At 37.5% G+C, this 43,741-nt stretch carries 52 protein-coding genes and 1 riboswitch; of the genes, 47 read left to right on the forward strand and 5 right to left on the reverse strand.

Translation table 11 applies throughout. The annotated features are described in order from the left end of the window. Positions 1-173: 173 nt before the first annotated feature. From FYJ79_RS08705 to FYJ79_RS08735, 7 genes are all read left to right on the forward strand, one after another. A complete protein-coding gene (locus FYJ79_RS08705; RefSeq protein ID WP_154516977.1) occupies positions 174-914 on the forward strand; it encodes a nitroreductase family protein in 741 nt (246 codons plus the stop codon). Next, complete coding sequence (locus tag FYJ79_RS08710) at positions 914-1,663, forward strand: class I SAM-dependent methyltransferase (protein ID WP_154516981.1); 750 nt, start codon at positions 914-916, stop codon at positions 1,661-1,663. The genes FYJ79_RS08705 and FYJ79_RS08710 overlap by 1 nt, the downstream gene beginning before the upstream one ends. Positions 1,664-1,738: 75 nt before the next feature. Next, positions 1,739-3,223 carry a DUF1846 domain-containing protein gene (locus FYJ79_RS08715; RefSeq protein WP_154516984.1) on the forward strand — a complete coding sequence of 495 codons (1,485 nt, stop codon included), beginning with the start codon at positions 1,739-1,741 and terminating at the stop codon, positions 3,221-3,223. Between the two features lie 86 nt (positions 3,224-3,309). Then, complete coding sequence (locus FYJ79_RS08720; RefSeq protein WP_154516987.1) at positions 3,310-3,672, forward strand: DUF488 domain-containing protein; 363 nt, start codon at positions 3,310-3,312, stop codon at positions 3,670-3,672. Further along, the gene (locus tag FYJ79_RS08725) at positions 3,673-4,230 is read left to right on the forward strand and encodes a hemerythrin domain-containing protein (protein ID WP_154516990.1); all 558 of its coding nucleotides are present in this window, start codon (positions 3,673-3,675) and stop codon (positions 4,228-4,230) included. A gap of 63 nt (positions 4,231-4,293) precedes the next feature. Continuing rightward, positions 4,294-4,572 (forward strand): thioredoxin family protein, encoded by a 279-nt coding sequence (locus tag FYJ79_RS08730; RefSeq protein ID WP_033161619.1) that lies wholly within the window; start codon positions 4,294-4,296, stop codon positions 4,570-4,572. 124 nt (positions 4,573-4,696) lie between these two features. Next, a complete protein-coding gene (locus FYJ79_RS08735; RefSeq protein WP_154516993.1) occupies positions 4,697-6,790 on the forward strand; it encodes a sodium-translocating pyrophosphatase in 2,094 nt (697 codons plus the stop codon). 50 nt (positions 6,791-6,840) lie between these two features. Here FYJ79_RS08735 and FYJ79_RS08740 read toward each other — a convergent pair whose 3' ends face one another. Together FYJ79_RS08740 and FYJ79_RS08745 are read right to left on the reverse strand one after the other, a co-directional pair. Next, positions 6,841-7,158 carry a helix-turn-helix domain-containing protein gene (locus tag FYJ79_RS08740; RefSeq protein WP_154516997.1) on the reverse strand — a complete coding sequence of 106 codons (318 nt, stop codon included), beginning with the start codon at positions 7,156-7,158 and terminating at the stop codon, positions 6,841-6,843. 91 nt (positions 7,159-7,249) lie between these two features. Next, positions 7,250-8,137, reverse strand: coding sequence for an HAD-IA family hydrolase (locus tag FYJ79_RS08745; RefSeq protein ID WP_154517001.1), 888 nt, complete (start codon positions 8,135-8,137; stop codon positions 7,250-7,252). Positions 8,138-8,276: 139 nt separating this feature from the next. On the opposite strand from FYJ79_RS08745, the gene FYJ79_RS08750 reads away from it, so the two are divergent. From FYJ79_RS08750 to FYJ79_RS08835, 20 genes are all read left to right on the forward strand, one after another. Further along, positions 8,277-9,338 (forward strand): PTS transporter subunit IIC, encoded by a 1,062-nt coding sequence (locus tag FYJ79_RS08750; protein ID WP_154517004.1) that lies wholly within the window; start codon positions 8,277-8,279, stop codon positions 9,336-9,338. A 114-nt stretch (positions 9,339-9,452) separates the two neighbouring features. Further along, positions 9,453-10,517, forward strand: a complete 1,065-nt coding sequence (locus FYJ79_RS08755; RefSeq protein ID WP_154517007.1) for a GGDEF domain-containing protein — start codon at positions 9,453-9,455, stop codon at positions 10,515-10,517. 86 nt (positions 10,518-10,603) lie between these two features. Continuing rightward, complete coding sequence (locus FYJ79_RS08760; protein WP_195837054.1) at positions 10,604-11,656, forward strand: GGDEF domain-containing protein; 1,053 nt, start codon at positions 10,604-10,606, stop codon at positions 11,654-11,656. Positions 11,657-11,714: 58 nt separating this feature from the next. Further along, positions 11,715-12,428, forward strand: coding sequence for an HAD family hydrolase (locus FYJ79_RS08765; protein ID WP_154517013.1), 714 nt, complete (start codon positions 11,715-11,717; stop codon positions 12,426-12,428). A gap of 84 nt (positions 12,429-12,512) precedes the next feature. Continuing rightward, on the forward strand, positions 12,513-12,851 hold the full coding sequence (locus tag FYJ79_RS08770) for a hypothetical protein (protein WP_154517016.1): 339 nt from the start codon (positions 12,513-12,515) through the stop codon (positions 12,849-12,851). 1 nt (position 12,852) lies between these two features. Further along, positions 12,853-14,184, forward strand: a complete 1,332-nt coding sequence (locus FYJ79_RS08775; RefSeq protein ID WP_229771433.1) for an MATE family efflux transporter — start codon at positions 12,853-12,855, stop codon at positions 14,182-14,184. Between the two features lie 82 nt (positions 14,185-14,266). After that, complete coding sequence (locus FYJ79_RS08780; protein ID WP_154517022.1) at positions 14,267-14,863, forward strand: hypothetical protein; 597 nt, start codon at positions 14,267-14,269, stop codon at positions 14,861-14,863. Between the two features lie 70 nt (positions 14,864-14,933). Further along, positions 14,934-15,659 (forward strand): alpha/beta hydrolase, encoded by a 726-nt coding sequence (locus tag FYJ79_RS08785; protein WP_154517025.1) that lies wholly within the window; start codon positions 14,934-14,936, stop codon positions 15,657-15,659. A gap of 37 nt (positions 15,660-15,696) precedes the next feature. Further along, positions 15,697-16,989: a Y-family DNA polymerase gene (locus FYJ79_RS08790; RefSeq protein WP_154517028.1), complete on the forward strand. Its 1,293-nt coding sequence runs from the start codon at positions 15,697-15,699 to the stop codon at positions 16,987-16,989. Next, positions 16,952-17,299, forward strand: a complete 348-nt coding sequence (locus FYJ79_RS08795; RefSeq protein WP_154517031.1) for a YolD-like family protein — start codon at positions 16,952-16,954, stop codon at positions 17,297-17,299. The genes FYJ79_RS08790 and FYJ79_RS08795 overlap by 38 nt, the downstream gene beginning before the upstream one ends. Continuing rightward, a complete protein-coding gene (locus tag FYJ79_RS08800) occupies positions 17,277-17,885 on the forward strand; it encodes a hypothetical protein (protein WP_154517034.1) in 609 nt (202 codons plus the stop codon). The genes FYJ79_RS08795 and FYJ79_RS08800 overlap by 23 nt, the downstream gene beginning before the upstream one ends. 120 nt (positions 17,886-18,005) lie before the next feature. Further along, positions 18,006-18,185, forward strand: a complete 180-nt coding sequence (locus FYJ79_RS08805; RefSeq protein ID WP_195837055.1) for a hypothetical protein — start codon at positions 18,006-18,008, stop codon at positions 18,183-18,185. After that, positions 18,182-18,475 (forward strand): IS200/IS605 family transposase, encoded by a 294-nt coding sequence (tnpA, locus tag FYJ79_RS08810; RefSeq protein ID WP_268233741.1) that lies wholly within the window; start codon positions 18,182-18,184, stop codon positions 18,473-18,475. The genes FYJ79_RS08805 and tnpA overlap by 4 nt, the downstream gene beginning before the upstream one ends. Further along, positions 18,472-18,594 carry a transposase gene (locus FYJ79_RS12840; RefSeq protein ID WP_407695594.1) on the forward strand — a complete coding sequence of 41 codons (123 nt, stop codon included), beginning with the start codon at positions 18,472-18,474 and terminating at the stop codon, positions 18,592-18,594. The genes tnpA and FYJ79_RS12840 overlap by 4 nt, the downstream gene beginning before the upstream one ends. Further along, complete coding sequence (locus FYJ79_RS08815; protein WP_154517037.1) at positions 18,587-20,197, forward strand: hypothetical protein; 1,611 nt, start codon at positions 18,587-18,589, stop codon at positions 20,195-20,197. Before FYJ79_RS12840 ends, FYJ79_RS08815 begins: the two co-directional genes overlap by 8 nt. Positions 20,198-20,342: 145 nt before the next feature. Then, positions 20,343-20,513, forward strand: coding sequence for an MmcQ/YjbR family DNA-binding protein (locus FYJ79_RS12615; RefSeq protein ID WP_326803669.1), 171 nt, complete (start codon positions 20,343-20,345; stop codon positions 20,511-20,513). A gap of 52 nt (positions 20,514-20,565) precedes the next feature. Continuing rightward, the gene (locus FYJ79_RS08820; RefSeq protein WP_154517040.1) at positions 20,566-21,921 is read left to right on the forward strand and encodes a sodium-dependent transporter; all 1,356 of its coding nucleotides are present in this window, start codon (positions 20,566-20,568) and stop codon (positions 21,919-21,921) included. A gap of 51 nt (positions 21,922-21,972) precedes the next feature. Then, positions 21,973-22,136: riboswitch (Lysine riboswitch) on the forward strand. A gap of 65 nt (positions 22,137-22,201) precedes the next feature. Further along, positions 22,202-23,014, forward strand: a complete 813-nt coding sequence (locus tag FYJ79_RS08825) for a transporter substrate-binding domain-containing protein (protein WP_154517043.1) — start codon at positions 22,202-22,204, stop codon at positions 23,012-23,014. 13 nt (positions 23,015-23,027) lie between these two features. Next, complete coding sequence (locus tag FYJ79_RS08830) at positions 23,028-23,756, forward strand: amino acid ABC transporter permease (protein ID WP_154517046.1); 729 nt, start codon at positions 23,028-23,030, stop codon at positions 23,754-23,756. Positions 23,757-23,767: 11 nt separating this feature from the next. Next, complete coding sequence (locus tag FYJ79_RS08835) at positions 23,768-24,508, forward strand: amino acid ABC transporter ATP-binding protein (protein ID WP_154517049.1); 741 nt, start codon at positions 23,768-23,770, stop codon at positions 24,506-24,508. Positions 24,509-24,538: 30 nt separating this feature from the next. Here the strand turns inward: FYJ79_RS08835 and FYJ79_RS08840 are convergent, their stop codons facing one another. Next, positions 24,539-25,078, reverse strand: a complete 540-nt coding sequence (locus FYJ79_RS08840; RefSeq protein WP_154517052.1) for a DNA-3-methyladenine glycosylase I — start codon at positions 25,076-25,078, stop codon at positions 24,539-24,541. 81 nt (positions 25,079-25,159) lie between these two features. On the opposite strand from FYJ79_RS08840, the gene FYJ79_RS08845 reads away from it, so the two are divergent. Further along, on the forward strand, positions 25,160-25,672 hold the full coding sequence (locus FYJ79_RS08845; RefSeq protein WP_154517055.1) for a ferritin: 513 nt from the start codon (positions 25,160-25,162) through the stop codon (positions 25,670-25,672). 41 nt (positions 25,673-25,713) lie between these two features. Beyond that, positions 25,714-26,250 (forward strand): GDSL-type esterase/lipase family protein, encoded by a 537-nt coding sequence (locus FYJ79_RS08850; protein ID WP_154517058.1) that lies wholly within the window; start codon positions 25,714-25,716, stop codon positions 26,248-26,250. 53 nt (positions 26,251-26,303) lie between these two features. Here the strand turns inward: FYJ79_RS08850 and FYJ79_RS08855 are convergent, their stop codons facing one another. After that, the gene (locus tag FYJ79_RS08855) at positions 26,304-26,495 is read right to left on the reverse strand and encodes a hypothetical protein (protein ID WP_154517061.1); all 192 of its coding nucleotides are present in this window, start codon (positions 26,493-26,495) and stop codon (positions 26,304-26,306) included. 143 nt (positions 26,496-26,638) lie between these two features. Here FYJ79_RS08855 and FYJ79_RS08860 point away from each other — a divergent pair, with 143 nt between their 5' ends. The 11 genes from FYJ79_RS08860 (at position 26,639) to FYJ79_RS08910 (ending at position 37,513) form a co-directional block, all read left to right on the forward strand. Continuing rightward, positions 26,639-27,637, forward strand: coding sequence for an energy-coupling factor ABC transporter permease (locus tag FYJ79_RS08860; RefSeq protein WP_154517064.1), 999 nt, complete (start codon positions 26,639-26,641; stop codon positions 27,635-27,637). Beyond that, positions 27,630-28,400, forward strand: coding sequence for a cobalt ECF transporter T component CbiQ (gene cbiQ / locus FYJ79_RS08865; protein WP_154517067.1), 771 nt, complete (start codon positions 27,630-27,632; stop codon positions 28,398-28,400). The genes FYJ79_RS08860 and cbiQ overlap by 8 nt, the downstream gene beginning before the upstream one ends. After that, the gene (locus FYJ79_RS08870) at positions 28,397-29,104 is read left to right on the forward strand and encodes an energy-coupling factor ABC transporter ATP-binding protein (RefSeq protein ID WP_154517070.1); all 708 of its coding nucleotides are present in this window, start codon (positions 28,397-28,399) and stop codon (positions 29,102-29,104) included. The genes cbiQ and FYJ79_RS08870 overlap by 4 nt, the downstream gene beginning before the upstream one ends. Before the next feature lie 132 nt (positions 29,105-29,236). Further along, positions 29,237-29,764, forward strand: a complete 528-nt coding sequence (locus FYJ79_RS08875; RefSeq protein ID WP_195837056.1) for a hypothetical protein — start codon at positions 29,237-29,239, stop codon at positions 29,762-29,764. Then, positions 29,751-29,945, forward strand: a complete 195-nt coding sequence (locus FYJ79_RS08880) for a helix-turn-helix transcriptional regulator (RefSeq protein WP_154517077.1) — start codon at positions 29,751-29,753, stop codon at positions 29,943-29,945. Before FYJ79_RS08875 ends, FYJ79_RS08880 begins: the two co-directional genes overlap by 14 nt. A gap of 83 nt (positions 29,946-30,028) precedes the next feature. Further along, entirely contained in the window at positions 30,029-31,258 is a 1,230-nt protein-coding gene (locus FYJ79_RS08885) for a PfkB family carbohydrate kinase (RefSeq protein ID WP_195837057.1), read from the forward strand. Then, the gene (locus FYJ79_RS08890) at positions 31,251-31,640 is read left to right on the forward strand and encodes a hypothetical protein (RefSeq protein WP_154517083.1); all 390 of its coding nucleotides are present in this window, start codon (positions 31,251-31,253) and stop codon (positions 31,638-31,640) included. The genes FYJ79_RS08885 and FYJ79_RS08890 overlap by 8 nt, the downstream gene beginning before the upstream one ends. Further along, positions 31,627-32,961 carry an MATE family efflux transporter gene (locus tag FYJ79_RS08895; RefSeq protein WP_229771435.1) on the forward strand — a complete coding sequence of 445 codons (1,335 nt, stop codon included), beginning with the start codon at positions 31,627-31,629 and terminating at the stop codon, positions 32,959-32,961. The genes FYJ79_RS08890 and FYJ79_RS08895 overlap by 14 nt, the downstream gene beginning before the upstream one ends. A 722-nt stretch (positions 32,962-33,683) precedes the next feature. Next, complete coding sequence (locus tag FYJ79_RS08900) at positions 33,684-36,212, forward strand: ribonucleoside-diphosphate reductase subunit alpha (RefSeq protein ID WP_154517086.1); 2,529 nt, start codon at positions 33,684-33,686, stop codon at positions 36,210-36,212. An 18-nt stretch (positions 36,213-36,230) separates the two neighbouring features. Further along, positions 36,231-37,277 carry a ribonucleotide-diphosphate reductase subunit beta gene (locus tag FYJ79_RS08905; RefSeq protein ID WP_154517089.1) on the forward strand — a complete coding sequence of 349 codons (1,047 nt, stop codon included), beginning with the start codon at positions 36,231-36,233 and terminating at the stop codon, positions 37,275-37,277. A gap of 98 nt (positions 37,278-37,375) precedes the next feature. Beyond that, entirely contained in the window at positions 37,376-37,513 is a 138-nt protein-coding gene (locus tag FYJ79_RS08910; RefSeq protein ID WP_154517092.1) for a hypothetical protein, read from the forward strand. A gap of 26 nt (positions 37,514-37,539) precedes the next feature. On the opposite strand, the gene FYJ79_RS08915 is transcribed toward FYJ79_RS08910, so the two are convergent. Further along, complete coding sequence (locus tag FYJ79_RS08915; protein ID WP_154517095.1) at positions 37,540-37,713, reverse strand: hypothetical protein; 174 nt, start codon at positions 37,711-37,713, stop codon at positions 37,540-37,542. A gap of 79 nt (positions 37,714-37,792) precedes the next feature. On the opposite strand from FYJ79_RS08915, the gene FYJ79_RS08920 reads away from it, so the two are divergent. The 7 genes from FYJ79_RS08920 (at position 37,793) to FYJ79_RS08950 (ending at position 43,250) form a co-directional block, all read left to right on the forward strand. After that, positions 37,793-38,014 carry a hypothetical protein gene (locus FYJ79_RS08920; protein ID WP_154517098.1) on the forward strand — a complete coding sequence of 74 codons (222 nt, stop codon included), beginning with the start codon at positions 37,793-37,795 and terminating at the stop codon, positions 38,012-38,014. Between the two features lie 64 nt (positions 38,015-38,078). Then, positions 38,079-38,288 (forward strand): helix-turn-helix transcriptional regulator, encoded by a 210-nt coding sequence (locus FYJ79_RS08925; protein WP_229771436.1) that lies wholly within the window; start codon positions 38,079-38,081, stop codon positions 38,286-38,288. Positions 38,289-38,352: 64 nt separating this feature from the next. Further along, on the forward strand, positions 38,353-39,018 hold the full coding sequence (locus FYJ79_RS08930) for an esterase (protein WP_195837058.1): 666 nt from the start codon (positions 38,353-38,355) through the stop codon (positions 39,016-39,018). Beyond that, positions 39,011-39,520, forward strand: coding sequence for an RNA 2',3'-cyclic phosphodiesterase (thpR, locus tag FYJ79_RS08935; RefSeq protein ID WP_154517107.1), 510 nt, complete (start codon positions 39,011-39,013; stop codon positions 39,518-39,520). The genes FYJ79_RS08930 and thpR overlap by 8 nt, the downstream gene beginning before the upstream one ends. A 214-nt stretch (positions 39,521-39,734) precedes the next feature. Next, complete coding sequence (locus FYJ79_RS08940; RefSeq protein WP_154517110.1) at positions 39,735-42,095, forward strand: response regulator transcription factor; 2,361 nt, start codon at positions 39,735-39,737, stop codon at positions 42,093-42,095. 292 nt (positions 42,096-42,387) lie between these two features. Next, entirely contained in the window at positions 42,388-42,972 is a 585-nt protein-coding gene (locus FYJ79_RS08945; protein ID WP_154517113.1) for a DUF4230 domain-containing protein, read from the forward strand. Between the two features lie 80 nt (positions 42,973-43,052). Beyond that, positions 43,053-43,250: a hypothetical protein gene (locus tag FYJ79_RS08950; RefSeq protein ID WP_154517116.1), complete on the forward strand. Its 198-nt coding sequence runs from the start codon at positions 43,053-43,055 to the stop codon at positions 43,248-43,250. Positions 43,251-43,741 lie beyond the last annotated feature (491 nt).

The raw sequence follows: 43,741 nt of genomic DNA on the forward strand, positions 1-43,741 counted from the left end.
TTTGAGGGATAGCGAGCGTCAAGAGCGGTAGCTTGAACGAAGTGAAAGCAAGCGCCTTTAGACGCGAGCAGGTATTACAGGCTTATAGCCGCAGTTCAAACCACGCCTTTTAGGCGTGGTTTTGATTGTTCAAATATACGTTTTTAATAGAATAGCTTTAGGAGGAGATGAAAATGATTCATAATACAACCATTGACACATTGATGAAAAGAAAGTCAGTGAGAGTCTTTTTAGACCAAGAGATTGAAGAAGAGAAAGTTGAAAGCATTCTACAGGCTTCCATCAATGCCCCAACAGCTGGTAATCAACAGCTCTATACCATCCTCAAGATCACTGATCCAGCGATAAAAGAACAGCTCTCCATACTTTGTGACAATCAGCCTTTTATAGCCTCAGCTAAGCTCATACTTATCTATCTTGCGGATTGTCATAAATGGTATGAAGCCTATAAAGATATTGGACTTAACCCACGTCAACCTGAATTTGGTGATTTCTTGCTTGCTGTTGATGATGCCTTGATTGCCTCAGAGAATGCGGTTATTGCGGCTGAGAGTTTAGGAATAGGATCATGTTATATCGGTGATGTGAAGGAAAATAAGGAAGAAATTTGTAAACTTCTTCGTTTACCTGAGTATGTTTTTCCTGCTAGCTTACTTGTTTTTGGCTATCCGACAAAGCAGCAACAAGAAAGACAAAAACCTCAGCGTGCTAATTTGAAAGATATTGTCTTTGAAAATAGCTATTATGAGATGAATGCTAAAGAGAGAGAAGGGATGCTTAAATATCATTATGGTGATGCAAAATATCATCCATGGCTTGAAGCGTTCTACAAACGTAAATATGATTCATCATTCGCCCATGAGATGAACCGTTCAGTAAAAGCCTACTTAAAAGACTATCAGGAGGAGAAATAATGAACTATCAAGATATCAATAAAGAAACCATCAATAGATGGGCAAACGAAGGATGGCAATGGGCTCAGCCTATTAGCCATGAAGAATATGTAGCAGCTACACAAGGTCATTGGAATATTGTCTTAACCCCATTAAAGAATGTTCCTAAAGAATGGTTTGGTGATTTAAAAGGTAAGAAGGTGCTTGGTCTTGCTTCTGGTGGTGGCCAGCAAATGCCTATTCTCACTGCAGCTGGTGCAGTGTGCACTGTCATGGATTATTCTGACAAGCAGCTTGAAACAGAACGCATGGTCGCAAAGAGGGAAGGCTATGATATTGAAATTATTGAAGCTGATATGACAAAGCGCTTTCCTTTTGAAGATGAAACATTTGATTTGATTGTTCATCCTGTTTCCAATTGTTATATTGAAGATGTTGATCATGTCTTTAAAGAATCCTATCGTGTATTAAACAAGGGTGGGGTCATGCTTTCAGGTTTAGGTAATGAAATCAATTATATTGTTGATAATGATGAACGGGAGATTGTCTGGAAAATGCCTTTCAATCCATTAAAGGATGAGAAAGCGATGGCTTTTATGCAAGAAGAACAATGTGGTGTTCAGTTCTCCCATGATATGAGTGAGCAGATTGGTGGACAGTTAAGAGCGGGCTTTAGACTTGTTGATTTGTATGAAGATACAAATGGTGAAGGCCGCCTGCATGATCTTAATATCAAAACTTATATTGCGACTAAGTCAGTCAAAGAATAAGTATTTTTAAAAAAATGAGAAGTTATTGACCTTCTTGATACTCTTCGATATGATGGCTGTTAGGAGAAATGGAATATGAATAAAATAGGATTTGATAATGAGAAATATCTAAAAATACAATCAAAGCATATTAAGGAACGTATTGAGTCTTTTGGTGGAAAGCTTTATTTGGAATTTGGTGGTAAGTTATTTGATGACTATCATGCATCAAGAGTCTTACCAGGCTTTGCCCCTGATAGTAAGATACGTATGCTTAAGGAATTAAAGGACCAGACAGAAATCGTGATTGCGATTAAGGCTGGTGATATTGAGAAGAATAAGGTGCGTGGGGATTTAGGCATTACATATGATGAAGATGTCTTACGTCTTATTGATGCATTTACATCCAATGGTCTCATGGTTGGATCAGTTGTATTAACACAATTTAAAGATCAGCCTAGTGCCATTGCTTATGAAAAGAAATTGAAATCTCTAGGCTTACAGGTTTATCGTCATTATATGATTCCTGGCTATCCTTCTAATATGCAGCTTATTTTAAGTGATGATGGCTATGGCAAGAATGACTATATTAAGACTACAAGACCATTGGTTGTTGTTACAGCACCAGGTCCTGGTTCAGGCAAGATGGCCACATGTCTCTCTCAGCTCTATCAGGAAGCTAAGCGTGGTGTGAAGGCTGGCTATGCGAAATTTGAGACATTCCCAATCTGGAATATTCCTCTTAATCATTCAGTCAACTTAGCTTATGAAGCAGCTACTGCTGATTTAAATGATGTTAATATGATTGACCCTTATCACTTAGAAGCTTATGGCAAAACAGTAGTCAACTATAATCGAGATGTAGAAATCTTCCCAGTTCTTAAAGCTATGTTTGAAAAGATCAATGGCTCATCACCATACAACTCACCAACGGATATGGGTGTGAATATGGCTGGCTATTGCATCTTTGATGATGAAGCAGTCACTAAGGCAGCTAATCAGGAAATCATTAGACGCTATTATGATGCCCTGGATGAAGAACGCAAGGGCAACGCTTCTCATAAACCTGTTGGCAAGATTGAATTGCTGATGGAAAAAGCCCATACAAGTATTGCTGATCGTCCTGTTGTTGCTGCAGCCAATGTTAAAGAAGAAGAAACAGGTGGACCAGCTGCTGCTATTGAAATGCCTGATGGGACAATTATTACAGGCAAGACATCAGAACTGCTTGGGGCAAGTAGTGCAATGCTGATTGATGCACTCAAATATCTTGCTCATGTGAATGATGATATTAAGCTTATCAGCCCTGATATTATTGAACCTATCCAAAAGCTTAAGGTTGAAACACTACAAAACAAGAATCCTCTTCTTCATATTGATGAAATCCTCATTGCTTTATGCATTGCAGCCACGCATCATGAAGAAGCCAAGAAAGCTTATGGTAAGCTTAAAGAACTGGCTGGCTTACAAATGCATTCAAGTGTTCTATTAGCACAAGAAGATGTCAATGTGCTCAAGAAACTTGGTATTCATCTGACATGTGAACCTAAATATCAGAATAATAAACTCTATCATCATTAATGCCTTTTTCATAAAGGCATTTTTTTGTGGTTTGAACAACATTATTAAAAAGAATCTCTCTCTATAATAAGCACGTGGTGATAGAAATGTATGAATTAAAGATCAAAAGAATTTATGATGAATATGAAGAGAGTGATGGCATGCGTATTCTTGTTGATGGAATCTGGCCAAGGGGCATCAGTAAAGAAAAGGCGCATCTTGATCTCTGGGACAAAGAAATCAGTCCAACAAAAGGCTTAAGAAAAGCCTTCAACCATGAAGTAGATAAATATGAGGACTTTAGAAAACATTATCGTCAGGAACTAGCAGAAAACCCACATACACAGGATTTTCTCAAAATAGTTTTCAATCACCTAGAAGAACAGCCAGTAACACTATTATATGGTGCGAAAGATTGTATGCATAATCAGGCTGTTGTTTTAAAAGAGTATATATTGGAGGAAATGTAGATGTTTATAATTGAAGCAATGATGAATGATCATGAGAATATTAGACGTATGATGAAAGTTATGCGTGCGATTGATAATGATATTAGAAATGGTAATGTGATTGAAACTGAGGATGTTGAACATATTATTGATTTCTTGAGAGTCTATGGTGATGAACATCATCATCATAAGGAAGAAGTGATTCTCTTCCCAGCTATGCTTGAAACAATTCCAATGACAGATGGTATGATCAATGGTGTCATGCTTGTCGAACATGAAGGTGGCAGAGAATATGTCAGTGACTTAGAGAGTGCTCTACTTGATTACAAGAAAGATCCAAGTGATAACAATGCCTCACGTATTTGTTTTGCTTCAGAAGGCTATATTAACTTATTAAGTGATCATACAAGTAAAGAAGATGAGATTCTTTATCAGGTTGCGGAAAACAATTTACCAGCTGCGACAAAGGAAAAAGTGGATGCTTTAGGTCATGAATGGGAAGAAAGAAGCACGGCCAATGGTATTTATGACAAGTATCTAGGCTTACTTGAAGAATTAGAAGCACGTTATCTCTTTTAAAGCATTATAGTTGTCATATTATCTATAAAACAGTATGATAATGATGAAAAGGGGGATGAACCTATGAAGAATATTAAAATGTTTCATTTAAATGATTGTGGCTATTGTGATAAGGCAAGAAAAGCCATGAAAGAATTAAAGCAGGAAGATAAGTATAAGGATGTTGTTGTTGAAACAATTGAAGAAACTGAACATCCTGATATTGCTGATCAGTATGATTATTATGCTACACCTACATATTATGTGGATGAAAAGAAAATCTTTGAAGCCCATATTGGTATGACATATGAACAGATTAAAGCTGAAGTCAAGCATGTCTTTGATCTTGCATTAGAAGACTAGGAACTCGATGAGTTCCTTTTTTTTATTATTTTTTTGTGAGAAATTGACCAATGGTCAGTCAAGAACTACAATAGTATATAGATGATAGGTCGATTCATGATCTTAAAAGAGGGGGGAAATGTTTATGAGTGGACTTACAGCAATTTATTTTACCGGTATTGGATCGTTGATGGCATTGTGCTTTGCAGCCTATAATTTCATCAGGACCAAGAAAGAAGACACAGGTAATGAACGTATGACCAAGATTTCAGGATTGATTGGTCGAGGTGCTAACGCTTATCTGAAAAGACAGTATCGTGGTGTTTCGATGTTCTTTATTGCCTTATTTGTCATTCTTTGTATTATGGCAGCTTGTCATTTACTAAGCTGGTTTACACCATTTGCCTTTATTACAGGTGGCGTGTTCTCAGGCTTATCCGGCTTTATTGGCATGCGTACTGCAACAATGGCGAACTGCCGTACGACAAATGCCGCCAGCAAATCTCTCAATAAGGGCTTACGTGTGGCCTTTTCAGCTGGTAGTGTTATGGGCTTTACGGTTGTTGGGTTAGGGCTTCTTGATTTGACAATCTGGTATTTCATTTTGAATTTTGCCTTTAGAAATCTGGCAATGAATGCACGCTTAGTACAGATTACAAGCAATATGCTGACTTTTGGTATGGGTGCAAGCAGTATGGCGCTCTTTGCCCGTGTTGGTGGTGGTATCTTTACAAAAGCGGCTGATGTTGGTGCAGATCTTGTAGGTAAGGTTGAAGCTGGCATACCAGAAGATGATCCACGTAATCCTGCCGTTATTGCTGATAATGTTGGCGATAATGTTGGTGATGTAGCTGGTATGGGTGCAGACCTATATGAATCCTATGTTGGTTCCATTATTTCTACGGCAGCCTTGGCCGTTGCTGCTGATTATGGCTTGAAGGGTGTTGCTGTACCAATGGTTATAGCTGCTCTAGGTGTTCTTTGTTCAATAATTGGTACTTTCTTAATCAAGACAAAAGAAGGTGCTTCTCAGAAGAACTTATTGAAAGCTTTACGTACAGGTACTTATACAAGTTCAATCCTGATTATCATTGCTTCATTCTTCGCTATTAAATTCCTTTTACCAGATCATATGGGTGTTTATATTGCGATTCTTTCAGGCTTGCTTGCCGGTGTATTAATTGGCGCAAGTACGGAATATTTCACAAGTGATACTTATCAGCCTACAAGAAAGCTTGCTGAAAGTGCTGAAACAGGTGCTGGTACAGTCATCATTAGTGGTCTATCACTTGGCATGATGTCAACAGTTGTTCCTGTTGTTATTGTTGGTATCTCAGTTCTTGTCAGCTACTATGCTTCATCTCATGGCGGTGATTTCGCTCAGGGCTTATATGGTGTTGGTGTTTCCGCTGTTGGTATGCTTTCAACATTAGGCATTACTCTTGCGACAGATGCTTATGGACCAATTGCGGATAATGCTGGTGGTATTGCAGAAATGGCTGGATTGAAGCCAGAAGTCCGTGATCGTACAGATGCGCTTGATTCCTTAGGAAACACAACTGCTGCAACAGGTAAAGGCTTTGCCATTGGCTCAGCTGCCTTAACAGCCCTTGCCTTGATTGTATCCTATATCGATCGTATTCATTCCTTGGACAAGAGCTTTACATTCAATCTCGCAGTTAATAATCCAATCGTTCTTGTTGGTTTATTTGTTGGTGGTATGCTGCCATTCCTTTTTGCGGCACTCACAATGTCAGCTGTTGGCAAAGCAGCCGAAGCCATCGTTATTGAAGTACGTCGTCAGTTTAAGGAAATCAAAGGCTTGCTTTTAGGTAAGGCTGAACCTGATTATGAACGTTGTGTAGATATGTGTACACGTAGTGCTCAGAAACTTATGATTGCACCTGCCTTAATTGCCGTCATCATTCCAGTTGTCTTCGGCATGATTACAGGACCTGATGGTGTTGTAGCGATGCTTGCAGGTAATACGGTAACTGGTTTCGTACTTGCTATTATGATGAGTAATGCTGGTGGTGCCTGGGATAATGCGAAAAAATATATTGAAGCAGGACATCATGGTGGTAAGGGTTCACAGCAGCATCGTGCAGCTGTTGTTGGTGATACTGTTGGTGATCCATTCAAGGATACATCTGGTCCATCCATCAATATTCTTATCAAACTTGCATCAATGGTTTCCATTGTCTTTGCTCAGCTTATTCTTACAATTCATCTTCTATAAGAAAAACAGCTCGTTAGAGCTGCTTTTTTTGGCGGTGAGATTGTAAGTAGTTACTTGTTAATGATTTTTAAAACTTTCAAGAGCTTATTTTTATAGTCATCTGAGAGCTTATTAATTTCATTGACAAGTTCAGCATCAAGAGCATGGCTAGAATAGCCTTCTTCCTGTGCTCCAATAAGATAGTCAACAGTAATACCAATCAGTTTCGCATAATTAGCTAGACAATGAATACTCATAGCAGTACGATTGTTTTCAACATTGCTAATGTAGCCCGGAGTGACATCAAGGACATCGGCAACTTGCTGCTGTGTTAGGCCTTTTTCTATACGCAATTCCTTAATTCTTGCGCCCAATTCTAAATCCTTCATAAAAGTATACCTCCAACTATCTTCATTATATACTTTGCATATTTGTCAGTGTAGAAAATTCATACTTTCTCAAAAAAAAGTTGAAAAGCCATCACAATGGATAACTTTCCAACAATTTCTTTAAATCTTCAGGTGTCTTTGCAATCGCAATCGCACCTGCTTTTTCTAGATCTTCTATCTTTCCATATCCCCATCTTACGCCAATTGTATCAATATTTGCTTTCTTAGCACCAATAACATCAAAGGCTGTATCACCAACCATAATGAACTGATGTTCATGACCAATTGTATTTAACAGGTAGGCAATAACCTGATGCTTTGTCTCTCTTTCATGACTGCTTGTTGCCCCAGCAATCTTTTCAAAGTACTGGTCCATTTCAAAATGCTGCAAGATTTCAATAGCTGTTGCTTCAGGCTTGCTTGTCGCAACAAAGAGCTTGTATTCTTTTTTCAATTCTTCAAGCATTTCAATAATACCTGGGTAAGGGTGATTTTCAAACTTGCCCACTGTTAAATAGCGGTCCCTAAAAAGTTTAATGGCATGTTCAATTTCATCATCTGGCACACCATATTTCTTAAAAGACAAAGAAAGTGGAGGCCCCACAAATGTCTTTAAATCCTCAAGATCAAGATGGATATCATAGTAATTAAGGGCATGAATGGCACTCTTGATAATACCTTCACCACTATCAGTCAATGTACCATCCAAATCAAATAAAATATATTTCATAGCTTTTCCTTTCATAATTAGTTCTTCTTTCCTTTTTCGTGTCAGCCCCTTGATGGCATATTCACGCTTTAAAGCCGAACTCTTGTCATTAAAATGTTCAAAGTATATAAGCTTAACTGGCCTTCTTGCCTTCGTATATTTAGCACCTTTTCCATTGTTGTGGGTATCAATACGCTTTTGCAGATTATTCGTATAGCCAGTATAGTAGCTGTGATCAGAACATTCTAGAATATATACATAATGGTTCATGGGGCTATTATAGTACAGTCACAACAATGTTTCTAGTGATATGTTATGAAGAAAAGGGTTGCTTTTTTCTCATATTTGTATATACTCATAGACAAGTGTCAAGACATATAGAATGACACATATATACAGGAGGAAAATTATGGATCAGGTAAATGCATTTCTTGAACGTAAAAATGTCAAGATTTCATTAAAGCGTTATGGTATTGATGCTCTTGGCGCAATGGCGCAGGGGCTCTTTGCATCATTACTTATTGGAACCATCATGAATACATTGGGGACACAGCTTGGGATTGAGCTTTTGGTAAAGATAGGTAGTTTTGCTACAAGTGCAACAGGGGCAGCCATGGCTATTTCGATAGGCTATGCCTTGCAAGCTCCACAGCTTGTTCTCTTTAGTTTGACAGCAGTAGGTGTTGCCGCTAATACACTAGGAGGAGCAGGAGGACCTTTAGCGGTATTAGTTGTCACGATTATCGCCTGTGAAGCAGGAAAAATCGTCAGCAAGGAAACAAAAGTCGATATTATCGTAACACCATTTGTGACAATATTTGTTGGGGTTGGCTTAGCGATGCTTTGGGCTCCAGCAATTGGCTATGGGGCAAGCAGCGTCGGTCATGCTATTATGTGGGCAACGGAATTAGCACCATTTACAATGGGCATTATTGTTTCAGTGATTGTAGGTATAGCCTTGACATTGCCTATTTCTTCAGCAGCCATCTGTGCCGCTCTCAACTTAACTGGCCTGGCTGGGGGAGCAGCGTTAGCTGGATGCTGTGCTCAGATGATTGGTTTTGCAGTAATGAGTTATAAGGAAAATGGTGTGGGTGGCCTATTTGCTCAGGGAATTGGAACAAGCATGCTGCAAATGGGTAATATTGTAAAGAATCCTAAAATATGGTTAGCACCAATTATCAGTTCAGCCATTATAGGACCAATTGCGACATGTCTCTTTAAGCTGAAAATGAATGGTGCTGCTGTTTCAAGTGGTATGGGAACTTGTGGTCTTGTTGGCCAGATTGGTGTCTATACTGGCTGGGTGAAAGATATCGCAAGTGGCAAGATGAGTGGTATTACTGCTTTTGACTGGATAGGATTAATCATGATTTCCTTTATTCTCCCAGCTATCATTACTTATTTATTTGGCCAACTTTTTAGAAAGCTTGGCTGGATCAAAAAAGATGATTTAAAACTCGACTTATAGAATACCCTTTACAAGGTATTCTTTTTTATTTAAGTACTAAATTTTGACCACTCATAACTATAGTGGTACAATATAAATAACAATAGTATGTTTTATTGACAGTATGGTGATTTTATGAAATGGTTGAATAAAATTATTGATTTTTTTAAGGTTGGATTAACAAAAGAAAACTATATCACTTTAAAAAATGAAATACAGATAGAGAATTTTAAAAATTTGCTTTTTATTTCAAATTTAGCTTCTATTCTCACATTTTTAATCTATATACTCTCATTTTGGATTAAGGAACTTGAAGAAACAAAAATTCTTTTTTTCTCTTTTTCAATCAGCCTTTTAGTGATTAACTTGATTGCACGTTATTTTTCAAGACATACAAAACATGTAATCATTTATGATGTCTATGCCTTTATGACATTGCTTATTATATATTCTATTATTATCAGTACCCATATTAATTCAGATAAGATTGCAGTTGCTTTTATTGCCTTTATCTTATTTTTACCGCTATTCTTTATTGATTTACCTTACCGTATGTGCATCTTTATCATATTGAGTACAATTGTTTTTATTATCAATGTCTTACTTTTTGATAATTCTTCAATACGTAATATTGATATAATGGATTCCATTATCTTTTCAATAGTAAGTATTATAACGAGTACATATACTATAAAGATGAAATTTCAAAATATCTACATGAAAAGCCGCTATCACTATTTTAGTGAAACGGATGTACTGACAGAGATGAAGAATCGTAATAGCTTTGAACATTATATCAATTCAATTGATGCAACAGATAATACTTATTGTATTTTCCTAGACGTCAATGGTCTTCATGAACTGAATAATATAAAAGGACATAAATCAGGTGACTGTATGTTGGTGACTGTTGCGAAGTATTTTAAAAAAGCATTTGGATCTGAACATAGTTATCGTATTGGTGGGGATGAATTTGTAGCTTTTGTTGAAGCAAGGCAGGAAGATGATATTATACAAGACATAAAACTATTACAGGATGAGATTAATAATGAGGGCTATTCTGTTTCTATAGGCTTTGCGAAGCGAAAGGCGTATGAGAATCTTGAAGGGCTAGTTAAACTTGCTGAAATCAATATGTATGAAGATAAAAGGCGATATTATTCTCATGCTGAACATAATCGTAGATCATCGATGAATTAGGAAATACATGGTTATTTCCTTTTTTCTTTTGTAGACAATGGTGATATAATACAAAAATCAAAGACATGTCAATGAGGAGGTTTCATATGTTTTTGAAAGAAATATTGAAGTTCTTTAGTGTTGGTTTATCAAAAGAAGATTTAATAGAAATATCTGATAATATTCGAAAAGAGAATTATAAAAGTCTTATTGTTGTGGCGTTATTGAGTATGCTTTTTTCCTTTGTTATGACAATTGTGTCCTATGCAGCTCATGATTCTTTTAGGGTTACGATGCTTCATGCCACACTGACTATTTGTAGTTGTGTGCTGTTACTTTTTGTCATATTGTATAAAGACCCAAAACATCATCTTATCATGACTGAGACACATCTTTTTTGTTTCTTACTGGTTACTTATGCCATCATACTTTCTACAGTACTCAATAGTAATCGTTCTGCAGTTACCTTTATAGCCATTATTCTTGCCTTGCCACTTTTCTTTACAGACCACCCCAAACGTGTAGCACTCTTTATTGGGCTCTCCTCGATATTTTTCCTTGTCTTTGCAACGCTTTTTGACAGCCAAGAAGTGCTCTTAGACGATATTGTCAATGGGATTGTTTTTTCTCTCATCAGTATTATAGTAAGCAGCTATATGTCAAAAGTTAAATTTCAAAATATTTATCTCAAACGTAAATACCAATATCTAAGTGAAACTGATGTCTTGACAGGACTACAGAATCGTAATCATTATGAATATATTCTTGAACATAATCAAAACTATCATCCTAGCTATTGTATCTATATGGATGTCAATGGTCTTCATGAACTCAATAACAATGATGGACATATGGCTGGAGATATTATGTTGAAATATATTGCCAAGATCTTTTGTAGAACATTTGGGGAACATTCTTGTTTTCGTGTTGGTGGAGATGAATTTGTAGCTTTTTCATTTGATGAAGATAAAGATCAGCTTATTCAGGCAATTGCCTATCTTCAACATGAAGCTAACCTCAAGGGCTATCATGTTTCTATTGGTTATAGTGCGATGCATAATAATATTTCACTAGAAAAACTAGTCAAAGAAGCAGAGAGCATGATGTATGAAGAAAAGAGAAAGTATTATGAAGAGAATAATCGTCGAAAGATGCGCTAAGTTCATCTTTTAAGTAGATGCAAAAGAGTCTATAATGCTTGAGAGGTAGGTGTATATTATGTATCAAGCTGTTATATTTGATATGGATGGAACGATCTTGAATACAATTGATGATTTAAAGGAAAGTTTGAATTATGCTTTAAAAGTGACAGGACATCGTCATGATTATACTGTCGCAAACACAAAAGTCTGTTTTGGCAGTGGTGTCAAGGTTGCCATTACAAGAGCATTATGCTTAGAAGCGGGCATGGAGGAAAATGCTCTCTATGCGATTGGGACAAGTCAGGAAGTATTGCCGGAAAGTGTACATGAGGATGAAATTAACCGTGTCCAGGAAGTTTTTAGAGCTTACTATGTGAATCATTGTAAAATTAAAACAAAGCCTTATCCCGGCATTCTAGATTTATTGAAAGAACTAAAATCAAAGGGTATCAAGGTTGCCGTTGTTTCCAATAAACAAAATAATGCCGTTGAAGAACTTGTGAAGGATCAGTTTGATGGTTATTTTGATTTCTATCTTGGTGAAAAGAAGGGCATCAAGAGAAAACCAGCTCCTGATATGTGTAATCAATGTCTGAGTGTTCTCAATGTCTTGAGAGAAGACGCACTTTATGTAGGTGACTCTGAAATTGATATTCAAACAGGAAAGAATGCCCATATGGATGTTGTCGCTGTGAACTGGGGCTTCCGTTCAACATCTTTCTTAAAAGAAAATCAAGCCAAAACGATTGTTTCCAATACAGATGAACTCTTGGAAGCTATCGTAAATTAAGAATACGAATGACGTTTATTTGTCATTGACGATTGCATGAAACCGCTCTATAGTAGTGTAAGAGCTTACAATAAGGAGGGTGCTATGCTGGACTTAGATATCATATCATCGGATAAAGAGAAAACCGAAGAACTCATCTTTGATCAGGGTACAATTACTTTTGTTCATGATGGTGTTAGCAGCAATATAGATATTGATGAACATAAATATAATATGATTACCAATATCATTAGCGAAACACTGCATTCACTCATCATGATTCCAATGTTTCCCCATCACGGTAAATGGAAGGTTGTCATTGGTGATGAAGAGTTTGAAGGATCATTGACGGGACTGAGGAATGAGAATTTTGATCTAACAGAATTCATCAATCTGCACTTAGGGTTGAATTTCTTAGGCTTTGGCAGAAGCCTTGAGGAATAAAATGAAACAAACCATGAAAATGACAGAAGGAAGTCTTGCTGACAAGATTTTCTTTTTTGCGTTACCGCTTGCTGCTTCTTCGATACTTCAACAGCTCTTCAATAGTGCAGATGTAGCGGTTGTTGGAAACTTTGCGGGAAGCAATGCCCTTGGTGCTGTTGGAGCCAATGGTTCAGTCATCAACCTTCTTGTCAATACCTTTGTTGGTATATCAATTGGCAGTAATGTTGTCATTGCAACACTTATTGGTCAAAATAAAGAAAAGAAAGCCAAGCAGGCTGTCCATACATCAATGCTTTTTGCTGTTATTCTTGGTGTTATCTTAATGGCCTTTGGTCTGTTGATTGCCCCACAGCTATTAAGATTGATGGCTACACCAAGTAATATCCTTTCCTTAGCCGTACTTTATTTGCGTATTTATTTCCTTGGGGTACCTTTTATTGTTCTCTATAACTTCGAAGCAGCCATTCTACGAAGTAGAGGAGAGACGCGTTTACCACTTATTGCGTTATCGATTGCAGGGGTAATTAATGTCATCTTGAATCTTGTCTTTGTGGTAGGACTAGGCATGAGTGTTGATGGGGTAGCATATGCAACTGTTATATCCAATATCTTTTCTTCACTTTTCTTGCTTATCTATCTTACCCATGATACAACAATAACCCATTTTACATTCAAGCAATGTCATATTCATAAGGACTTGTTGCTGCATATTCTTAAGATTGGTATTCCTTCAGGCATGCAAGGCGCCCTCTTTTCCATCAGCAATGTCATCATTCAATCACAGTTGAACCAATTTGGATCTTATGCGATTGCAGGAAGCGCAGCAGCCTTGAACTTTGAAATACTGTCTTATTATTTCTTTGAAGGCTTTGGCCAGGCTGCTATTACTTTTGTGGGTCAGAACTATGGTGCAGGGAAAATGGACCGTTGTCATCAGGTGCTTAAATATTGCTGGATGGAAGCGAGTGTTGTCACGATTGTTTCAACGATTCTCTTTGTGGCTTTCGCAAGACCGCTTGCCTCCATCTTCTCAAGTGATCCCCATGTCCTTGGCTATGCAGTTAGACGTATGTATATTCTGATCACTTTTGAAATACTGAATATGTCCATTGAAATTCTGTCAGGCGCAATGCGTGGTTTTGGCTATGCGATTGTCCCAACGCTTGTGGCTGTCTTTGGCATTTGTGTCAGTCGTATTATCTGGGTCTTTACCATCGCCAAAATGATTCATAGTTATGAAGTATTGCTTTATTGTTATCCTATCAGCTGGTTATTGACATCGATTGCCTCACTTATTGCCTATAAATATCTCACACGTAAGCTTGTCTAGCCTGCGTGTTTTTTTACGAAATTTTTCTGTTCTCTATCTTTTATAGGAAAGAATTCTATATAATATGGATGAGGGTATTCATATGAAGAAGAAGTCTTTATTATTCATCATAACATTATTTTTACTAACCGGCTGTCATATGATGACACCAGAACAGACACTCACTACATTCCTTAATGGTCTAAAGAAGCAGAATGCCAGAATGGTTTATTTAAGCTATGGCGGGAAGATGTCTAAGAAAGACATTGAGGAAGATATTGATGTGGCCGATGATTATCTTCATGGTGTTGATACAACCAATCTTAAAAAAGAAGCTTTGAAGAAGTTTCTTGACTTTGATTTCACGATCAATGCTGTGGCTTTGCATAATAATCATGCCAAGATCCAAGTCACCATTACAACCTATGATAGTGGCAAGCTTTTAAAAGACTGGCTTGAAGACTATCAGGCAAGAGTTGTGGTCACAAGATTTAGTGGTGCTAAGCGTTTTGAAATCAAAGAGAAAGCAATTGAAAAGCTAACCAATGATATTGCTCATCTCACGAAAAAGGATTATCAGTCCACCGTTTATTTTACCTTAACAAAGAAAAGCAGCTGGAAGGTGGATGAATTATCAGATGAGGTGAAAAATGCATTGACTGGCGGCTTGTTAGAAACAGTTGAAAGGCTCAATGATTAAGACGACCATTACGATGGTCGTTTTTGACAATTCAAAAAGAAATATGTAAACTATAAGCGGTGATTTATTAATGAAAAAGATTATCAAAAGAGTGATTGGCATTATTCTTGTACTTGTGCTTGTATTGGCAATGGCATTTGGCATATATGTCAATGATTATTATCATGCAACCCATGCAGCTAACAACATTCTTACAGCTGAACAAAAGAAGGCTGCCAAAGATGATCAGCTGTTGGTCTTCAAGCCAGAAGGGCAAATTAAAGCCGGCTTCATTTTCTATCCAGGAGGCAAGGTGGAATATAAAGCCTATACGCCTCTCTTAAAGAAGCTTGCCAATCAAGGGATTCTTTGTCTATGTCCCCATATGCCTTTTAATCTTGCCGTTTTTGCGTCTGATAAAGCAAAGGGAATGCAAAAAGATTATCCTGAAGTGACAAAATGGTATATTGGTGGACATTCATTAGGTGGCGTAATGGCAAGTCAATATGCCTATAAGCATCAAAAAGACTTTGATGGGATGATCTTTTTAGCTAGCTATCCAACCCATTCATTTAAAAACTCTTCTTTGAAAGCGATAACGCTTTATGGCAGTCAGGACCATGTTTTGAATAAGAAAAGCTATCAGAAAAATAAAAAGAACTTCCCAAAGCAGACAAAGGAAGTCATTTTTGAAGGTGGCAATCATGGACAGTTTGCGAATTATGGCAAGCAATCAGGTGATGGCAAAGCGTCAATCACTTCTTTGCAACAACAAGAAGAAACTGTAAAAGCCATCATGCAATTGATGAATAATTAGGCAGGAATAAGAACTGCCTTTTTTCAATGGAGGACACATGGATCATATCTATTTATGTATTGATTTAAAATCGTTTTATGCATCAGTTGAATGCGTGGCAAGAGGCTTAGATCCAATGACGACCAATCTTGTTGTTGCTGATAGCAGTCGCAGTGAAAAGACAATCTGTCTGGCTGTTTCTCCAGCCTTAAAAGCATTAGGTGTAAAGAATCGTTGTCGTGTCTTTGAAATCCCCAAGCATATCAACTATATTATGGCAACACCACGCATGCAGGAATATATCAATGTCTCAGCATCCATCTATGCCATTTATCTCAAATATATTTCTAAAGATGATATCCATGTCTATTCCATTGATGAAGCATTTCTGGATATCACCAATTATCTTTCGCTCTATCATATGAGCGCAAAAGAGCTTGCTGTTACTATTATGGATGATATCTATCAGAATACAGGCATAACAGCTACAGCCGGTATTGGCACCAATATGTATTTGACGAAGATTGCCTTAGACATAACAGCAAAGCATGTTGATGACCATATTGGCTATCTTGATGAAGAGCTCTTTAAGAAAACACTATGGGATCATCAGCCCTTAACAGATTTCTGGCGTATTGGCAAGGGCATTGCCAATCGTTTAGCGTGCATGCATATCCATACAATGCGTCAGCTTGCCAATTATAATGAAGATGAGCTTTATAAGCAGTTTGGTGTTGATGCAGAATTGCTAATTGATCATGCCTGGGGCAGGGAAAGTGTGACTATTGCGGATATCAAGCATTTTGCTCCTAAGAATCATTCATTGACAAGTGGCCAGGTGCTAAGTCGTGATTACAGCTTTGCAGAAGGTCTTGTCGTTGTTAAGGAAATGGCAGAGGATCTTGCCTATGAACTTGTCGATGCGCACCTCGTGACATCGCAGATTTCACTGATGTTAGGCTATACGAAAAATACGCGTAACCCAAGTCGCAAGGTTGTAACACTAAGTGTCAATACATCTTCTAGTCGCATTCTTGTCGATGAAACAATCAAGCTCTATAAGAAAATCTATGATCAGCGCTATGGCTTACGAAGAATAATGCTGGCCTATTTACGAGTGGAAGATGAAATGTATGAATCCTATGATCTCTTTAGTGATCAGGAAACTATTGAAGAAGATAAAAAGCTAGCTGAAGTAACATTGGCTATTCGTAAGAAGTTTGGTGCCAATGCCTTACTTAAGGCAAGAGACTTTGAAAAAGGTGCAACCGCCAAAGAACGCCATGAGCAGATAGGAGGACATCGAAAAGGTGATGAAACATGGGAAGATGGACAATTACCAACGCGCTAAGCAGTTCATGCCCTTTGCAGCACTAAAGGGCTATAAAGAAGCGCTCAAAGAGAAAGAAAAACAGGTTGTCTTTCAGGCAAGCATATTAGAGGATACGCTTGAGGAACTTGATTATACACTTGCCTCGCTTCATCCAGGAGATATGGTGAGCTGTATTTATTATGATGAAGAAGAATATGTGAAGCTGACAGGCATGCTTGCACATGTTAATTATGACTTTCATACTATTACTATTGTTGATAAAACAATTCCTGCTAAATATATTAAACATCTGGAGGTTATTGCTCATGGCACAAGAAGAAATCTTTAATCGCAAGAAACCCAATATTCACAAGCTTAAAGCATATGGATTTAAGCAAGAAGGTGAGAGCTATCTGTATAAGCAATACTTTTTTCATGATGAATTCTATTGTGTTGTTGAGGTAAGTGATCATGTTGAATGTCATGTCTATGATGCTTTGCTAAACGAAGAGTATTACTTGCTTCACTCATCATTAACGCAAGGTACATATGTTTCACAGGTTAAAGAAAGCTATCAGGCTCTCTTAGAAGATATTGTCACACATTGTTTTGATGATCAGCTCTTTGTCTATGACCAGACAATGCGTATTGCGAAATGGATTGAAGACAACTATCATCTCACCCCAGAATTTCCCTGGAAGAATAACCATTATGCCATCTATCGCCATCAGGATAATAGGAAATGGATTACAATTATCATGGATATAGAAAAATCAAAGATTGCAGAAGGAACAGGCATGTGTGAAGTCATGAATGTCAAAGTCTTACCAGCTGATGTTAAAAACTTAATCTTAGAAGAAGGCATCTATGAATGTTATAAATTCCGGCATAAAACTACATTTCTGCTACTTGGCACATACATAGATTTGATATAATCTATGTATAAATTAATAAAAGTTTCAGCTTATGAGGATATAAACATGTGTGAATCATATAAGGCAATACTTTTTACAATAACAGCACATCAAGACGAAAGCATGGAGGGATTATAAATAATGGCACGTTCTAAAAGCAATAACGTACAAATCAATATTTCTATTCCTTCTGAATGGAAGACCCAGCTTGAGAATCTTGCACGTATCTGTTTTGTCGAGGAAGGTGAAACCATTACATTTCTTGACCTGATGCGCAGAGGGATTCAGGAAAAAATATCAGTTAGGAGAAAAAGACAATGAGCGAGGAACAATATCATAGTGTTTCGCATTGTAAATATCTGACGCAGTATCATATCATCTGGTGCCCTGAGTTCAGATTCTCTGTCTTGCAGAAAGGCGCTGACGATAAGCTAAAATACATCCTTGCTGACATCTGTAATCAATATGGATATGAAATCAAGGCATTGGAAGTGATGCCAGACCATATACATATATTCGTGGATTGCCCGCAGACAGTTGCTCCCTGTGATATAGCAAGGACGCTTAAAAGCATCAGCGCTATTGAAATGCTTAAGGTTTCCCACAGTTGAAGCAGTTTTACTCCCGTTGTGGGGTATTATGGTCAGGGAGATATTTTGTATCAACGGCAGGACATACAAGCGAAGCTACAGTTAAGAAATATATCGAGGAACAGAAAAATCATGACTGATGGAGAATACAAGAAAATCTTGAAGCAGTTTCATAAACTTTCTGACAGGCATATCCTGGCTGTCGAAACCGATATGCCGTATTCTGATGTGTTAAAGATTGTCGCTCTTTCTGATAAGATACGCAAGGCTGGAAATGAACTTGTTGGTCTGATGAGAAAGAAATATGACCAGCTTTTACGTACCAAGAGATACCGCAAACTGCTTAAATTATATGGGGATACTGAAGATAAGAACAAACGTAAGGCTTTGGCAAAGCAGCTCAATGAAATGCAGATATCCTACAATGTCACATGGGATTATTGTAGAAAATCTATGATACCCATAGGTAAGAAATATGGCATAGATGCTATATTTGCTCTTACTAAGGCCGAAGATATTTGGCACGGGATGGAAAAATGTCTTTACGATAACGGCAAAACAATACATTTTTCAAAATATGGAGATTTGCCATGCATCAGGGCAAAACAGATAAACCGCGGAATTCCTATGTCTGTCAAGGATGGCAGGATACAGTTCAGACTTGGTAAAACTATGTTTGGAATACAGGCAAATGACAGATTTCAACAAGATGAAGTAGATGCCGTTTTATCTTATCTTGCCGAACCAGAGAACATAGATAATAAAGCTGTTAATACACTTATCGAAGATGCCTGCTGCATAGATACATATAGACCATGCTATGCCACTCTTGTGCCCAAACTGATAAGAGGCAAATACAGGCTGTATCTTCATCTGACCATCGAAGGGAAAGCGATGCCCAAATATGACAAGTACAGCAATCCCCGTCACATATACGGCAAGGGCACGATAGGCGCTGATATCGGAACGCAGACGGTTGCATATACATCAGATACCGAGGTTGGCTTAAAAAATATTTCGGAGCGTGGCAACAGCATCCAGACATCCGAAAGAAAGGAACGACTCCTTTACCGCGCCATGGACAGGTCAAGGCGGGCTACAAATCCTCAGAACTATAATGATGATGGCACGATGAAGAAAGGCCGCAAAATATGGAAATACTCTCATCATTATAAGCGGCTAAAAGCTAAGCACTCTGAATTATGCCGTATCAACGCGGTCAACAGGCAGCTTGCAATAAATGAGGATGCCAACCACTTACGAAGTCTTGGAGATACGTTCGTGACTGAACCTAAAAATGCGAGCAGGCTCATGAGACGCACAAAAGAAACTACTGTTAACAGTAAAGGCAAGTTCAATAGGAAAAAGCGTTTTGGCAAGTCCATAAAGAACAGATGCCCTTCTGGATTCCAGACTGCGGTAGAAAGGAAATTCAAGGCCACGGGTGGCACGTACATAGAGGTTCCTAATAATTACAGGGCAAGCCAGTATGACCATACGGCCGATGATTACATCAAAAAGAAACTGTCTGACAGGCTGTATAAACTTTTTGATGGTACTGAAGTACAAAGAGACTGGTATTCATCATTTCTGCTTTACTGCTACGATTTCAAAAGTGAGGATATAGACAAAGACAAATGCAATGCAGAATTTGAAAGATGCTACAGCAAAGAAAAAGCCCTGATCACATGGATTAAGGCTAATAAAATCAAGATATTAAATAGTGGAATAAAGATTGCTTAACAATTTATCATCAGGGAGATTGACTGTACTTCCTTGCTGAAAAGCAGAAGTTTACCGCTAATGTGGTCGTTGGACTGCTTGGTAATGAAAGTCCTGATTCAGACAGATTTACACTTGTAACTCCAAAGCCTGAAAATGGTGTACGATTACAAGCTACCCTTGGCAATCAGAACCCCACGGGCTTGCCCGTGGGAGCAGTCAGCATATGAATAAGAAGAACTGGGTTTCCATTATTCTTGATGATACGCTTGAAGATTCTCGAATAGAAGAGCTTCTCCAACAGTCCTACCTGCTTACAAAATCTTCAAAAAAGTAGTTTTTTCTTTCTTTTATGATAGAATAGAAAGGCGTGATTTGAGGAGGTTTTTATGAAAAGGGAAGGTTTTAGCTCAAGACTGGGCTTTATTCTTGTCAGTGCTGGATGTGCGATAGGTATTGGCAATGTCTGGAAATTTCCATTCTTGGCTGGACAGAATGGTGGTGGCTTATTTGTCATCATCTATTTGTTGTTTTTATTGATTATTGGTGTACCTATTCTTACCATGGAGCTCGCAGTAGGAAGAGCAAGTGGAAAAAGTATTTATCAGGCTTATCGCAAGCTTGAAAAGCCAGGTACAAAATGGCATCTTCATGGGCGTATTGCGAATATTGGCTGTATTGTCTTGATGATGTACTATACAACCGTATCAGGCTGGATGCTTGATTATGCCTTTAAGTTTGCATCAGGACAATTTAGGCATATCACTACACAACAAGTTGATACGATTTTCGATAAGATGCTTGCTTCACCTTTGGAAATGGTTTTAGCCATGGGTATTACGATCATTGCAGGATTTGTGATTTGTTCATTTGGCTTGCAGAATGGTGTTGAAAAGATGACCAAAGTCATGATGGGGTTACTGTTAAGTATTATCATCATTCTTGCATTGCATTCTTTTGCACTCAAAGGGGGTAATGCAGGCTTTAAGTTCTATCTTATGCCTAGTTTACAAAATGTTAAGAAAGCAGGAGGGCTAGGACATGTCATTATGGCAGCTATGAGTCAGGCATTCTTCACGCTTTCAGTAGGCATGGGCAGTATGGAAATATTCGGCAGTTATATGTCAAAAAAACAAACATTATTAAGCGAGTCTATTACCATTGCCTCATTGGATACTTTTGTCGCTATTATGAGTGGATTGATTATATTCCCTGCTTGTTTTGCTTTTGGTGTTGCACCAGATTCGGGACCATCATTGATCTTTGTGACATTGCCAAGAGTCTTTATTAATATGAAATTCGGACAGATCTGGGGAACGCTTTTCTTTGTCTTTATGACATTTGCATCTTTTACAACGGTTATGGCTGTTTTTGAAAATATTATTGCAAGCTTCATGGATAATTTTAATTGGACACGTAAAAAGGCAACGATTATTTCGGGTATCAGCATCTTTCTCTTATCCTTGCCATGTCTTCTTGGCTATAATGCCCTAAGCTTTGTTACAATTGGATCAAAGAATATTCTTGATATGGAAGATTTTCTTGTCAGCAATTTAATCTTACCAATCGGTTCAGTTATCTTCCTGCTTTTCTGTGTGAGTCGTTATGGCTGGGGTCAGGATAATTATCTTAATGAAGTCAATACGGGCAAGGGCATAAAGCTAAAGAGATGGATGTTGCCTTATTTCCGTTATATCTTGCCTGTTTTGATTATTATTGTGTTCATTCAAGGATTAATAGGATAAGAAGTCTTTTTTGTTGATTAATGAGTTGAAGTCAGTATAATAGGGTTAAAAGATGAAGATAAAGGCTGCGGTGCATCAGAGTAGTATGTGGACAAGACATTGGTTGAAGCATATGAAAGGTAATCATCGCCGAAAGAATACCATGGTAATGATATTCTTGGGGATTAATGAAAGACATTAATCACTCCTTCGTAAGAAGAGGCGTTATCTGTAAAGCAATCACAAAGGCTATGCATATAATGCATAGTCCTTTTTATTCTTCATCGGGAAGGATGAAAATATGAAAAAGTTAGTCATTATCATGCTGGCATTTGTTTTAACAGGATGCATGACGACAAAGAATACTGAAGACAATTTTGTCGTTGGTATGGAAGCTGCCTATCAGCCTTTTAACTGGCAAGCTATCAAGAGAGGATCAACAGGTGTATATCTTGATGGTGGTGCTGGTATTGCTGATGGGTATGACGTAGTCATCGCACAAAGAATTGCCAAGAAGATTCACAAGAAGCTTGTCATTAAGAAAATAAGCTGGGAAGGCTTGCCTAGTGCCGTGGAGTCTGGTGAAATTGATGCAATTATTGCCGGTATGACAGCTAGCCCTGAAAGAGAGAAGGGCATGGATTTCACCACACCTTATTATTCAAGTGACATGGTTATGGTTGTTAGAAAGAATAGTAAACAATCTCAGTATTATGACATCGCCCAATTCAAGGGAAGCCGTGTTATGGGACAAAAGAATACCAACTATGATACGATTATCGATCAGATCAAAGGGGTTAAGCATCAGGTTCCTAAATCAACATATCCTGAACTTGTTATGGCGTTAAGAAGCAAGGATACGGATGGCATAACTGCTGAACTACCTGTTGCTACTGGTATTGTTAAGGCCAACAAGGACTTGGCTATTGTAAGATTTAATAAGGGAACGGGTTTTAAGGTTGATACGAGTGTATCAATTGGCATGAAAAATAACAGCCGTAATACATTGCTGTTTAAGGATGTCCAGAAAGCCTTAGATTCCATTTCACAAGAAGAAAGACAAAAGATTATGGAAGGGGCTGTTAATAGAGCTCCACTCTATAATGATCAATAGGGGGATAAGTGTTATGAGTATTGATTTTCATTTTGCTTGGCAGACATTAATTGATGGCTGGCCATTATTTGGATATGGTATTGCCATGACTTTGACATTTGCGATTGTAGGTACAGTTGCAGGTTTAATCATTGGTTTATTGTTAGGCGCTATTCGTTCGCTTGAGATTGATCCATTGGATTCATCTTCAATCAAGGCACTCAAGAAGTTTGGCAGAGGGCTGACTTCTTTCTATGTCTGGATTTTTAGAGGAACACCAATGATGGTTCAGGCTGTCTTCCTTTATTATTTATTGAAACCCATTTTCCATTGGGATGGTTTGACAGCAGGCTTGATTATTATTTCCATCAATACAGCAGCTTATATGGCTGAAATTGTGCGTTCAGGCATTCAGGCTATTGACCGTGGGCAATATGAAGGGGCTAAAGCCTTAGGTATGACGAATGGCCAGACACTTTTCAACATTATTTTACCACAGGCTATTAAAAACAGCTTCCCATCCATTGGCAATCAGCTTATTGTCAATATCAAGGATAGCTGTATGTTGAATGCAATTGCGGTTACTGAACTCTACTTCCAGGCAACAAGCATTGCTGGTTCAACAATGAAATATACTGAAATCTATATGTTAGTAGCAATTATGTATTTAGCACTTACTACCATTGCAACATTTGTCTTGAATACAATTGAAAAGAAGCTCAACAAGACAAATAAAGCGACAACAATGGATGCATGTGCATAGAGGTAAAGACAATGGAACACGTTATTGAAGTTAAGCATTTAAAGAAATCTTTTGGTGCACTTGATGTATTAAAAGATGTTGATTTTATTATTGATAAGGGTCAGGTTATTACGATTATTGGCTCTTCTGGATCAGGTAAGAGTACGTTACTAAGATGCATGAACTTGCTGGAAATACCAGATGGAGGAGAGATTCTCTATCATGGCGAAGATATTCGTCAACATACTAATATCAATAGCTATCGTGCTAAGGTTGGCATGGTCTTCCAGAGCTTTAATTTATTTGAAAACAAAACCGTACTGGAAAACTGCATGCTTGCCCAAATGAAAGTTTTGAAAAGAAGTAAAGACGAAGCGAAAGACAAAGCTTTGAAATATTTAAAACAAGTTGGAATGGAACGCTTTATGAATGCTTCTGTGACAACATTATCAGGTGGTCAGAAACAGAGAGTAGCCATCGCCCGTACACTTTGTATGAATCCAGATGTGATTCTCTTTGATGAACCAACCAGTGCCTTGGACCCAGAAATGGTGGGGGATGTCCTCGATGTCATGAAGAATTTAGCGAAAGAAGGACTGACTATGGCTGTTGTTACGCATGAAATGCAGTTTGCGAAAGAAGTAAGTGATATTGTGCTCTTTATGGATGCGGGAAGAGTCTGTGAAATGGGTACACCTGATCAGATTTTTAACCATCCTAGCCATGAACGTACAAAGCAATTCCTTTCTCGTTATAATAACGATCAAGCATAAAAGCCTCAGGTCATATGACCTAAGGCTTTTTTACTTGTGATAAAGAAAACATCCTTCTTCATGACTGTTAATAACACCTACAGCCTGTAAGAAACTATAGATCGTCACACTACCAGCATATTTTACGCCTCTTTTTTTCAAATCCTTACTCATGGCATCGCTGATGGCATTGGTTGTCTTTCCTACTTCGTAGATGACCTGATTGTTGGTAAAGGACCAGACATAGTTATTAAAGCTGCCATATGTCTTGATGATATCAAGAAGAATCTGAGAGTTTGTGATGGAAGCTTTAATCTTATTGCGTGATCGAATGATATCTTTGTTTTGCATTAATTCATCAATCTTTTTTTCATCAAAACAAGCAACCTTATTTATATCAAAATCATCATAGGCTTTTCTAAAAGCATCACGCTTGCCTAAAATAATCCGCCATGATAAACCAGCCTGAAAGAGTTCTAAGACAAACATCTCATAAAGTCGATGTTCATCATGAAGGGGCCTACCCCACTCATGATCATGATAATTTTCATAAAGTTCATCGCCAACAGGCACCCAAGAACAACGCTGCATAGAATTCCCTCCAAATCCAAGAATTAGTATAACTTATTTTGAAAAGGAGTGCTATAATAGGGGCACTGGAGGTAGAAAGAAATGTTAGACGCGAAAGTAAAAGAACTTATCAACACACAAATCAATCAGGAATTCTATAGTGCTTATCTCTATTTAGATTTCTCAAACTATTATCATGATCAGGGACTTGATGGTTTTGCACACTGGTATGAAATCCAGGCTCAGGAAGAAAGAGATCATGCAATGCTGATGAGAACTTACCTTATTAATAATGGTGAAACAGTCACTTTTGAAGCTGTTGAGAAACCTGATAAAACATATCATTCTTTAAAAGATCCACTTGTTTATGGCTTAGAACATGAACAGTATGTCACAAGTCTTATTAATACTATCTATAAGGCTGCAAGTGATGTCAATGACTATCGTACAATGCAATGCTTTGACTGGTTTGTAAAGGAACAGGGCGAAGAAGAAAAGAATGCAGATGATTTAATTAAGAAATATAATTTATTTGGTACTGATCCAAAAGGACTCTATGCCTTAAATCAGGAACTTCTTGCTCGTGTTTATGCAGCACCTAGTCTTGTACTATAAAAAAGTCACTCTTTAATGAGTGATTTTTTTTGGAGGAAATCATGAAAATACTGTGTTTTGGTGATTCAAATACATATGGCTATCATGCTGGAGGTGGCAGGATTGAAGACAACTATCCTAGATTGCTAGAAAGTGAGAAATATCAGACTATTAATGAGGGTGTATGTGGTCGTACGACTAATTGTTTAGGCAGCTTTATTAAAGCTATCCAACAACCCCATGAATTAACGATTATCATGCTAGGGACAAATGACCTTTCATCTATTGGTGGCTATGCGGTTGATCGTATCATCATGCAGTTAGAAGAACTCATTGTAATTGAAAAAGAAAAGATATTATTGTTGATACCACCTTATATACATTATGAATGTGTCGTTGGCTGGGATTATCCTATAGATGTATTTGATAAGTCAAAGAAACTCGAAGATGCTATGATAAGGCTTGCTATTAAGCATCATATTGATTATCTAAGTATGAAGGATGATTTAGATATGGATAAAGATGGTATACATCTTACATCACGAGGACATCAACAACTTGCACAAAAGATCAACGACTATCTTCATCACTATGCATAGATGAAAAGATGTATCAGTCTTATTATGGCTGATACATCTTTTCTTTTTGACTTCTAGTCATCAAAGAAAATATCGTCATAAAGCATCATCTCTTCAATTGTATAAGGCTGACTTTTATGATCACGCTGAAGTTTTTTATAAGTCTTGTCATCTACTTCAACAGTATGGGTTTCCATGACGGTTTTCTTTATTCCAAGAAAACCTCTTTTCTTTATTGGCATCCTAACTTTGACTTTATGTCGCATTTGCATTCCTCCCTTTTGCCTAGATTTTTAGAACCTCTTACTCTAAAGATATTATAGTCCTTTGATATTGACTTTTCTTCTTTCTAGCATAAAAACTGAAAACATGTTACAATAAAAATCAGTATTTTGAAGGAGGAAAGTTCATGAATTTTATGATGCATATGGCTGACGGGTTGATTTCGATACCTGTTGGTATAATCTTTTATGTTGTTATTGGATTCTTGATTGCGTATGCCATTAAGAAATGTAATACCGCCAACCTGTCTCATAAAGTTGCTTTAATGGGAGTGATGGGGGCATTTGTCTTTGCCGGACAGATGATCAATTTTACAATACCTGGGACAGGTTCTTCAGGCCATATTCTTGGCAGCATCATGCTGGCAATGGTTCTAGGACAGTATCCTGCATTCTTGTCCATTGTTGCTGTGCTTGTCATTCAGGCACTTTTGTTTGGTGATGGTGGTTTGTTGGCACTTGGCTGCAATATCTTTAATATGGGTGTCTTGCCTCTTTTTGTAGCCTATCCTTTCATTGTCAAACCAATATTGAATAAGTTTGGTATTAATGGTAAGACATTGACAATAGCTTCTATTCTTTCATGTATTGTTGGTATTGAATTAGGGGCTTTGTCTGTCAGCTTGCAGACTCTAGCTAGCCATATAACAGCACTGCCTTTTACGGCTTTTATTGCTTTGATGTTGCCTATTCATGTTGTGATTGGGCTTGTTGAGGGGCTGATTACGAGTGCTGTTGTGGGCTTTGTCTATAAATATTCACCATCCATTATTGAAGATGCCCTTCATATGACAAACACTGTTGAAAGCAAGAAAGCATCGCTCATCATTGGGCTTTGTGCACTTGTTGTGGCGGGGGGATTATCACTTTTTGCCTCAAGTCATCCTGATGGCTTAGAGTGGTCCATTGCTAATATTACAGGTTCGACAGAAATTGAAGATAAAAACAAAACAAAGAAAGACATCGCTCAAGTCCAGGAACAGACATCATTGCTTCCAGATTATAGCTTTAAAGACAACGACTCACCATTATCAGGCGCAAGCGCAGGCGTGATTGGCGCAGGTGTCGTGCTTGTCGTCGCCGGTGGTGTGGGCTATTTGCTGTCAAAGAAACATCGTCATGAATAAATATACCTACTCACTTTTTTCTTTAAATCATATTGAAGAGCTCACCAATCAACATACACCCATTCATCACCTCCATCCCATCGTCAAACTTTTCTTTACTTTATTTTTTATCATTTTCACCTTAACCTCAACATCCTACGCACTCTTCTCCTATCTCTTTCTTCTATGTCTTATCATTTTGATATGTTTTTTAGCCAAAATTCCAGTTAAAGAAATGCTGAAGCGTACCCTTATTGGTTTGCCATTCTCTTTCTTTTTAGGCATCAGTAATGTCATTCTCATGCCTACACCTATCAATTTCTACAATATTCCACTCACAATAGGTCTCTTATCAATGATCGCTATTATGGTCAAGACCTTTCTCTGTCTTGCCATTGTCTTTCTTTTTGTAGCAACAACGCCATTAGAAGATATAGCTGGGGCATTTGTCATGCTGCATGTTCCCTATTTCCTTATCAGCATTATTCTCATGACCTATCGTTATATCTTTTTACTTGTAGAAGAAGCAGGCAAAATGCATCAGGCCTATCTCTTAAGACATTTTAAAAAGGAGGCTTTGGAAATGAAACATATGGGAAGCTTTCTTGGCTTGTTGTTTGTAAGAAGCTTGCATCATGCCCATCTTGTTGATGATGCAATGAGCTTAAGGGGTTATGATCCTGGGCATTATTATGGTGTGCATCAGCCCATACATCTTGATGATATCTTTCTTATTCTATTGATGGCTGGTATGATGCTTATTATGAAGGTGGTGTTATCATGATCCAAATTAATGATGTCAGTATAGTCTATGACCATACAATTACAGCTATCAATCATCTTACAACAACAATCAACACACCTGTTACAGCCATTATTGGTGAAAATGGCAGTGGTAAGAGCACACTTCTAACCTCCATTGTTGGTTTACATCCGATGACGGGATCTATTCTCGTTGATGGTTTGGAGGTGAAGAAAGAGAACCTGCATACGATTAGAAAACGTGTGGGTTATCTCTTCCAAAATCCTGATCATCAGCTTTTTATGAATACGGTCTGTGAAGATATTGCCTTTGGCTTAGTCAGCCAGGGAATCCAACAAGATGTTGTTGATGAAAAGGTACAAGCGATGGCAAGTCAATTACATATTGAAGACCTGCTGACAAGAAACTGTGCCAAGCTTTCTGGCGGGCAGAAAAGTTTGGTTGCTTTAGCTGGAGTGCTTGTGATGGAACCAGATATCTTGCTGCTTGATGAACCAACAGCCTTTCTGGATCCTAAAGCAAGACGACGAATCATCAATATCTTAAAATCTCTTCCTCAAAGTATCATTCTTGCGACACATGATCTCGATATGGCTTATGATCTTGTGGATGAGGTCATTCTTATTCATAAAGGAGAAATCATCCTAAAAGGAGATAAGCAGATACTTACAAATAAAGAACTCCTAGAGTCAAATGGGTTAGAATTACCTTTACGTTTTCAATAGCTACCTTGGGTAGCTATTTTTATTAGACATAATGTAAAATATAGTTGACTTATTAGTATGAATGAACTATGTTTAAGGTGTAAAATATATTTGACACAACATCATACATGAATGACTTAGGAGGATATGTATATGACATTTGAGATTTTTGTTCCATGGGTGGTTGTTTTGCTTATTGTTGTACTTTTAGGATTGTTTTTCTCTATCCTTATTCGCAAGAATCATCGCATGCATAGTGAGTATGATGAAAGACAGAAGCTGATCAGAGCAAAGGGAAAGTCAGTGGGCTTCATGGTCATGCTTGTTTATTATGCCATTCTTGCCTTACTCATATTATTTGATGTCCGCATCCCGATGTATACGGATACAATGTTGCTTGTAGGCATCATGCTTGGTGCAGGCAGTGCAGCCATCTATTATAGTCTCTATGATGCTTATGCAGGCATGAATGATAATGCGAAGCGTTTGTCGATTATTGCCGTCGCAGTTGGAGCATTTGATTTCTTTGTAGGCTTACAGAATATGATGTCAGATCATTTTGTGGACAGTCATGGCATGCTTTCAAGAGGAATTGTGAATACGCTTCTTGGTGGTATTGTCTTTATTCTTGGTATGATCATGATTGTTAGAAACTGGAAGATGAAACATGAAGAATCTTAAATTAAAGGCTGCCAGGGCTGCGCATGATATGAGTCAGGCACAGCTTGCTGAGGCTGTTGGGGTATCTAGACAGACGATTATCGCGATAGAAAAAGGGGACTATAATCCAACAATAAATCTTTGTATTGAAATATGTAAAGTGCTGGATGTGACTTTAAATGATTTGTTTTGGGATAACTAGGGGTGCTTATGAAGCATCCTTTTTCTTATAGTGATTTACTATCATCTTATGATATAATGCGGGAAGAAAAGGATGTTGGAATAATGAAAGTATTATGTTTTGGATCGATGAATATTGATGAGAGTTATCTCATGGATCACTTTGTGCGTCCAGGAGAAACGCAATCAGCACTTAAATGTACAAGAAGTCTTGGTGGTAAAGGTTTCAACCAGGCTCTGGCTATTGCCAAAGCTGGTGGTGAAGTCATCATGGCAGGCTGTATTGGTCGTGATGGATATGACTTTAAGAAAGCCTTAGAACAATATCACTGTACAACACAGTTTATACGTGAAGTCAATGCGCCAACTGGTCATGCCTTTATTCAGGTCGCTGGTGGTGAAAATGCGATTGTGATAAATCATGGAGCTAATCATGCCATTACTGATGCATTTATTGATGAAGTACTTAGTGTTATGCATGCTGGTGATATGATCTTATTACAAAATGAGATTAATAATGTTGATAAGATCATCAAGAAAGCTCATGAAAGAAAACTGAAGATTATCTTTAATGCGGCACCTATGCATGAAACTGTCCTTGATTATCCATTAGATGTCATTGACTTGCTTGTTGTCAATGTACGAGAAGCACAAGCTCTTACAAATAATCCAACAAGTCTTGAAAAACTGATGAATGCCCTGGAAACAAAGTTCATGCATCAGGATATTTTGTTAACAGTTGGTGGGCAGGGGAGCTATTATTTATCAGAAGGTAAACGTAAATATGTTGCTGCTCTGTCTTGCCATGTGGTGGATACGACTGGAGCTGGTGATACCTATATTGGTTATTATCTTGCGAGTCTGATGGCGAATAAATCTATTGAAGAAGCTATGCAGATTGCCAGTCTTGCAGCTGCCTGTACATGTGAGAAAAGTGGGGCGAGTAGTGCAATCCCGACCAAAGATGAACTCAAAAAAGCTTATATTATCCGTCAAGCAATCAATCTTCCTGTCTTTGAAGGTAAGAGTGTTACTTATCATAAAGGAGAATTTGATAAGAATATTCCCCATTTTGATGAAGCGACAAAAGATTATGTTTATCGTTTCTATAAGCTAGGACTTTTTGATGAAGATTATTATAAGCATTTTAAGAAGATGGGTGTGAAGGCGATTGAGGACATGGATTTACTAGAATGTGTGACAATGCTGACATTCTATATGCGTGAAGAACGTGTCCATACAGCACTCATGGCTCATGCAATTGAAAATGGGAAATTTAAGGCTATAGCTGACCGTCTGCAAGAACTCATACGATTGGAGGTTGCTCATGATTAAGATTAAGAATACAAGAAGCACATATGCCTATGATGAAGACTTTGATGGCTATCAGTTACAAAGTGCTATATGTGAAATCAACATCGAAGAAGATGGTGAAGAGAAATATGTAACATGTGCCTGGAAGGCAGAAGCACCAGAGTATATGTCTTTCTATACGACAAAGTATTCTTTGTGGAATTTACTGACGTTTGAAGAAGATGACATTGATGAATTGACAAATACCATTAAGACAGGTGAAGCACTTGTCTCAATCAAAAATGCCAAGGCAAGCCATTATGTGCTTCTCTATAATAAAGCCTTTCATGAAGTACGTAAGCTGATTCAACTTAAGGGCTTCTATCGTATCGAATACGAAGAAGCCTGGTATGAAAATGACTAAGGATATGACAAAGGGGAAGCTTGCTCCCCTCATTATTTCTTTTACAATACCTCTTGTCTTAGGGAATATTCTACAGCTGACCTATAATGCTGTTGATTCAATTATTGTTGGTCGTTTTGTGTCTTCCTTGGCATTAGCAGCTATTGGGACGAGCAATCCTTTAATGACATTAGTCATCTTGATGCTTAATGGCATCTGCTTAGGGGCAGGCATTTTGGTGGGTCTTCTCTATGGCGCTAAGGACTACAGGAGGCTTGAACGACAGGTTTCTACAGCGCTTATTGCTGGAACAATCTTTTCTCTTGTGATGAGTCTTTTTGCCTTTCTCTTTGCGAAAGAGCTTCTTATGATATTACAGGTTGAAGACCAATTACTTATTGAAGCAACAAGCTACTTGCGCATTGTCTCATTAGGTCTTGTCTTTACTTTTCTTTATAATTTCTTTGCTTCAACATTAAGAGCTATGGGTGATTCCAAATCCCCCCTCATCTTCTTAGGTGTTTCAGCAATCTTAAATATTATTGGTGATCTCTTCTTTGTGATTGTCCTTGATTTTGGTATTCATGGTGTCGCTTTATCAACAGTAATCAGTGAAGGTTTGTCCGCATTGATGTGTTTAGTCTATATTAAGAAAAATGTCCCCGTACTCAATTTAGGCAAACGCTGGTTCATCTTTGATCATACTATGCTTTCTAAAACAATTTCCTATGGGATTGTCACAGCCCTCCAGCAATCAACAGTCCAGATAGGAAAACTAGGCATCCAGATGATTGTCAATACAATGGGGGTATCCACAACAGCAGCCTTCAATGCCGTCAATCGTACGGATGATTTTGCGATTGTTCCAGAACAGAATATCGCCCATGCCATGACAGCTGTAATGGCTCAGAACAAAGGGGCTAAAGAAGAACAAAGAGTTCGTGAGGCATTTAGAGTAGGCAATCGGATTGAACTAATATATGGTCTAATAGTCGGATTGCTTTTCTTCATTCTAGCTAATCCCATCATGCAACTCTTCACCAAAGACATGAAAGTCATTAAGCTAGGTGAAGTCTATCTTCATTGCATAGCCTTCATGTATATACTTCCAGCCATCACAAATGCCATTCAGGGCTATTTTAGAGGTATAGGTGATTTGAAGATCACTTTCTTTAGCAGCTTGATTAATATGACTGGTAGAGTTATCAGTGCACTCATTCTTGTCTTTACTTTGCATATAGGCATGATTGGTATTCCTTTAAGCTATCTTGTGGGATGGATATGTATGCTTCTCTTTGAAGTGCCATTTCTTTTCCATATGTTGAATAAGCATGACTGGTAGTTGTATATAGATCATGAAATGATTAAAGGCTGCAATTCAGCACCCAAAGGTCATCTAGGAGCTTATGGCGTAGAAGTGTGGGTGTAATGCTCATGCTGCACCGTTTTTTATGTTGATTTGTGACTGTTCTTAACTCAAAAAGAGTTAAGCATGTAGGTGATGACATGGCATATCTCTATAAAGTTCTTGCAGTCAAGGTAACTATGAGGATGTAGAGTTAAAAAAGAATCTCATAAGAGTTTATCGTGAGCAGCTGCAAAGCGATAAAGAAAAAGTCGAAAATCTCCTAGAGTTCTCAAATAGCACTATGTTGATTCCAAGCACTCAATAATTTTCAAATTATGAAAAGTGCTTGAAATCGCTTACAAAAGTGATTATAGTGTAATTAGAAAAAAGAAAAGAAAGAAGGAGATTCCAAAATTCTAGATACTGAAAATTCGTTTAATGAAAAGACATCTTGTTTAGATAATTCATTACATTCCTAGTATATAAAGCCAAGCAAAGAAGACTTTCTTCTCTACAGAATCAAACGATAATGGTGATTCAAGACTAAGTACTTAATGGATGACAGGTAAAGTGATGAATACGTAAGCAGGGTGTCTTTTCATATACTCTGAAAAAATAATGCGTTCTTTTTGCCTGTTAGAAGAGATGTCGATATACTGAAAAAAGCTAAGTATGTTGGAAAGGAGAGGGGCAGTATGTCCTGCCTCAAATAAAGAATGAAAACGATCGTCAAGAGAGATAATCGCAAAGAAGCCTATGATGGGAAGAAGATTATTCATGCCATTCAAAAAGCATTCAATGCGTCAAAAGAAGAGATTAGTCAAGAGAAGCTAGAAGCGTTGCTTGTAGAAATCGCTGATATGCTTAAGGGAGAAGATGTTGTTGCGGTTGAACGTGTACAGGATGCCGTTGAACAGATTTTGATGAAGAATGGATTTTATAATGTTGCAAGAAATTACATTCTTTATCGAGAAAAGAGAAATGAAATCAGACAGGCACGTAAGCATCTTTTACAAGTTGTCGCTATTGATGAACATGATAACGAGGATAATCTCAATGATGTCATCAAGCGTATTCAAAAGACATTCCCAAAAAGAGATATCAATCGCTTGACTTCTCGTTATGAAGCTATGGCTAAGGATCTCATGAGCCAGAAAGAACGTCTTGAATTATTGACAAGAGCAGCTGCGGAACTGACAAGCAAGGAAGAGCCGGAATGGGAAAAGATTGCCGGTCGTTTATTATGTTTTCAATTCATGCGTGAACTGAAAGAAACAGAAAAGACAATGCATATTCATTCTTTCTATGACAAGATTGTCATGATGACAGAAAAAGAACTCTATGGTGCCTATATCCTTGAAAACTATACGAAAGAAGAAATTGATCAATTAGAACAAGCGCTAGACCAAAGCCGTAACGACCTCTTTGGTTATTCGGGCTTAGATTTATTGCTTTCTCGCTATGTCATTCATACGCATGATAAAGTAGCCATTGAATCTCCTCAGGAAATGTATATGGGTATTGCCATGCATCTTGCCATGAAAGAACCGCATGATCGTCTAATATGGGTGAAGAAGTTCTATGATATGATGTCACTTCATAAAGTTACGATGGCAACACCAACACAATCCAATGCCCGCAAGCCATATCATCAGCTTTCGAGCTGCTTTATCGATACCGTACCGGATAGTCTGGATGGTATTTATAATGCTGTTTCGAAGTTTGCTGATGTCTCAAAATATGGTGGCGGCATGGGAATGTATTTTGGTAAGGTTCGTGCTCGTGGTGGAACTATCCGCGGTTTTGAAGGGGCATCTGGTGGTGTCATTCGCTGGATTCGTCTTGTCAATGATACAGCTGTTGCTGTTGACCAGCTTGGCATGCGTCAGGGGGCTGTAGCCGTTTATCTTGATGTGTGGCATAAGGACCTTCCTGAATTCTTGCAGCTTCGTACGAATAATGGCGATGATCGTATGAAAGCACATGATGTCTTCCCAGCTGTATGTTATCCTGATTTATTCTGGAAACAGGCTAGAGATGACTTGGAGGGCAACTGGTATCTTCTTGATCCTCATGAAGTGCTCTTGAAAAAAGGTTATGCGCTTGAAGACTGTTATGGTGAGGAATGGGAAAGAAAGTATCATGAATGTATTAGTGATCCAACGATCTCTAAACGTGTTGTTCCTATTAAAGATATTGTCAGATTAATCTTAAAATCAGCTGTTGAAACAGGTACACCATTTGCTTTTAACAGAGATGTAGTCAATCGTATGAATCCTAATAAACATAAGGGGATGATCTATTGTTCTAATCTCTGTACAGAAATAGCTCAGAATATGTCAGAAGCTGAAATACTTTCAGAGAAAGTTGAATTAGAAAATGGCGAAGAAGTGATTGTTACAAGAAGCAAGCCTGGGGACTTTGTTGTTTGTAATCTTGCTTCCTTATGCTTAGGGAATATTGATGTCAATAATAGCCAAGAAATTGAAGAGATTACAAGTACGGTAGTACGTGCTCTTGATAATGTCATTGACTTGAATTTCTATCCTGTTGCTGATGCAAAAATCACTAACCAGCATTATCGTGCAATTGGTCTAGGGGTATCTGGATATCATCATATGTTAGCAAAGAATGGTATCAAGTGGGAATCTGAAGAACATCTTGCTTTTGTTGATCATGTCTTTGAAGATATCAATTATGCAGCCATCAAAGCTTCAACAAAGCTTGCCAAAGAAAGAGGCTCATATCCTTATTTTGCGGGTTCAGAATGGGAAGATGGCCAATATTTCGATCGAAGAAATTACACTTCACCTAGATGGCAAGAACTCAAGAAAGAGGTTCATGAAGGTATTCGTAATGCCTGGATCCTAGCGACAGCACCAACATCTTCAACATCCATTCTTATTGGTACATCAGCAGGACTTGATCCTGTCATGCATCGTTTCTTCCTCGAAGAAAAGAAGGGGGCTATCTTACCTAGAGTTGCCCCAGAGCTTTCAATGGAAACATATTGGTATTACAAGAGTGCGCATTCTATTGACCAGAGGTGGTCTGTCAAGGCAGCAGGTATCCGTCAGCGCCATATTGATCAGTCCCAGTCTGTCAATTTCTGGATTACTAATGAATATAAAATGAGCCAGTTACTAAGACTCTATATTCAAGCCTGGGAAGAGGGCGTGAAGACCGTCTATTATGTACGTTCTCGTGCGCTTGATCCTGAAGAATGTGAATCTTGTTCAGCATAGTAAGAAAGAAGGAAAAACATGGAAAACAAAATTATGCGTAAGCCACTCTTCAACCCTGAAGGGGATACGAGTGTTGCACATCGCCGTCTTATCAATTTCAATACGACAAATATCAATGATTTTAATAATATGAAATATGAATGGGTATCTGACTGGTATCGTCAGGCCATGAATAACTTCTGGATTCCTGAAGAAATTAATTTGAATCAGGATAAATCTGACTACCCCCATTTACCTCATGCTGAACGCATTGCTTATGACAAGATTTTATCATTTCTTGTCTATCTTGATTCACTCCAATCAGCTAACCTGCCTAATATTAGTCAGTATGTGACAGCTAATGAAGTGAATCTCTGTCTTGGCATTCAGACATTCCAGGAATGCATTCATTCACAGAGCTATTCTTATATGTTGGATACGATATGCAATCCTACAGAAAGAAATGATATCCTCTATCAATGGAAGACGGATGAACATTTATTAAAGAGAAATGAATTTATTGGTCATCTCTATAATGAATTCATCAACAAACAAGACAAAGAAACATTCTTACGAGTCTTAATAGCCAATTATATCTTAGAAGGCATCTATTTCTATTCTGGCTTCATGTTCTTCTATAATCTAGGAAGAAATGGCAGAATGCCAGGCTCAGTACAGGAAATACGCTATATCAATAGGGATGAGAATACCCATTTATGGCTTTTCAGAAATATTCTTGTAGAACTGAGAAAAGAAGAACCTGATCTCTTTGATGATGCTCATATCAAGATTATTAAGGATATGATTCAGGAAGGTGTTGAACAGGAAATTGCCTGGGGTAAATATGTTATTGGTAATGAAATTGAAGGTCTTAATGAAAAGATGATTGAAGATTATATTAAGTATCTTGGCAACTTACGTTATTCATCATTAGGCCTTGGAACACTTTATCCAGGTTATGAAAAAGAACCTGCGGATATGAAGTGGGTATCTCTTTATGCCGATGCTAACCAGGTGAAGACAGACTTCTTTGAAGCCCGTTCAACAGCCTATGCGAAATCATCAGCTATCGAAGATGACCTATAGTCAAAAAGGGAAAGAAGCACTTTCCCTTTTTAGACAATAAATGTGTTTCAATTTGACTCATATAATGATAAAATGACTCTAGTCAGGAGGGATCTTTGATGAGTGTTTATGAAACAATTGGTACGCTTATTCTTATGGTTGCAGCCTTTCTTATAATGGCTATTATCTGGAAAGTTACGGATTTACTCCATGTTGGTGAACCAAAAGAGGATAAGCAGAAAAAGATCGAACAATAGTTCTAGAGAAATCTAGAGCTTTTTTTCTATAACTTAATAATCCCACATAATCCTAGGATAAGAATAACGCCGGCAAACAAGCCAAGCGCACCCCAGGAATAAGCAACTTTTCTATCTTTTTCTCTATTTCTAATAAACATCACAACCCCAACAACAATCAACATCACTTCAATCAACATATTCACACTAAAATGCATCATCTAATTCCCCTTTCAATCATATTGCATGAAATATCTTACCATCTATGCTATAGTGTTGTCACGAAAGGGTGAGAGGTAGATGAAAAATATCGATATTACAGATAATATCCCTGCTCTTTTTGGAGCTATTGAAACATTAAAACAACAAGTCGCTAAAAAAGAAGGTGACGCATATATAGAAGGACAGGGGGTCATCACTGGTCTTGAACTCGCCATTGGTCTTCTTGGCTTAGAAGAACCCTATCAAGTCTTTAAAGACTATGTCGACGATGAAGATGAAAATAATGATTTAATAAACTAGGTGTGCTGCAAGCACACCTTTTATCATGAAAAAAGAGATATAAATGTCTTGTGAGGTGTTTTTAATGAGACTTGTCACAACATTAATCATATTAAGAAATGATCATCACATGACACAGGAAGACTTATCAAAGGTTGTTGGTGTATCGCGTGAGACAATTGGAAGGCTTGAAAGAGGCGAATTCAATCCATCCTATCGTCTTGTTTATGAGATTGCTCATGTATTTGGGAAGAATGTAGAAGAAGTCTTCTATTATCAGGAAACAGATGACTGAAAGGTCATCTTTTCTTGTTGTAATATGTTGTGTTTCTATTACAATGAATATTAGAGGTGATTTAATGGAAACAATAAAGAATCTTCAATGTTTTATTCATGGTAAGAAACAAGCAAAATATTTATTAATACAGCCTATCGATGAACATGACTTAGAAGCCATGGAAGAAGAGATAGAAACAATCAATAAAACGACTAAAGATTATCTTTTAGTAGGTATATTGGTCAATGACTGGCAAAAAGAGCTTTCACCATGGTTTATGCCTGCTATATTTGGCAATCAGGACTTTACAGGTGGGGCTGATCTATTCTATCAAGAAGTCAAAGAAGTTATTAAAGAAGTCAAAGTGCTCTATGCAATGCAAGATGCTAATGTCATTATTGGTGGTTATTCACTTGCTGGACTCTTTGCGCTTTATGCAGCCTATCAGGACGAATATGATGGGGTTGTGGGGGCTTCGCCAAGTGTCTGGTTCAAAGACTTTTTAAGTTATACACAAACTCATCCAATTCAAACACAATATGTCTATTTATCACTAGGTGACAAGGAAGAAAAGGCAAGAAATAAGATTATGGCTAGTGTGGGTGATTGCTTAAGAACATATCAATCATATCTTCAAAATGAAACCCATTGCGTTCTTGAAATGAATCCTGGCAATCACTTTAAAGATACGGGTATAAGAGTGGGCAAGGGATTTAGCTGGATTATTCAGAACTTAAATCATGCGTAGAGTCTATTATGCTTTGACATTCAATCAAGAAGCTACCCACAAAATCATCACTAATGTCAATCGACTTAAAGAACATGCCTTACAGATGAAACCCATTCCTGAAAATTCTATTCATATGACAATGGCCTTTTTAGGGGAAGTAGAGGAATCACTGATTGATGAATTGTTGGAAATAAGAGATGAAATAAGCTTTGAACCTTTTTGTTTCAATCTTGATTATCTTGATAGTTTTCCTGATTGCAATAGTCGCCTTTATTATCTTTCAACAACACATGCTCAAGAACTTTATGCTTTACAAAGCACTCTTGTTCAAAAGCTTTATCAACATAAGATTGCCTTTCATGATAAACAGTTCTTGCCCCATGTGACTTTATCACGAAAGACCATTTTAAAAGAACCTACTGATTTAATATTACCCATTTCTTGTACTATCACATCATTAGAACTCTTAGAATCCATTCCCTATAAACAAACACGAATAGGTATTCCTGTAAAAAAATAGTGAATGTATGATTTTTATTGTCGTGAGGGGTATCGATTGATTATAATAAGGCTAGAGGAAGTCATGGGAAATGTCTCCAGAGACTCACGATTCTTTCCTTTAATTCTTGTTTTCTCATATATAAAAGAATGGGTGGCATTTCTGATTTCTTCTTAGATGACTTTTGGTATCCTTCAGGATACCTTTTTGTGTATAATGGGAAAGAGGTGATTTCATGCGCTATATCAAGATACAAAATGTCTATCGTTTATTAAAAGAAGCTGAAGATAACTATGTGCCTTGTCTTCTTCTCGCTCCAACAGGCTATGGGAAAAGTGCTGCAGTCCATTACTTTTATCGTCGTAAAGCCACTCTTGAACTCAGCGGTCTTCATGGCAAGCTAGATGCTATGCCGGATATCAATAGTATTAGAGTCGGTACGATTATTATCGATAATATCAGTTTTATTCGTGATGAAGAATCAAAACAATATATTCTCTCTTTGTTTGATCATCCGGAATTTCATATGATTGTTATTGGGAGGGGGAGAATGCCCCAATGGCTAATGACAAAGCTATTTGATCGAAATTATGTTTTGATTGGAGAGAAAGCTTTTGTCTTGAATACAAGTCATGTTAAAGCATTCCTAGAAAACTATCACCTGCATTTAAGTGAAGCAGACATCAAGTTGCTGACAAAGGCAAGCCGTGGCTTTCCGGTGAGCGTCATGGCCATGTGTGGTCATCTGCTTAAAGGTGAAAAGATTCAGGAATTCGCACAAGGATTAGGCTGGGAGGATGTTTTTAGCTATTTTAAAGAACATGTCTATCGTTATTTACCTCCTGATGTTAGGATGTTTTATTTGAAGATGGGGGTCTTTAAGAAGTTTGATAGCGATATGGCAAAGGTCATAACGGGATTTGATTATGTGCATAGTATTATTGAATATTCGTTGGATGTTGGGCATTTTGTGACACTTGATGAGCATGGGATTTGGGTGATGCGTGATGAATTTGTGAAATTCTTTGACTGGCGTAGAGGTCTCGAGATGACGCCTGAAGATGTTCGTGCGATTTGTATAGCTGGCGCAAAATATTATGAAGATAAGCAGGAAGATGTTCTTGCAATTAAGTATTATCAGAAAGCACATCAAAGAAATGACATGATTCGTATTTTAAAGAATAATGCGAAAAGACGTCCATCGCTTGCTCATTATAAAGAACTTGAACCCTATTATATGAATTTAACTGATCAAGAAGTAAGATCATCATTCTATTTAAATAAAGGCATTTGTCTTGTTCATTATTTCTTGTTGAGAAATAATGAAAGTCATTACTGGTATCAAGAACTTATAGGAAATAAAAATGAAATAGATGAATATGAATATCAGATACAGATGGATATACTTCAGCTCTATTTACATTTTTCATCACCAAGAACACTTATTGAAAACTTCACACAGCTCTGTTGTGAAAGTCAACACTATCATCTTTCCATTCCACCAATCGACTTAACACTCGCAATGCCTTCTCTTATGAATGGCGGTGTAGACTTTAGTACCTATCTAACAGTTGATGATCAAATCTGGCATAACTTATCATCATCATTGATTGATTTATATGGAGATGAAGGCAAAGGTTTAATCTTGCTTCTACAAAGTGAAAAAAGAATGATTTGTGATGAGAAACCTCATTATGAAATCTTGCGAGACTTATGTGAAGCTTCTGAGCTTGTCAATCATGGCAGACAGCTTGATTTACGCTTTGTGGCAGCAGCATGTATAACACGTATGCATATCTTTGATGGGCAATATGAAAGTGCAGAAAAATGGTTGAGAACATTTCAGGATAGTCTTGTCGATAAGAAAGATGAACGCTTGAAAATGAATGTTGAAGCTTTTGCGACTGCACTTAAACTTTATGTCGGTGATGAACAGGCAGCAAGGCATTATCTTAGTATAGCTCCCAATATCCAGGAAGGTCTTTATATGTTGGATAATTATCGTTATCTTATAACTATTAAAGCCTATGTAACCATCAATGAATTACAGCTTGCCCTAGACAATATTCACTTTCTTCAATCTTATTACAAACGTAAGAATAATATCATCAACACGATCATCCTCCAATTCATAGAGTCCATTATCCTTTATCGATTAGGCAATGACCACTTCAAAGAAGTCTTTCAAGAAGCTTTCCGCAAAGCTCAAAAATTTCATTATGTCTATTTAATCGCCCAGGAAGGAATAGCAATACTGCCCATTCTTGAAGCATCTTACGATAAATCATTCGATCAAGCGTTCTATAAACATGTCTTGCAGGAAACAAGAAAAATTGCTGCTTATTATCCTGAAAACCTTTCCTATATACCAGAAAGAGAAATTCATCTCACTAATCGAGAGACAGAAATATTGGGAATGTTGACAGCAGGTTTATCAAGTGATGAAATATGTCAAAGATGTAGAATCAGCTATAGTGGACTGAAAAAACATAATCGCAATATTTATCGAAAGCTTGGCGTGAAGTCAAGAAGTGAAGCGGAACGGATGGCTAAACGACTGCATTTATTGGCGAAGGATGCACATCCGTGGGATTGATGAAAAAAAGCAGGCATGGTAGCCTTAAGGGTACTATCATATCTCTTTAAAATAACTATAATGAGAAGCGTCAGTAGAGCACTGACTGATGTTTATTCATCATCGATAAGCGATGCTTATCATCCCTTTTACAATATGACTCAAAAAATATCCCAATACATGCATTTGAGCCATAAAGAACCGATTTTCCCACTCGGTTCTTTTTTGTTGCAGAGAAAGTGTATATTTGGTAGTGTTGTTCATGGATAATTCATTTCCGTGAACTACAATACATGCTTACAGGAGGTTGTATATGAGAAAAAATAAAGGAAGTGTACTGACAAAGATTATTATTATTTTAATACTTGTCATTGTCATAGCACTAGGTATACGTTATGTCTATAATCAAATCAGTACCCCAGATACCTCAGCTATACAGGAGTCTTTTGGAGACATTCAAGAACTTGCAACAGAACAATATGAATATACAATTGCTGATAAATATGAAGATAAACAGGAACTCTTTGGCATTAAGATTCCTTTTACAACAGAATCCTTTGTCATCAAATTTAGTGGAACCATTAAAGCAGGTGTAAATCTAGAAAAGGCCAAAGTGACTGCATCAGGCAAGCATGTAACTGTCACATTGCCACAAGTCACAACCCTTTCCCATACTACCAGCAAAGTTACTTATCTTGATCGACATGCCAATATACTTAATCCATCCAACCCTCAAAGCTCAACAGAACTCGTTGATAAATTAAAGGAAAAAGAAGAAAAAAGAGCGATAAAAAAAGGCCTTTATACAAAGGCAGAAAAGAAACTTGAAAGTGTTATCACTGAAGATGTGAAGAAGGTAGCAGGTGATGATATAGGTGTAAAAGTTGTTTTTCAATAGTAAAAAGCTATAACGAAATCGCTTTCTTTCTATGTATATTTTTGGTATGATTTACTTACATGAAAAAAGGGAGTGGATATATGGAGAAGCTAATTTGTAATACGCTTGTCGCTACCGCCCAGAAAGGGTCATTAATTAAAGTCTTGGGTGGTATCTTTGCGGCTGGAGCATTTACTGGCTTAGTGGTCACAAAAGCATGTGGTAATGCTATGGTCAAAAGACATATACGCAAGCAAGAAGAAGCAGATAAAGATTTAAAAATTGTGGAAGTTAAGTAATAGGTCTTAAATGACCTATTTTTTAATACTTAAAAAGAGATATATTTGTGTTAATTGTTGATAATATTTCATAGAGGTATATGAAACGCTTTCATGACTTTGTTTATGTGTGATATACTTTCATAGTAAGGTCTTTCAAACAACAGTTTTTTTCAAAGTAATACATCAAGAAATTTAAAAAGGTTGCCGAAGCAACCTTAGTAAAGTCATCTAAATGACACCAGCAGAGCTGGCATTTAAGCATAAGCTTTATTTTAACTCGTTGTGTTATTTTGGACTGAACAAAACATATTGTTTTGAACAATTAAAGAATAATCTAAAATAGGGAGGTTGTCAAGTTCATGGCTAAAAATAAGGATAGAAGTGTGAGTCAAACATGATATTGTCTTTATGTACCAAGAAAGAAAGTGTCCTGAATGATAGATCTGAAAAAAGCATGTTACAATAATCTCCTAACTATTCTATAAGACTTGGAGGTATTGCATGAGAAA

The sequence above is a fragment of the Sharpea porci genome, from assembly GCF_009695655.1.
Classification (GTDB): domain Bacteria; phylum Bacillota_I; class Bacilli_A; order Erysipelotrichales; family Coprobacillaceae; genus Sharpea; species Sharpea porci.

What these genes read in the sequence shown, in the direction of transcription:
- FYJ79_RS08835 (WP_154517049.1), top strand. Translation starts at nt 23,768, where the DNA reads ATGGAACACGTTATTGAAGTTAAGCATTTAAAGAAATCTTTTGGTGCA.
- FYJ79_RS08830 (WP_154517046.1), top strand. Translation starts at nt 23,028, where the DNA reads ATGAGTATTGATTTTCATTTTGCTTGGCAGACATTAATTGATGGCTGG.
- FYJ79_RS08705 (WP_154516977.1), top strand. Translation starts at nt 174, where the DNA reads ATGATTCATAATACAACCATTGACACATTGATGAAAAGAAAGTCAGTG.
- FYJ79_RS08870 (WP_154517070.1), top strand. Translation starts at nt 28,397, where the DNA reads ATGATCCAAATTAATGATGTCAGTATAGTCTATGACCATACAATTACA.
- FYJ79_RS08780 (WP_154517022.1), top strand. Translation starts at nt 14,267, where the DNA reads ATGAAGAAGAAGTCTTTATTATTCATCATAACATTATTTTTACTAACC.
- FYJ79_RS08840 (WP_154517052.1), bottom strand. Translation starts at nt 25,078, where the DNA reads ATGCAGCGTTGTTCTTGGGTGCCTGTTGGCGATGAACTTTATGAAAAT.
- FYJ79_RS08765 (WP_154517013.1), top strand. Translation starts at nt 11,715, where the DNA reads ATGTATCAAGCTGTTATATTTGATATGGATGGAACGATCTTGAATACA.
- FYJ79_RS08880 (WP_154517077.1), top strand. Translation starts at nt 29,751, where the DNA reads ATGAAGAATCTTAAATTAAAGGCTGCCAGGGCTGCGCATGATATGAGT.
- FYJ79_RS08845 (WP_154517055.1), top strand. Translation starts at nt 25,160, where the DNA reads ATGTTAGACGCGAAAGTAAAAGAACTTATCAACACACAAATCAATCAG.
- FYJ79_RS08915 (WP_154517095.1), bottom strand. Translation starts at nt 37,713, where the DNA reads ATGATGCATTTTAGTGTGAATATGTTGATTGAAGTGATGTTGATTGTT.
- FYJ79_RS08715 (WP_154516984.1), top strand. Translation starts at nt 1,739, where the DNA reads ATGAATAAAATAGGATTTGATAATGAGAAATATCTAAAAATACAATCA.
- FYJ79_RS08875 (WP_195837056.1), top strand. Translation starts at nt 29,237, where the DNA reads ATGACATTTGAGATTTTTGTTCCATGGGTGGTTGTTTTGCTTATTGTT.
- FYJ79_RS08925 (WP_229771436.1), top strand. Translation starts at nt 38,079, where the DNA reads ATGAGACTTGTCACAACATTAATCATATTAAGAAATGATCATCACATG.
- FYJ79_RS08905 (WP_154517089.1), top strand. Translation starts at nt 36,231, where the DNA reads ATGGAAAACAAAATTATGCGTAAGCCACTCTTCAACCCTGAAGGGGAT.
- FYJ79_RS08805 (WP_195837055.1), top strand. Translation starts at nt 18,006, where the DNA reads ATGGCACGTTCTAAAAGCAATAACGTACAAATCAATATTTCTATTCCT.
- FYJ79_RS08855 (WP_154517061.1), bottom strand. Translation starts at nt 26,495, where the DNA reads ATGCGACATAAAGTCAAAGTTAGGATGCCAATAAAGAAAAGAGGTTTT.
- FYJ79_RS08770 (WP_154517016.1), top strand. Translation starts at nt 12,513, where the DNA reads ATGCTGGACTTAGATATCATATCATCGGATAAAGAGAAAACCGAAGAA.
- FYJ79_RS08900 (WP_154517086.1), top strand. Translation starts at nt 33,684, where the DNA reads ATGAAAACGATCGTCAAGAGAGATAATCGCAAAGAAGCCTATGATGGG.
- FYJ79_RS08735 (WP_154516993.1), top strand. Translation starts at nt 4,697, where the DNA reads ATGAGTGGACTTACAGCAATTTATTTTACCGGTATTGGATCGTTGATG.
- FYJ79_RS08750 (WP_154517004.1), top strand. Translation starts at nt 8,277, where the DNA reads ATGGATCAGGTAAATGCATTTCTTGAACGTAAAAATGTCAAGATTTCA.
- FYJ79_RS08910 (WP_154517092.1), top strand. Translation starts at nt 37,376, where the DNA reads ATGAGTGTTTATGAAACAATTGGTACGCTTATTCTTATGGTTGCAGCC.
- cbiQ (WP_154517067.1), top strand. Translation starts at nt 27,630, where the DNA reads ATGAATAAATATACCTACTCACTTTTTTCTTTAAATCATATTGAAGAG.
- FYJ79_RS08895 (WP_229771435.1), top strand. Translation starts at nt 31,627, where the DNA reads ATGAAAATGACTAAGGATATGACAAAGGGGAAGCTTGCTCCCCTCATT.
- FYJ79_RS08950 (WP_154517116.1), top strand. Translation starts at nt 43,053, where the DNA reads ATGGAGAAGCTAATTTGTAATACGCTTGTCGCTACCGCCCAGAAAGGG.
- FYJ79_RS08800 (WP_154517034.1), top strand. Translation starts at nt 17,277, where the DNA reads ATGGCACAAGAAGAAATCTTTAATCGCAAGAAACCCAATATTCACAAG.
- FYJ79_RS08740 (WP_154516997.1), bottom strand. Translation starts at nt 7,158, where the DNA reads ATGAAGGATTTAGAATTGGGCGCAAGAATTAAGGAATTGCGTATAGAA.
- FYJ79_RS08795 (WP_154517031.1), top strand. Translation starts at nt 16,952, where the DNA reads ATGAAACATGGGAAGATGGACAATTACCAACGCGCTAAGCAGTTCATG.
- thpR (WP_154517107.1), top strand. Translation starts at nt 39,011, where the DNA reads ATGCGTAGAGTCTATTATGCTTTGACATTCAATCAAGAAGCTACCCAC.
- FYJ79_RS08755 (WP_154517007.1), top strand. Translation starts at nt 9,453, where the DNA reads ATGAAATGGTTGAATAAAATTATTGATTTTTTTAAGGTTGGATTAACA.
- FYJ79_RS08760 (WP_195837054.1), top strand. Translation starts at nt 10,604, where the DNA reads ATGTTTTTGAAAGAAATATTGAAGTTCTTTAGTGTTGGTTTATCAAAA.
- FYJ79_RS08710 (WP_154516981.1), top strand. Translation starts at nt 914, where the DNA reads ATGAACTATCAAGATATCAATAAAGAAACCATCAATAGATGGGCAAAC.
- FYJ79_RS08720 (WP_154516987.1), top strand. Translation starts at nt 3,310, where the DNA reads ATGTATGAATTAAAGATCAAAAGAATTTATGATGAATATGAAGAGAGT.
- FYJ79_RS08820 (WP_154517040.1), top strand. Translation starts at nt 20,566, where the DNA reads ATGAAAAGGGAAGGTTTTAGCTCAAGACTGGGCTTTATTCTTGTCAGT.
- FYJ79_RS08745 (WP_154517001.1), bottom strand. Translation starts at nt 8,137, where the DNA reads ATGAACCATTATGTATATATTCTAGAATGTTCTGATCACAGCTACTAT.
- FYJ79_RS08790 (WP_154517028.1), top strand. Translation starts at nt 15,697, where the DNA reads ATGGATCATATCTATTTATGTATTGATTTAAAATCGTTTTATGCATCA.
- FYJ79_RS08730 (WP_033161619.1), top strand. Translation starts at nt 4,294, where the DNA reads ATGAAGAATATTAAAATGTTTCATTTAAATGATTGTGGCTATTGTGAT.
- FYJ79_RS08725 (WP_154516990.1), top strand. Translation starts at nt 3,673, where the DNA reads ATGTTTATAATTGAAGCAATGATGAATGATCATGAGAATATTAGACGT.
- FYJ79_RS08775 (WP_229771433.1), top strand. Translation starts at nt 12,853, where the DNA reads ATGAAACAAACCATGAAAATGACAGAAGGAAGTCTTGCTGACAAGATT.
- FYJ79_RS08920 (WP_154517098.1), top strand. Translation starts at nt 37,793, where the DNA reads ATGAAAAATATCGATATTACAGATAATATCCCTGCTCTTTTTGGAGCT.
- FYJ79_RS08860 (WP_154517064.1), top strand. Translation starts at nt 26,639, where the DNA reads ATGAATTTTATGATGCATATGGCTGACGGGTTGATTTCGATACCTGTT.
- FYJ79_RS08815 (WP_154517037.1), top strand. Translation starts at nt 18,587, where the DNA reads ATGACTGATGGAGAATACAAGAAAATCTTGAAGCAGTTTCATAAACTT.
- FYJ79_RS08850 (WP_154517058.1), top strand. Translation starts at nt 25,714, where the DNA reads ATGAAAATACTGTGTTTTGGTGATTCAAATACATATGGCTATCATGCT.
- FYJ79_RS08945 (WP_154517113.1), top strand. Translation starts at nt 42,388, where the DNA reads ATGAGAAAAAATAAAGGAAGTGTACTGACAAAGATTATTATTATTTTA.
- FYJ79_RS08885 (WP_195837057.1), top strand. Translation starts at nt 30,029, where the DNA reads ATGAAAGTATTATGTTTTGGATCGATGAATATTGATGAGAGTTATCTC.
- tnpA (WP_268233741.1), top strand. Translation starts at nt 18,182, where the DNA reads ATGAGCGAGGAACAATATCATAGTGTTTCGCATTGTAAATATCTGACG.
- FYJ79_RS08930 (WP_195837058.1), top strand. Translation starts at nt 38,353, where the DNA reads ATGGAAACAATAAAGAATCTTCAATGTTTTATTCATGGTAAGAAACAA.
- FYJ79_RS08785 (WP_154517025.1), top strand. Translation starts at nt 14,934, where the DNA reads ATGAAAAAGATTATCAAAAGAGTGATTGGCATTATTCTTGTACTTGTG.
- FYJ79_RS08940 (WP_154517110.1), top strand. Translation starts at nt 39,735, where the DNA reads ATGCGCTATATCAAGATACAAAATGTCTATCGTTTATTAAAAGAAGCT.
- FYJ79_RS08825 (WP_154517043.1), top strand. Translation starts at nt 22,202, where the DNA reads ATGAAAAAGTTAGTCATTATCATGCTGGCATTTGTTTTAACAGGATGC.
- FYJ79_RS08890 (WP_154517083.1), top strand. Translation starts at nt 31,251, where the DNA reads ATGATTAAGATTAAGAATACAAGAAGCACATATGCCTATGATGAAGAC.